The following is a 57671-nucleotide window of genomic DNA, read 5'->3' as shown; positions in this document are numbered from 1 at the left end:
AATGTCGACGAACCTGTTAAATGGCACGTTCTCTCACAGCTATGGCCTTATCTTCTCGAGTTTAAGCAACGCGTATTTTTAGCCCTGCTGTGCCTAGTAGCAGCGAAGCTTGCCAGTATTGGCCTGCCCTACGTGCTGAAGTACACCGTTGATAGTTTAAATGGCGATTTGACCACTCTAGCTTTAGCGGTTCCTATTAGTTTGATCGTAGCCTACGGAACGCTGCGCTTACTGAATGTGTTACTTGGCGAAGTACGCGACACGCTATTTGGTCGGGTTACAGAGCGTGCCATGCGCCGCCTTGGACTAAAAGTCTTCAAACATTTGCACAACTTAGACTTGGGCTTTCATTTAAATCGACGCACAGGCGGATTGTCACGAGATATAGAGCGCGGTACCAACGGCGTAAGCTTCCTCATGCGTTTTATGGTGTTTAATATTGTTCCTACCCTATTAGAGATCACTCTTGTTGTAGGCTTACTCTTGTTTCAGTTTGGCGTATCTTTCGCGTTAATTATTGTAGTTAGCGTCGTGGCTTACATTGGCTTTTCGATGAAAGCGACGGATTGGCGCACTCGCTTTGTTACTCAGATGAATGAAGCTGACTCGACCACCAATTCCCGGGCGGTAGACAGCCTGCTAAATTTTGAAACCGTTAAATACTTTAACAACGAATCCTTTGAAGCCAATCGCTACGACACGGATTTAGCTGCATGGGAAAAGGCACGAAGAAAAAACCGCTTGTCGCTATTTGCATTGAACGGCGGCCAAGCTGCCATTATCGCTATCGCCATGACATCTATGATGGCAAACGCCGCCTTTGGCGTCATGAATGGCGGGATGACCATAGGTGACTTTGTATTAATAAACGCGTTCACCATGCAAATTTTTATGCCCTTAAACTTCTTGGGTTTTGTGTATCGTGAAATTCGAGGGAGCCTCGCGAATATCGATAAACTATTTGACCTTCTCGCCCAAACTCCGGCCATAACAGATGCCCACGACGCTACAGAATTAACCTGTGCTAACCCCGCACTGCGATTTATTAATGTTCATTTTGCATACACCGAAAATCGACACATATTAAACGGACTGAGCTTTGATGTACCGCCAGGCTCTAAGGTAGCTGTCGTAGGTGAAAGCGGCGCAGGCAAATCAACGCTGATGAAGCTGCTCTTTAGGTTTTATGAGCCTCAACAGGGCAACATCAGCATAGATGGCAAAGACATATCATCGGTTACGCAACAAAGCTTGCGTTCACATATCGGTATTGTCCCTCAGGATACAGTATTGTTTAACACTACCTTGCTTGAGAATATTCGCTACGGTAACCCAGATGCCAGCGATGAAGATATTAAACACGTCATCAAACTAGCGCATCTTGAAGCATTTGTAGAAAGCTTACCTGAAAAGCTAGACACAACGGTAGGTGAGCGAGGCCTGAAACTTTCTGGCGGCGAAAAGCAGCGCGTATCTATCGCAAGGGCCTTACTTAAAGGCGCGCCAATCATGATTTTTGATGAAGCCACCAGCTCGTTAGACAGTACGTCAGAACGTGCAATATTAGCGGCCCTTCGCGACGCTGCTAAGGGACACACCAGTTTAGTCATCGCCCATAGACTGTCCACCATTGTTGATGCCGACAAGATCCTTGTACTCAAAAACGGTACCATCGTAGAGGAAGGAACACACACTTATTTACTTGAGCAAGATGGTGAATACAAAGCACTATGGCAAGCGCAACAGCGTGAAGATGAAGAGCATAACGAAAATACCCAGACAAAAGGTAACCAGTAAATGGATCCAACGCTTATCAAAGCCGCTATTAACCAAGTAATGCCCTTTGGCAAATACGCTGGAAGACGCCTATTTCATTTACCTGAGCCCTATTTAGTTTGGTTTCACAAGCAAGGCTTTCCAGATAACAAGCTTGGTGAGCAACTTGCTTTAATGTATGAGATTAAGCTAAACGGCTTAGAGTCTGTTGTAGAGCCCCTGTTAAATGAAGATTGATTTTATTTCGCTTCATGCTCTCAAAACTAGAACTTGATTAACTACCTTTTTCGTTCAAACGACGCCATCTCGCTACATTAAGAGATAGTGTAAAAAAAGTGCGAGAACGTCGCAGATTGCGAAATTTCTCTTTCAACAAGCCTATAAATTTTATAAATAATAGTAAAAACGCCAGAAGATTTATGTTTGCAAGACCCAGAAAGCAACGTCGACATGACGTGAACCAACGTATTAAAACTATTCACAGTGCGATAGCAGACAAGCTGATGTCTCATCCCGAACTTTTTGAGCAAGTTGAACAAACCTTGGAAATGCGTTATCAAAACAAAATGATGCGTTACGGTAGCTACCTGCTTTGGAAGGGGATTATAGAAGCTCGCAATGAGCCTGACGTATTTAAAGCCCTGTTATTAGCCGATGATGAGCGCACCGCTAACTTAAGGCGAGAAACTATTTTCACGGGTATATTGAGCGAGCAAGAAAGAGAACAACTGCTGTAAAAAAACGGGCAGCGTTTATTTCGCTGCCCATTTTTGATAACAGTACGATGTGCGTTTAGGGATTGGTACTATCTATTACCCATTACGCATTACGCATTACGCATTACGCATTACGCATTACGCATTACGCATTACGCATTACGCAAATGATCAGCCACCAAGAATGCCATTTCAAGTACTTGGTCAGCATTTAAGCGCGGGTCGCATTGCGTTTTGTAGGCTTGCGCTAAGTCTTCATCGCTAATTTCATAAGCGCCACCCGTACATTCAGTTACGTGCTGACCGGTCATTTCAAGGTGAATACCACCTGCGTGAGTACCTTCTGCTTCATGCGCTTGGAAGAACTGTCTAATTTCTTTCAAAATCGCATCGAAGTTACGGGTTTTATAGCCGCTAGATGCTGAGAACGTGTTACCGTGCATCGGGTCAGAACTCCACACTACGTGTCTGCCTTCAGCTTTAACTTTACGCAATAAGCGTGGCAAATTGTCGGCTAAATTATCGGCGCCCATACGCGTAATAAGCGTTAAACGACCCGGATCGTTTAGCGGGTTAAGCGCATCAATCAAACGAATAAGCTCGTCTTCCTGCATACTTGGCCCCACTTTCACACCAATTGGGTTGTGAATGCCACGGAAAAACTCAACGTGCGCATGGTCAAGTTGACGGGTACGCTCACCAATCCACACCATATGCGCAGAACAGTCGTAAGGCTTACCGGTTAGGGTATCGATACGTGTTAGCGCCTGCTCATAGTTAAGCAGCAATGCTTCGTGCGATGTAAACAGCGACGTTTCGTGCAGCGTAGAACTGGTTTGTGCGTTAATACCAATAACATCCATAAACTCAAGGGTATCTTGAATACGGTTGGCCATATCAGAATAACGCTCTTTAAGCGGATTGTTTTCAACGAACGCCATGTTCCAGCGGTTAACTTCATGAAGGTCGGCCAAACCACCTTGTGCGAACGCGCGAAGTAAATTCAGTGTTGACGCACTGCGATGGTAGGCTTCCAACAAACGGTCAGGATCTGGTCGACGGGCCGCTTCGGTAAATTCGAAGTTGTTGATGATATCACCACGATAGCTTGGCAAGGTCACGCCATCGCGGGTTTCGAAATCTGATGAGCGCGGCTTGGCGTACTGGCCTGCCATACGGGCTACCTTAGTTACCGGACAACGACCAGCAAAGGTAAGCACAATGGCCATTTGAAGAATAACTTTAAAGGTATCGCGAATTTTAGGCGCATTAAATTCGTCAAACGACTCAGCACAGTCGCCGCCTTGTAAAAGAAAGCCTTTACCCAAGCTCACTTCACCTAGCTGGCGTCTAAGCTCACGGGCTTCAGCAGCGAATACAAGCGGTGGATAAGAACTTAATGTTTGCTCTACTTCTTTTAAACGTACTTTGTCGTCGTACTCTGGTTGCTGAAGAATAGGTTTATTTCTCCAACTGTCTACTTGCCAATTACTCAACGGTGTTCTCCTGAATAAAAAAACGTAGGGCAAACGTTTTACTGAAAATATTTATTGAAGCTAGATGCTTCGAATAAAAAGACTGTAACGCGCTTAACAGTGCGTCTGTAGCGCTTTTTTCTAATCAGTCTAATGTGAAAATGTGAATCTAAAAAAATGCTGGAGGCACTTTACCACATTTATTCTAGGGAAATAGGTGCGCAAACTTGAATTTCTAGAAAGTTATCGTGCTTGCTTATAGCAAAATGGCATTCAAACACATTTTCTAAGTTTGTTTGCGTGGCCACCTCTTGTGGCTTGCCGAACGCCACCATGCGACCTTTTTGCATAAGCCATAAACTATTGCAATAGTTGGCACTAAGCGCGATATCGTGAGACGTCATTAGTAGAGTATTCCCTTTATCGCAAAGGAGTTTTACTAAACTAGCCAGCGCATATTGATGCCTTATATCAAGTCCTTGCAATGGCTCATCTAAAAACGCTACACCCTCTCCACGCTCTAACTGCGGCCAAATTTGCAAAAGCGAACGACAAATTTCTACGCGCTGACGCTCACCGCCAGAAAGTTGAGTGAGAATTTTGTTTAAAAAAACCGAGACTTCAAGGGCTTTCTCCAAAACAGATGGAATGAGTAAATCTTGCTGTGCTGATGCATAAAAGCTTAGGTACTCCTTTACCGACAAATGAAAACCACTTTCGCTTTGTTGTGCTAAAAAGGTGCGCACACTGGCAAGAGTTGCCAGCGACCAATCGTTCATTGGTTTACCTAGCAGTATGACGTTGCCTTCGTCAGCATCAATAAGGCCAGCAAGGGTAAGCAAAAGCGTTGACTTCCCTGCTCCATTTGGCCCAATAATGTGAACGCACTCGCCTTTTTTTGCACGTAAATCTTCCACCCAAAGTCGCGATGCTACTTTTACATTCTGTAAGCTTAAGACGGAACGACTATCTACTAGGTTGTGGCTATTCGCTGGGAAATTGCTATCAGCATAATCATCTTTGCCGCTAACATTTTGCTTTGGGTTAGCGTTGATGGAGTCTTGCTCATCAGTATTTTTTTGTTGATTACTACAAGTACCAGGGCGTTGCTGGGTACTAAAATTTTTTGTCGTCATTTCATTACCCCTCCACTACCCTTTAAATTGACCTTTAGCTAATGCCCAAATTAATAATGGCCCGCCTAACGTAGCCGTTACCATAGACACCGGAAGCGTAATGGCACGGGTCATTTCAGAGCTTAACGCAACCAGCATCAGCAGGCTTGCACCACTTAATGCACTTAAAGGCAACAAATAGCGATTATTATGCCCGATGATCAAGCGCAAAATATGCGGTACTAATAAACCCACAAAAGCAATAGAGCCGGCCATGGAAACCGCTGTACCTACAGCAATAGCGCAGGCAATGAGTGCGCGCTCAGTGAGTTTTTCCACATCCACACCACTACTTTTTGCTGCAAATTCACCTGCGTAGAGCTTGTTTAAATCGCCAGCGAAATAAAGCTGTAATGCGACAGCAACAGCGATTAATGGGCCGCCCACTGACAAAATTAACCAGTTAGTTTGGTACAAACTACCCATTAACCAGAAAGTAAGATTGCGCAGGGCATTAGCGTCACTGAACATGTAAAGCCACGCTATAACGGCGCCGCTAAGGGTAGAGATGGCAATACCAGCTAGAATAACAGCCGTAGAGGAACCCAGCAGTTTTCTGGCTAAGCGGTAGATGATAAATGTAGATAATAACGCACCAATAAAACATCCCAAAGGCAGCAAATAGTGTAGGTACGCTGTAGCCCATTGTGGGGTTAGCAGTAGCAAAAGCGCAGCAACCAAGCTTGCGCCACTCGTAATGCCGATAATTCCCGGGTCTGCCAAAGGATTTCGCAGCACTACTTGCAAGGTAGCGCCACTTGTAGACAGTGCCGCCCCTACTAAACACGCAGTAAGAATAAGCGGTATTTGAAGCTGAACAATAATATGCTGTTTTAGTTCAGCCGCCGTATCAGACAGCCCTGTCACGCTAACAATCCCTACCACACCTATGACGAGTGACAAAAGTACTGTTATTACAACCAAAGTGACGGCGGTGCGTTTAGTTCCTGTCATTGTCAATATGGGTTCTCAACGTGGGCTCTCGAGATGGTGTATCAATATGACTTACGTTTATTGTTGTTGGGTTTGCTTAAGATGCGTAATCAAACCGTCCGACGCTTCTTCGATAAGATCTAACACCAGCTCAAAGCCGCGCTTGCCACCATAATATGGGTCAGGTACTTCCTTATCGTCTACATTTGCAAAATCAAGAAACAGCTTAATTTTATCGTGGTACTGGCTTGGCGACATACCGTGCAAATTAGCAAGGTTGCTGTTATCCATGGCTAGAATGAAATCAAATCGTTCAAAGTCGCTTTCATCCACACGTCGGCATTTTAGCCCTTTGAAACTGTAGCCTCGTTCTACGCCTGCGGCTTGCGAACGCTTATCGGGCGGGTTACCAATGTGATAGCCGTGGGTTCCCGCTGAGTCAATTTCAATATTTAATCCGGCTTGTGCAGCCTTGTGTTTGAACACGGCTTCTGCGGTTGGAGAACGACAAATATTACCCAAACACACGAACAACACCGATGTAGATTGTTTCATTCAAAATCCTATTTCATTGCAGTGACGGGGCGCGACTAAACTTTATGCCTAGTTTCACGTATGATACGCCGTCAGAAAAATTGTGGAGTTAGTATGACCGCACATGTACTTATGCTAAGTAGCTCACGTCAAGGCGACGAGGCTTACTTAGAGCACGCTAGAGCACTTATTTTTGCACACTTAGGCGAAATTCGCGACCTTCTATTTGTTCCTTATGCCGCCGTCACTCAAACGTACGATAGCTATGTAGACGCCGTTGCTACCGCACTGCCAGAGTGCAAGGTTACCGGGCTACATTCCGTTGAAGATCCGGTTGCCGCTGTAAATGACGCAAAGAAAAACGGCCAAGCCATTGTTGTAGGCGGTGGAAACACCTTTCACCTGCTTTCTACCCTTTATGCAAACGCACTTATTGTGCCACTAAAGCACGCCATCGCCGATTGCACGCCTTATATTGGCTGGAGCGCAGGTTCGAATATTTGTGGTCAATCAATTAGAACCACTAATGACATGCCCATTATCGAGCCACCTAGCTTTGATGCACTAGATATCGTGCCGTTTCAGTTAAACCCGCACTACACCGATTATCAGCCGCCGGGCCACAATGGTGAAACCCGCGACCAACGTTTGGCAGAGTTCACCACGCTAAACCCTACCATACCAGTAGTTGCTATTCGCGAGGGCACAGCGCTGCGCCTTACTAATAATCAACTTACCCTAGTGGGTGAAAAAGACGGCTTTATCTTTCTAGGTGAAGAAAAAACGCCAATTCATTCAGGTGATGATTTAACTTATTTGCTTGATAGCGGCAAATAACGCCTCATCGTTGGGCGCTACCTGGTAGGGAATTTCTGCCAGTAGCGGCTCGGGTAACATGGCTTTAAGAGAATGAAGATTTTCTTGATATCGCGTCATGTTACCTGTGATGTCGTTCGCAACCCACCCTTTGATAGTAAGTCCATCAGCGCGAATTGCTTCTGCGGTTAATAGCGCATGGTTCAAGCAACCTAAGCGCATGCCTACAACTAGAATCACATCCATTTGGAGTGTTTTCACAACATCAGAAAGGTAGTAAGTAGGCGTATACTCATCGCCTACGATTAGTGGTAAACGCCACCCTCCTGCGCCTTCCATTAACAGAAGATCGGGTTGATATGCATGCAGTTCATCAAGCCCTGTTGCAATCTCGTCAAACGTTAACGCAACACCTTCTTCAAGGGCAGCAATATGTGGTGCAATAGCCGGCTTTAATGCATTTGGGTTTATTTGATGTAAAGGAAGTGTCTGTCCACTTTCTTCGTTGTTTTCATTTGCGCTTTTTAGCTCGTTATTGTCTGTAATTTTAATGGCTTTATTTGCGCGTATTTTGGAGCACGCTTTCTGAATATTTAGCGCATCTTCGTTAACCCACTCGCCGTTTATCTGTTCGCATCCGGCTGCAATAGGCTTGTAGCCAATGGCGCTTAACGACGCTTTTTGCGCAGCCTTTAGCAGTTGGCAGGTAACGTAGGTTTTCCCTACTTCGGTGTCGGTACCAGTAATGAAATACTGCTTCATCGTTTTTCCAATCTAAAATGACTTACGCGGTAGGTAAGCGGTAACTTACTTTCTACACCGCTCATATTGCTGTAAGCCATGGCTAATTTTTTAATATCTCGACGGGTGAGCGGCGGTTGTTTTTGGCCGGTCTCTCCTGCCCCCACCCCTTTCACAGAGCGTAATAGCGACATAATATCGCAGTGAGTATCGACATAATCTTTAGTAATCACCCGCTGCAAAGAAAGGCCCGACTGCTTGAAGCCATTTACCCATTGTGCGGTTGTTGGCATATAGGTTTCAGCCTGTGGAAGCTGCGCTACTTTGCGCGCCGTTTTAAGCTCACTAAATGAACCCGCCACCATAATCGCCAGCTCGGCAATACCACTTTTTTTAAGCACTCGCGCTATCTCATTAGCAACAAGCCCAGTATCGCTAACCCACTGAAGCGCCATAGATGAAAATACGGTTGAAAATTGGCTATCACAGAAAGGCAAGTCAACAGCACTACCTTCTACAAAAATGGGGTCAGAGTACATTTTTCTGGCCTGCGCCAACATGCCCTCGGCAATGTCTACGCCAGTTGCAGCTGCACCTTTATTTGCAAGGGTTTGGGTATGAATGCCAGTACCACAGCCAATATCAAGAGCCGTACCCCGTAGTTCTATAGGTAAGTTCGATAAAGCCTGCTTAGCAATAATGCGCTGAACACCCGCAATACTGTTGTACTGCACAGCCGCTTTTGAAAAGCGATGTGCCACGTTCTGCTCATTAATTGTTGAAGCAGTATCATCGCGTTCAGCTTTTGCAGAGCCTTCAGCTGGAATATAGCCCTCAGCTTTAACATCGCCTTCAGCTGTAATAGAGCCGTCAACTGTAACATAGCTCTCAGTCTTAGCGTTTTCCTCAGCATTCAAATGTGCCACAGCTTTGGAGGAACTATCAGAAGGGTAAGCAGTGTTAACTGTGAGAGCCCCTTTAGCGTTAGTCGCTCTCTCAGATTCAAAAGATGTCTCGGACGAAAAAGCCCCGTTTGCCTTAAAAGCCGCCTGTGCCGCGTCGCACGACAGCTTACCGTCGAAGAGACTTCTCGATTCTGCCGACATAGCAGCTTTTATAGCGGGACTTAGTGACATCGTTACATCTCTTTTTTACTTACAGAGTCAGGAGTACTCACAGCGCTGTCTGACTCTTTTTCTACTGAAGTCTCACTTAACAAAAAATTATTAAGTGAAAGTTCTAGCGCATCAAGCAATACGTCAATATCTTGTGATGTATGATTTGACGTAAGCGTTATGCGCAGCCTGTCTTGGTTTTTCGGGACAGTAGGCTGCCTGATAGCTGTTGCCCAAATGCCGCGCTGTTTTAGCCCTTCACTTAGTGCAATTGCACGTTCTGGGCTACCAACAATAATGGGCTGAATCGCGCTTTGCGATTGCCCCAAAGTGATTTCAATTGGTGCTTTGTCTTTCTCGCTTGAATTGAGTGTCTGTCCAAAACGTTTTTGAAACGACTCTCTGAAATAGGTGATATTGGTTTGTAGCGTCTCACGGCGGGCAGTATCACTAGCGATATGTGTAAGAGAGTACAAGGTCGCGACCGCTTGCGCTGGCGGCATGGCAGTGGAATACACGTAGTGCTTCGAAAAATTCACCAGATAATCAATTAGGGTTTGGCTTCCCGCAATAAAGGCACCTGCCGTGCCCACTGCTTTGCCAAATGTTCCCATAACAATAGGCGCTTGTTGCTGGCTTAAGTTTAGAGCTTCTGCTGTGCCGAAGCCGTTTTCACCCAATACACCCATACCGTGTGCATCGTCTAACATGAACCATGCATTATATTTAGCGGCCAGTTCAGCGATACCTTCGCAAGGCGCTACGTCACCGTCCATACTAAACACACCTTCACTGGCAATCAGAATGTCTTGCTGGTTTGCATCAGAATCACCAACCGCATCGGATAACTGGCTGTGACAAACGTTTGATAGCAGGCTCTCTAAATGACTTAGGTCGTTATGCTTGAAACGGCGAAGCTTAGCGCTGTCAGATACACACTGTGCCCCCTCTAAAAACGAAGCGTGCATGAGCTTGTCGGCAATAATATGACCCGCACTCGCGCTTTTATTATGGTGAGTCATGTGAGGAAAAAGTGCCATGCACAGTGCCTGATTGGCGGCAAAGCCAGAGTTAAACAACAGCGCAGCTTCTCGGTTTAACCCATCGGCAACGTAGGCTTCTAGCGCCAAATGAGCCTGCGTGTGCCCAGTTACCAAAGGCGATGCACCACTGCCACCACCAAATTGCGCTAGCCCCTCAACCCAACTTTGCAATACACCCTCATGCTGGCGCATGCCTAGGTAGTCATTGCTTGAAAAATTAAGGTAGTGCTCACCGTTAATACAAATAATGCTGTCTTTTTCGTATTGTTGGCAGTGGCGCTGGCGCAGCAAGCCTTGCCCGGCACGCGCGCTCAGCGAATCGTCTAACCAGTGAAAGGCCATTACGCCTCCGTTAAATGCTGTTTCTTTGGCGCTACCTTAGGCTTGGTTGCATCAATAAACAAGTCGTTACTGTCGTCAGCTTGTTCTTGTTGCTGGGCAATTTCTTCTTCTAACACTTGTTGATGTGCTTCGTCTGAGTAATCCCTTGTACGCTCAGTATTAATACCAAGCTTTTTGAACAACATTACGTCTTCATGGGTATCTGGATTTGACGTGGTTAGCAGCTTGCAGCCATAGAAAATAGAGTTCGCGCCTGCCATAAAACAAAGCGCCTGCATCTGTTCATTCATGGCTTCACGGCCTGCCGACAACCGCACATGTGACTTAGGCATCATAATACGGGCAACGGCAATAGTGCGGATAAACTCAAAATAGTCCAAGTCTTCTACGCTATCGAGTGGCGTACCTTTTACTTTAACCAACATGTTAATAGGTACACTTTGAGGCTGCTCAGGAAGGTTGGCTAATTGCACTAACATACTAGCGCGATCGCTCACCGTTTCTCCCATGCCAACAATTCCCCCAGAGCAAACGTTCATACCTGCAGCACGCACATTCTCTAACGTATTCAGTCGGTCTTGGTAAGTACGGGTCGTGATAATATCGCCGTAGTATTCCGGAGAGGTATCAAGGTTGTGATTATAATAATCAAGGCCCGCTTGCTTTAAGGCCACAGCTTGATCGCGGGTTAACATACCCAACGTCATGCAGGTTTCTAAACCTAAGCTTTTCACTTCTTCAACCATTTTCAAAATGTAAGGCATGTCTCTATCACGTGGATTTCTCCAAGCAGCCCCCATACAAAAACGGGTAGAGCCTACTTGCTTTGCTTCTTTCGCACGCTGAATGACCTTTTCAATTTCCAGTAATCGTTCTTTTTCAAGGCCCGTATCATACCGAGCACTTTGCGGGCAGTACTTACAGTCTTCAGGGCAAGCACCGGTTTTAATCGACAAAAGCGTGCTAACCTGCACTTCATTCGGATTAAAATGCTGTCTATGCACTACTTGGGCATTAAACAGTAAGTCGTTAAATGGCATGGCAAACAAAGCTTCGACTTCGGCTTTGGTCCAATCGTTTCGAATAGTTGTCGTTTGCGCAGAAGGCGCACTAGCCAGCGTCATTGACTGTCCTTTACTAATTATTATTGCTGGCTTAGTCTATGCCCCAATATCGAGTTGTCAACTCTGACCAATTTAAAACCTTTACCAATGGTTATTTTGTGAACAATATAGAATTTGATAAACAACACATTTGGCACCCGTATACCTCGGCGGTAACCCCCCTTCCCTGCTATGAAGTAGTTGGTGCAAAAGGTGCTGAGCTTACCTTAGCCACCGGTGAAGTATTAGTCGACGGCATGTCTAGCTGGTGGGCAGCTATTCACGGCTACAACCACCCTGTGCTCAACGATGCTGCGCACAAGCAAATCGACGAATTCTCTCACGTTATGTTTGGCGGTATCACCCACCAGCCGGCGGTGGATTTGTGTAAATCGTTACTTAACATGGTGCCAGCAGGTTTAGAGCGTGTATTTTTAGCAGACTCTGGCTCAGTGTCTGTTGAAGTAGCGATAAAGATGGCTATTCAATATTGGGCATGTCAAGGGCGCTCAGAGAAGTCACGCATTGTTGCACCGCGCAATGGCTACCATGGCGACACCTTTGCCGCAATGAGCGTGTGCGATCCCGTCAACGGCATGCACAGTTTATTTGAAGGCGTGCTAAGCAAGCAGATTTTTGCGCCTGCCCCTCAAACTCGCTTTGGGCAAACGTTTAGCGAAGATGACATTCTTCCGCTTGAAGAGATTTTCGAAAAACATCACCACACTATGGCTGCCCTTATCCTAGAACCTGTTGTTCAAGGCGCGGGAGGCATGCGTATTTATCACCCCGAATACTTAAAGCGCTGCCGACAGCTTTGCGATACCTACGACGTTCTTTTAATTTGCGATGAAATTGCTACAGGCTTCGGTCGTACAGGTAAGCTCTTCGCTTGTGAACATGCGGGTATCTCGCCTGACATCATGTGTTTAGGCAAGGCGATCACCGGTGGCTATATGACCCTTGCCGCTACTTTGTGTACCGAAGATGTCGCGCTAGGAGTTTGCCAAGGGGAGCCTGGAGTATTTATGCACGGCCCCACATATATGGGGAACCCGCTAGCTTGCGCGGTGGCCAATGCTAGTCTGTCGCTAATTAACAAAAATCAATGGCAGCAACAAGTTCCTGCTATTGAGAAACAATTACAAGCCGAGTTGGCAAAATGTGCAGACTTGCCGCGAGTCGCTGACGTAAGGGTGTTAGGTGCTATAGGGGTAGTTGAAACGGTAAATCCCGTCAATGTAGCCGAAATTCAACGCCATTTTGTGAAACATGGCGTGTGGATACGGCCATTCGGGAAATTGGTATACATTATGCCTCCTTACATTATATCTTCCGAGCAGTTAAGTAAGCTGACCCATGCGATTTACACAGCCTTGAAATAGTGTGTGAGATTGTTACGCTAACTATCTTCTTGCTGGGTGAAATATGAGTTTTGGACGACCAGTTGACGTCGGATGGCCCGAGGGTTGATGTTAGTTTTGCTATAGAGTGAACATTCAACTTTAAAGCGGGTCACTAGTTAAATCATTAATGCAGAGTGTTTATAGCGAGATTTGAATGATAGTACGTGTTTTAGATAAAGTTGTATTTGCAATTTTGTTTATCATTACACTACAAGTCCCTATTTTGGCGGATCATTATCGTCAATACCTCAATGGTTATTATGATGCACTGAGAGATGAGGTGTCTAGCTCATCAGCGCTCGCTAAACAGCATGGTTTCTCATCCGTTGAAGCCATGCTTGAAAGCTTACAGAAAAACAGTGAGCCAGTTGTGCGAGAGAATGCCTCGATGAAAGCCACACGTTTCGCGCAGATCACCACTTTAGAGCAAGGCATGAGGAAGCTAAAGCACGGTCATTACTTTGAAAAACTTGTGTTTATGGCCTCGCCTACTCAATATGGTACGTTAAAGCGCGTGTTAGATAATTTCAGCCCTTCGGTACCTCTCACGCCTTCGTCAATTGTGTTTAGCCTTGTTACCGCTATCTTACTTAATCTGTTAATTTGGACGCCGCACTTTTGTTATTGTCAGGTCAAGAAAATCAAACACAAACCCAAGCGATACGCTTATAAATAGTGCGGTGTATACATAGAGCTTCAAACTGTAGAGACTAAAGTTTAATAGTGACAAAACAAAACTCGTTATAGTGTTTCAGAGGTTTTGCAATTTTTGTCGTTAAATGCGAACACGAAATTGCAGGTGTAAAATAGGGAACATTATGATGAAGCGCTTTTGGGGTTTATTAGCTTACTGCGGAGTAATTGCAGTGAGTTATGCTGAGCAGCTCAATGTAGGCGTATCCGTATCAACAAGCGCACAACGAGAAGCCTTCTATACCTTGGCGCACGATTTTGAGTTGCGTTACCCAACTGCTGAAGTGAAATTTACGGCTTTAAGTAGCGAAGAGTATAAGCGTGCTTTTCCCAATATGCTGTCAGATGATAAGCGCTTTGATGTTTTATACTGGCATGCTGGTCAACGCCTGTTTAATTTCATCGAAAAAGACTTAGTGTTACCCATCGATGATTTGTGGCTAGAAAGCAACTTAGACGCCGCGTTTGACAAAAACGTAATGCAAAACCTCAGTTACAATGGTCGCTACTTTGCAGTGCCCATTTCCTATTATCAAATCGGCTTTTATTATTCAAAAGACGTGTTCGAGCGCTTATCACTACCCGAGCCCACAACGTGGCAGGAGTTTATAAACGCTTGTAAAATTATAAAGGCGAATGACCTACCTCCCATTTTCATTGGAACCAAAAGTAATTGGCCCGCCACGGCGTGGTTTGACTATTTAAATCTGCGATTGCACGGTCTTGATTTTCAAAAGAAGCTAACAAGAGGAGAGATAGCGTTTAGTGATGAACGTGTTAGATCCACCCTGAGTTTCTTAAATGATTTAAGAAAAAACGGATACTTCATCGAAGACCACGATACTTTGGAGTGGAGAGTAAGCTTACCTCTGTTATCAAGAGGCTTAGTGGGTATGTCGCTTATCGGAAATTATGTCATTCAAGAAATAAGGCCAGATATGCGCTCGCGCATTGGCTTTTTTCCTTTCCCTGAAATAAGCCAAACTATCCCTAGATATGAAGAAGCACCAACTGACGTGCTGATTATTCCCAAGCGCGCGAAGAACATTTCATTAGCCAGAAAGTTTTTAGCTTTTGCGGCAAGCCACTCAGTTCAAACCAAATTAAATGAAAAACTAGGTGTTATATCTCCACATAAATTAGCGCAGAAGCAAACGGCTCCACTTACTCAAGAGGCCTATTTAGCACTTTCGTCTGCTGATGGCTTTTCACAGTTTTTCGATCGTGACGCTGACGAAGCGTTTGCCGCCGCCGTAATGCCTATTCTTGATGAGTTTATGGTAAATGGCGATATGCACAACACCATTACAGCGTTAGAGCAGGCTCGCAAAGAGACTTCACTATTACCCTAGTACAAGGAACACGAACCTCGTATTCTCTCTTCTTTATTTCATGTAATTTATTAGAACCGTACCCTCATCGCCTTTTCAACTCAGTCTTAATTACCACTGCAATTCGCGGATATAACAATTTCTACTCCCCCGCTTTTAGTCATAAACCTTCCAATATCAGTCCTCAACTTTTTATTGAACGTGGCATCAATAATGCAACACCTATAGTGAAGTTAAGTGAGAAAGATTCGTTTATTGTATTTCTTAAACCAATGAAAACCAATAAATCACAATTTATCAGACACTTAATACAGAATTATTAAACGGAGATACTATTATGCCAACAGATGCACAATTATTAATCGGGAAAGTGTTGCAAATAAAAGACAAAATTATTGCAAAACGCCATTGTATTCCAAGCGACTTAGAGGCGGAGTGGAACACACTAAACAAGCAAACTGCATGTTTTGAAAGTGAAGCGCTCTATAAAAGTGCAGTGAAAGGCCAAGAAATGAATAAGCATATTGATTATTCAGGTTCGGTGAAAGAGCTGTCTCAATTAGTAAAGCAGCTCAAAACATTAAATAAAAAGGTTAACGTTATTCAAGTGCACCATTAAGGCCTTAGGCATTGATTTATGCCCTAGGCCCTAGCTCCAAACTTGTATTACTTTTTCTTTTTAAGGAGGACCAATGTTCTTACTTTACGCGTGCCATAACTCGCAAGCCTTAGAAAATCTTCGCGGGCGACCGGAATGTGCTGATACTCGACAGGCTGCCCCTCACTCGCATCTGGATCGTGCAGGTAATAGCAGTGGTGATCGCAGCTAGTCACCGCAACCCAATGGGGAACCTTTTTCTTATCAAATGCGTACGTACTGATTAAGCACAACACTGCTCCGCCAGCTTTAAGTGTTTGATCGATAATATCGACTCGCCAGTCAGAGATTTCAACTGAAATACCCTTTCTACGAGCCTCTGTCATAAACTGCGACTCAACATTTTCGACTATGGCTTTCTTGTTAGTATCTCTAACACCATCAACGAAAAGCGGGACATCCTGATTAATGATCACTTTTGCTGCATAGCCTTCGTTTACCGCAGCGAGAGCTAAGCCCACAGGGTGACAGCCACCATGGCCTGACATCATAAATATCGTGGTAGCGGTACGCCACAACGATAGTTCTTTTTCCTGTGTCATTTCATAGCGATTGTTTAACGCACACATTGCCATCATTAATGCAGACGGACCGCAGGTAAAATCTGTCGTCTGTTGGTACCACGGGTAAACCTCTGGCTTAACCGACTTACTCGACACCAATACTTTTTGCATACGCAATGCATCGGTGTGATCGTCGTAGTAATCGGTATACATGCCGAACTGGCTAAATCCTAACTTTTTATATAAAGCAATGGCGCCAGCATTACCTACTGCCACTTCCAGGCGCATAAATCGCTTTCCCCGCAACAGCGCCCGCTCCCCCAAGCTATTTATAAGCTTTTCAGCAACACCAAGCCCTCGCGCTTCGGGCAGCACCGCAATAGAATACAGTCTGGTAAGTTGTGTTCCGCGGCGCAGCAGTAACAGTCCGTAGCCTTCAATGCTATTTACACCTTCATTATTTTTATTGAAGTTTGAGCCTGAACCCGACGGCTCACGCTCGGCCACAATGAGCTCTGCGTGTTGGGCATCAATGTAAAATTTGAAACGACTTTTGCTGAGCCTATCGGTGGTAAAGCAAGTTTGCTCGATGTGCTGCAGCGAAGCAAGGTCGTGTAATGTCGCCACACGCAGCACTATATTCGACTGCGTAGAAGCCGCTCGGGCACTTTTTGTCGTTATAGTATTCGGCGCACCTTCAGCCAGGCCATGTGCACCATTTGCGCTTTCCTGTGGACTTGCATCATTCACTTCAATTACTCGCTCAGCCGATGTGATCATCGCCCTCTTTGCTCCAGCCTGTCAGCAAATTCCTGCATAATCAGTTCGTACAGTTCTTTGCCTAAATATTTATCTTCGACACCCGAGTCGATACTTGGGTTGTCGTTTACTTCAATTACATAAACTGCACTGCCGGTTTGCTTGATGTCTACACCATACAAGCCGTCACCCACCGCTTTAGCGGCCTTTATAGCAGCTTGTAACACCGGCTTAGGCACTTCAAATGTTGGCATTGTGGCAAATCCACCCGAGGAGAATCTATCGCCCTGGTGGTTGTATATCTGCCAGTGGTTGCGCACCATAAAGTACTGACAAGCGTAAATAGGTTTGCCACCTAACACACCGATTCGCCAGTCGAACTCAGTGAATATATATTCCTGAACCAAAACAAGCGCCGATTCAGCCAGCATTTGTTCTAAACGCGTTTTTAACGCCTCTTTATTTTCAGCTTTGTGCACACCGCGAGAAAACGAACTTTCTGGCAGCTTTAAAACTAGTGGCAAACCAAAATCGGCAATGAGTTTTTCGCATACTTCATCGGATGCACTCGATACAAAGGTCGCTTTTGGCGCTGGCACTTTCTGATAAGCAAACGCGTCCTGCAGGTACACCTTATTACAACAGCGCAAAATTGACTGTGTATCGTCCATGACCACGATGCCTTCTCGCTCTGCGGCACGGGCCAAGCGATAAGTATGGTGGTCAATCGCGGTGGTTTCGCGAATGAATAATGCATCATAGTGCCCCAATTCTTCTTGCGATAGTCGACTCACCACATCTGCGCGAAAGCCCACTTTTTCAGCTGCTTTCACGAAGTTTTTAATGGCGCGCTCATCACTTGGCGGCGTGCTCTCTTCTGGGTTAACCAAAATAGCCATATCCCAACGAGTACGTTTGCTCGTTTTACCGGTTTTCCATTGGATTTTGGTATGTGCTTCTAATTGCTCAATGAAACGCACTTGTTGCTTGGCGTTTAAGTCTTTAAACGCTTTTGCCTGCACGCTTGCAAAGCCCTCAATTTGCACTTTACCCGTAGCTTTAGGCGACACTTTCGTATCGGTAACCGTCGGGCTTAACACCAAAACTGGATATGGGTACTTTTCAAACGCCTGGCGGGCCAAACGCTTAAAGCGCTGATCTTTCACTTCACCGAAAAGTACTAATAAAGGTTCATCAGTTATTTCCGTATTGTCTTGAGATACCGACAAAGAGAATACGATGCGATCGATACTTTTCTCTTCAGCCATACGCAAATCGTTGATGGTATTTACTGAAGGCAATACAGAGTGATTACGTGCTTGGGCCAAAAGTGAACAATAGTAGCCCTCACTTAAATAACGCGTGGTATCGCAAATATTAATAACGCGTGTTTTGGGCTCGTTCAACTTTGGAAACTCAGCAAGGTAGTCTTGAAAAGTCAGCACGGTTAAAGCTGTGTTACAGAAAGGAGTAACATCATCAGTAACAATCAGTGTATTGTGCATGTAATTCGCTTCTAAATAGTGTGTTGTCAGTTACAATTAAGGTCGCGTTTGTTTAAGTTACAAACTCGATTAAAGTCGCGCTGAGTTTACGCTTTACTCGCCATTTGCATAGCATTATCAGCACGGCTTTTTTTCATCGTTAAGACAACAAAAACTTATGTGCATTTGAATAGGTTGAAGCTACTTTTATTTATAAGGTTTGCCTACACATTGAGGTAACCACGCAAGACACGAAGGGTTTAAGGAGAACATATGCTATTGGCCAGCTTGGCTATTTTAATTGGGTTGCCGGTTCTACTATGGAGCGCAGGGAAATTTGTTGGTGGTGCCGCATCGGTAGCTAATCATTTTGGTGTCTCCCCGCTGCTCATCGGTATGCTCATTATTGGGTTTGGTACATCTGCCCCCGAGATTATTGTGTCCATATTTGCTGCAGTCCAAGGCAACTCCGGGATAGCGCTCGGTAACGCTTACGGCTCTAATATCGCCAATATCCTCTTAATTCTTGGCCTTACCGCAATTATTAGCCCAATTGCAGTTAAATCAGAAATTATCAAAAAAGAACTACCTGTTTTACTTGGTATTACTTTCTTTGCAGCATGGCAAGTATGGGACTTGAATGTTTCGAAAGATGATGCATTTTCTTTACTGGGTCTGTTTGTGCTTCTGCTTTCTTGGAGTATTTATCACGGCATGAAAGGCGATAAAGACGCCCTTGCCGATGAATACGATGAAGAGATTAACAGCAACGAAGGTACAGTAAAAACCCACGTAATGTGGTTGATTGCGGGGCTTTTATTGCTAGTTGCGAGCTCGCGCATGCTGGTATGGGGCGCAGTAGAAGTCGCCACCTTCTTTGGTGTTAGCGATACTATTATCGGATTGACCGTTATTGCAATTGGTACCTCTTTACCAGAACTCGCGTCTTCGCTGATGGCGGTGAAGAAAGGCGAACACGATTTAGCTATTGGTAACGTCATTGGATCTAACATGTTCAACACTTTAGCTGTAGTGGGCATTGCAGGCACTATTCAGCCAATGACTGTGGGGTCGGAGTTCTTATTCCGTGACGTTATGGTGATGTTCGCATCAACCATTGCGCTGTTCATTTTCTGTATTGGCATTAAACGTCAAGGCCGCTTAAACCGCTTGGAAGGTGGCGCATTCGTGCTTGCATATGTAGCCTATACTTACTGGCTTATCCAAGCTTCTTTCATTTAAATTGATGAATAATCGTCACTCGTACGGCTAACTTTTAACCTCTCACTTGATAATACACCTTCCGCGGAATTATCAAGTGGGGCTATGTTATTTCCCCGTCTATAGTCCCAGTGTCGTGGCTAATGTAACCAAGCTAATAACCGCGATGGCGAACAGAATAATCAGATTTACGCCAAAACTATCCGACCGACGTCGATTTCGCCTTGCCCGCATAATAATGCTGATCAACGTTACCACTAAACATACCTGCAACATGATGGTCATGGCTGATAGATGGCTTTCAGACCAACTGGTATCCCCTTCTATTCCCCAATATTGCTGTACCCCACTAATAAAATCGGGGCGCGCATAGTGAAATAGAATGAGTACGACAACCATGCCTACCCAGCCAACAATGTTTAGTGCCAGCATGACCTTATAAAAGGGCGTTTGAGAACGAGGCGTTGAGCGTCTCTCGGCAAGTTGCTCATACGTCATAGTACGTCTCTCATTTTCAGTATCGCTTGAACGATTAGCGTCGCTTTGCGAAGCACTTGGTTCTTGCTCTTGCTGGGGCACTGATGTGCTTGAATCATTTTTATTTCCCATTTGTCACTCTGTTCTCTGGCATCCCGCTTTATGTTGGGTATACTAGCGTGCTATTGGATTGTATTTCATTGGTTATTTTTACAACACCAAACCATGTTTCGATCTGCAACTTGCTAATAGTAACGCTAAACGTTTTAAAAAAAGCGGTGATGAGAAGCAAAGGGCTTTCACAGATCCTATTTACTTATCGGCATGGCAATCCAAAAACATTGACCATAAAACAAATTTTAGTGCATTTTATCATTCATAGTTGAATGCACTGTGTTGTTGAAAATGACTCAATAGTAAGCAACAACATAAAATTAGTAAGACGGAGAAATTAACATGACGCATGCGCCCGTAGTTGACGTACTTAAAGGTAAGTACGCCGTTGGCGAATCGGTAACCGTAAAGGGTTGGGTAAGAACACGCCGCGACTCTAAAGCGGGGTTATCATTTATTGCACTACACGATGGTAGTTGCTTCGATCCTGTACAAGTTATTGCGCTAAATTCTCTGTCAAATTATGCCGATATCCAGCGCCTTACTGCTGGTTGTTCATTGTCGGTAACTGGTACAGTGAAAGAGTCGCAAGGTCAGGGTCAAGCATTGGAAATTGATGCTACCGAGGTAGAGATTGTCGGTTTGGTTGAAAACCCTGATACTTACCCAATGGCAGCAAAACGCCACAGCATTGAATACCTACGTGAATACGCGCACCTGCGCCCGCGTACCAATGTTATTGGTGCGGTTACTCGTGTACGTAACTGTTTGTCTCAGGCTATTCACCGCTTTTTCCATGAGAAAGGTTACTACTGGATCTCTACGCCAATTTTAACGGCTAGCGATACAGAAGGAGCAGGTGAAATGTTCCGCGTATCAACCCTTGATATGATGAACCTTCCGCTAGACGACAAAGGCAATGTTGACTATTCAGAAGATTTCTTCGGCAAAGAAACCTACCTTACGGTATCAGGTCAGCTTAACGTTGAAACTTACTGTACAGCTATGTCTAAGGTGTACACCTTCGGCCCTACGTTCCGTGCAGAGAACTCAAACACGTCTCGCCACCTTGCCGAGTTTTGGATGATTGAGCCTGAAGTGGCCTTTGCTGAGCTTAAAGACGTAGCACAGCTTGCTGAAGACATGCTGAAGTATGTGTGTAAAGCGGTACTAGAAGAGCTACCTGATGATATGGCATTTTTCGCCCAGCGCATCAAAAAAGATGCGGTTGAGCGTTTAGAAAAGTTAGTAAGCTCTGACTTTGTTCGTATGGACTACACTGACGCTATCGAAATTCTGCAGAACTGCGGCAAAGAATTCGAATTCCCTGTTGAATGGGGTATCGATTTATCTTCTGAACATGAGCGCTATCTTGCAGAAGAGCACGTTGGTGCGCCAATTATCATGCAGAACTACCCGAAAGATATTAAAGCGTTCTACATGCGCATTAACGACGACGGCAAAACCGTTGCAGCAATGGACGTACTAGCGCCAGGCATCGGTGAAATCATCGGTGGTTCACAGCGTGAAGAACGCCTAGATGTTTTCGATGCACGCCTTGACGAAATGGGACTATCGAAAGAGGACTACTCATGGTATCGCGACCTACGCCGCTACGGCACTGTACCTCACTCAGGTTTCGGTCTAGGTTTCGAACGTCTTGTTGCATACGTAACCGGCATGCAAAACGTACGTGACGTTATCCCATTCCCACGTACACCGGGTAACGCTAGCTTCTAAGCAGTTGTTCGCTAAATTTAAAAGCCCGCATGTAGATTGCTACAAGCGGGCTTTTTTACTTCTTGAACCATTATTATCTCAGCGCTAGTTTACGGACTCACTGAATTTCCAATTGCAGCAGAGCGACAAGGTTCAACCGTGTAAATAAATCCCTCTTCCACTTCATCTGTCTTTACAATCTGCAAAATTTCGTAATCGTTAAGCTCTATAACGCGGGTTCCCTCAGGATGAGCACAGCGTGAAAGTGAGTCGGCTTCAAACTCATAAATGAAGTAGGCCAAGGCGCGTCTTTGTGACTTTTTGTAATCAACACTCTTTTGTTTTGCGTTAGTCAGTAGCGTGGTTAAATCTTTTTCTAACTCAGAAATATCTTCCGCCTGTTCCTTAGTAAGTTGCGCTTCACCATTTTCAAGCTCATTTTCCGTTACGTTTTCTATGCTTATTAAAGGGTTAGCACTTTCACTACTAAATTCAGAGAGTAGCCCAACTTGCCCAGCTAAAACTCCCAACTGCAGCGCCACGCCCAGTGTCCATGCTAGCCTTGCCAATGTGGTAGAGGTAGCAAACCGATAGTGTTTTGGATGCCAAAACCGCGCAACGCCAAACGGCTTCAATAACAGTAAGAAAAACAGATAGAAGATAATAAGAAGCATACCACCCACGAGCCCTAACATGGTGGTAACAAAGAACCAGCTTGGCACCATAAGAATAAGCGCAAAATTGTGACTGTAGGGCAAGGCGTTTGCTGATACGCCAGTTATACTATTCACCAACCCACTTGCAGAGGCCAGTGCAAAGTTTGCGATGATTGCGTATACAAACAGAATCACAGCTTTACCTGGTAAGCTGTTCCATAGTGTCATGAACCTGGGCCATGTCTCGCTAACAATGCCCGTAAGTGCAAAACCAAACATTATTGCTTCAAACAGTCTACTTTCTATGTTCAGAAATATTTGCAACAAAAGCATGCTGGTTGCTAAAAAATAACATCGCTGAGCAAAGGTAATACTCATCCAAAAACGCAAAAAACCAACACGCCTTTTCAGGAGTAAACGACTTACCTGCTTCTTAGTTTTTCCATATACACTGCGAATTTCGTTTGCTTTTTCCATCATTCTATCGTCAATTATTGTTGTTATACGCTTAAATAAGATCGGCTATGCTTCCCGACATGCTCGCAATAAGCTATGCTGTTGATACCGAAAATCAACGGGTTATATCTCTAGGCTGCTATCTATCATACAACGAGCATACAAAAAGTGGCGTGCAAAAGTATATGGCTGAATCAAATACGTTATCTATAGTTTGTGAGCAATGCCATACTCAGGTACACATTCCCGCCCTAGCACACAGGCAACGGGCCGTGTGCCCAGTATGTAACCACACACTAATATCTCATCGCGATGGCGCAAGCGAAAAGTTGCTCGCTTATACCTTCAGTGCTTTGATTTTTTTATTGCTCTCACTACCTTTTAATTTCCTGACATTCAAAGCGAGCGGACAAAAGCACAGTATCGATCTACCCACTGGGATAACCGTACTGCTCGAACACGACTACTTGTCGTTAGCGATAATAACCAGTTTAGCCACTTTACTGCTACCCGGTATGGTATTGGCAGGCCTGTTATTGCTTTCTTTAGCTCAAATTCAAAACCGTCGCCCTTTTTACTTACCTCGCCTTTACAAGCTAGTAAAAGCGCTTTTGCCTTGGAGCATGGCTGAAATTTTTCTTGTGGGTACCTTGGTCAGTCTTATTAAAATTACCGAGTTGGCCGATGTTTCTATCGGCCTGTCTTTCTACGCCTTTGTAGGCTTCTCAGCATTTACTGCGCTTTGTATATCACAATTTGATACCACACGTTACGCCATGTGGATGTCACAAGGGCAACCTCCGCAACCTAAACCACTTTGCGAAACACAAGCAAAAGCAAGTATTCAGCGAACCTGGGCGCTGTTATTAACCGCTTGTATTTTGTATATTCCTGCTAACGTACTGCCAATTATGTATACTGAATTTTTTGGCCAAGAAACACCAAACACCATTATTGGCGGGGTGATTTCGCTGTGGGAATCGGGGTCGTACCCTGTTGCATTGATCATTTTAGTTGCCAGTGTGGTAGTGCCTGTTGCAAAAATAATTATTCTTGCTTGGCTCAATTTTTCCGTACAACGTGAGAAAACCACTTCAAAACAATTACGTATACGTTATTACCGCATCACCGAAGCGATAGGCCGCTGGTCGATGATAGACGTTTTTGTTGTGGCAGTACTGGTGTCTCTTATTCAAATGGGCAACACCATGTCTATTTATCCGGGCCAAGCGGCACTTGCCTTTTGTGCCGTAGTATTTGTAACAATGATAGCCGCGATGACGTTTGATTCGAGGCTTATTTGGCAGCAGTGGAAGCAATTACCATGACCACAAACGATCCAAACATTAATGAGGCAAAGGTAAAGCCAACCTCATCCATTTCTCGCATTTGGATTATTCCAATCCTCGTAATCGTTATTGGCGGATGGATGGTCTATTACCAATGGAAAAACCAAGGCCCGCTTATCACCATAGAGCTTCAGTCAGCAACAGGTATTGAAATCAATAAGACTCCGATTAAGGTGCGCGACTTAGATATTGGCCAAGTGAAAAAAATAACGTTAAAGCCTGATCTCGACGGGGTACTTGTTACTGCAAGAATCGATGCTAGCGCTTCTCATCTGCTAAATGAAAATGCGAAGTTTTGGGTTGTGGCTCCCCGTATAAGCTTTTCAGAGGTATCTGGACTCAACACGCTTTTATCTGGCAGCTATATTGCGATGTCGGCTCATGATAAAGGTGAAGAGCGCCTTCATTTTACCGCGCTTGAGCGGCCACCTGTTACGCCTCCTGGCACGCCCGGGCTACATGTTATGCTAAAAAGTGACGACGAATTTGCCTACAAGCCTGGCGACCCTATTATCTATAAAGGGTTTAAAGTTGGCGAATTTGAAGATGCCACCTTCAATATTGAAGAGCGTGTTGTGTATTACGATGCTTTTATAGAAGCGCCCTACCACAAGCTCATTACCAACACGACGCGCTTTTGGGATGTTAGTGGTGTTAAATTATTATTGGAATCGAGCGGTGTTAGCGTTGAAACAGGCAGCTTAGAAACCCTTTTGGCCAATGGCATCACCTTTGGCATTCCCGAAGGCGTTCCAAAGGGTGAACAAGTCCTCGACAATGCCTTCTTTACTATTTATGGCGACAGCACGGCTGCCTCAGATGCACGCTACAAAGTCGCCGCAGAATATTTGTTACTTATTGATGAAAGTGTACGGGGGCTCACCGTTGGCGCACCGGTTGAGTACAGAGGTATCGAAATTGGTAACGTCACTGCAATTAACTCCTTTCCTGCCGTTGAAGGCAATATTTTGGAGCGGGATTACCCAATACCTGTTCTTATCAATATTTATCCTGGAAAAGCACGACAGCCCGATACAGAAGAAGGGCTCAGCGCCATAAAGCAAACGATAAGAAACTGGCTAGAGAGAGACCTTCGTGCGTCGCTTCGCATGGGTAATGTGTTAACGGGTGGTCTGTATGTTGACTTACAGCATGTGCCAGATGCCGACAGTAACAGTGAGATAGCAGTAATAAACAACTATGAAGTGATCCCTACTGTTAGTAACGAATTCACGCAGTTAACACAAAAAGCCGACGCTATCCTAGATAAGATAAATCAGCTTCCGCTTAAGGAAATGGTCGAAAATGTTCAACTTGCCGTTGAGGATATGCGTTTAGCGGCAGAGTCAGTTGAAACCGCAAGCAGTGACTTTGACCTTCTGATTGAAGACATTGATGCCAAAGCGCTCAACAGCAATCTAAATCAAGTGCTTGTGAGTCTTGATGGCTTGCTCAAAAACTACAGCGAAGGTGGATTTAATCAATCGGAGATAAAAGAAACCGTTGATGCCCTTCAAGAAACAATGCGAAATATACAACCGTTGCTATTGAAACTGAATCAATCGCCTAATAGCTTAATTTTTTCACAGGATAGCGAAGCGGATGTTCAACCTAAAGCTAGAAATTAGAGATATGCGTTTTTTCAAGTTTGAAAGTTAATACAGCTTACTTGGCATAGAAAATGCTATAAAGCTTAAAAAAACACACTTTACATATCTGTTAATTTTCACAATATGCCAATGCTTAATTGCGCTATGGTCTAATGTGAAAGATTGTGAATACAGTGTAAATTATTACCAGTACATCCGCCGTTCAAGGATGAAGGACTCAAATCGAATGATAATGCAGTTTATATCAGGCTTGGCTTTTCTAAGAAAACAGGCGTTACAAGTTAGTGTATTAGTACTTACATTTCTGTTAATACAGGGGTGTACCTCTTCACCTACCTCACTTAATTACTATTTGCTTCACTCAACCGATAGCATGCCCTTGATGCATAGCGCTGCCAAAAAAGTCATTATTTTAGATAAAATAACCCTGCCGGAGTATTTAAAGCACAGAGGGTTAGTGTACCAAACGAGTGACACCAATTTGCACATTTCAACTCGTCATTTGTGGGCCGAGCCAGTGGAAGAAGGCGTAACAAAAGTGCTTACAAGCGCATTGGCCGATAAAAAAATATCACTTAATCGCGGGGACCAATATCTTAACGAAGAGTCAACCCACTTATCTTTACACATTGAGGATTTTATTAGTACCTATGAGGGCGACGTCGTATTCTCTGGTCAGTATACAATTAGCAGCACAGCGAACGGTACCTCTATTCATCCCTTCAAATTCAACGCAACAATAGAAAGTGACGGGTTTTCATCAAGTATTAAAGCCATGAGAAACGCGATGACTCAATTGGCTCAACACGTTGACCAGGCCCTTTAACACTTTACAGCTATGCTTAGTATTTTAAAGCAATATGTATTGAGCGGTGTAAGTCGCCACTACAAAGACGAAACCAACAGACGCATCATGGTTGTCAACTTATTCGCCGCTGTGGGTATGTCTATTACGTTTATTCTGGGTTGTAGAGCGTTCTTCGCAGCTGAACATTCTCTTTCAACAATCCTTTTCACCGCCAGCGTCGCTTTCGCCATATCTCAGCGATTGCAGGTACGTGTTGCAACGCCACGCGCGCGCACGGCCTCCATAACCTTATTAATCCTTTGCCTAATGGTGCTCACGTTATTGCTACTCATAACGGGCGGTAAAGATAACACAGGGCCTTTGTGGATATATTTAGTTCCCCCTGTCACCATGTTTTTTGCTGGGTTTATTCGCGGATTATTCTCACTTATCGCGTTCACCGTAGTGAGCGCAATCGTCATGTTCGGGTTTGATGAGGCTATACTGATTACCCAATACACCTACGCATTTAAAACAAGGCTGCTCTATTCATTTATGACAGTCTCCTTTCTATCTGCTTTTTACGAGTATAGCCGCCAAAAAAGTTACGATACTGCACTGTTCTTAAGCGAACAATTTGAGCGTCAGGCAAAACATGATCACCTTACTCAATTATTGAACAGGCGCGGTGCACAACAATGCCTGGAGCGAGAATACGCCAGAGTTGTGCGCAACAAGAGCAAGTTTTCAATCGCTATTGCCGATATTGACCGTTTTAAACGTATTAATGACACCTTGGGTCACGAGCAGGGTGACGAAGTACTGGTACAAATATCTAAAGTGTTCACCTCCCGTCTTCGCAAGCAAGACATAATTGCGCGGTGGGGTGGTGAAGAGTTTATGTTTATATTTAATGACACTGATGAAACAGGTGCTGTGCAGGCACTAGAGCAAATAAGAGAAACATTAAATCAAGCTCCCCTTAATATTAACGGCAGTGAATTTCACGTAACAAGCAGCTTTGGCGTAAGTGAGGTTACACCGGGTACTGATATCTCCTGCGCTATACGGTGTGCTGACAAGGCGCTGTACTACGCCAAGGATAATGGCAGGGACCAAGTTTGTAGTATCTCGAGCATCCCCCCTTCTCCTCTTTCCGAACAGCGAACTTCGTTTTAACGATCTATCTCTCTTTACACAAAATTGACTCACGTTTAGTTACATTTGCGCTGTATTACTGAAACACTTTAGCGCTACACTATGCTTGGTATTCGTTATAAAAGTAGATCAAGCCATGAAATGGATGAAAGTTGCATTACCTATTGGTGTCTTACTGGTAGGTTATTTAGGAATGAAAGGAATCGAAGCGTCTGCTTCTGACAGCGCCATAACAGAGGAAGTTGATACTCGCCCAACCGTCACTATTGAAGCGTTATCGCCAGAAGACGTGCGCGTACAACTCACTTCCTATGGCGAAATCATGCCTCTTGAAACCACAAATCTTGCTGCGCAAGTATCGGGTGAAGTTGAGAGGTGGAACCCTAAATTTGTAAGCGGTGGCTTAATAAGGCGTGGCGAAGTCCTTTTTGAAATAGAAGCTGATGCGTATGAGGCAGCGCTTCTATTGGCAGAAGCAAACTTAGCGAGTGCACAAGCTCAGTTAATTCAAGAAGAAGCGCAAGCAGATGTGGCGGCAAAGGAAGCGAAAACAATGCCTAATGCACGGGTTACCGATTTGTACCTTCGCAAACCACAAGTAATGAGCGCAAAGGCAGCGCTTAAATCTGCAGAAGCTCAACTAAAAATAGCAAAGCGCGATTTAGATAACTGTAAAGTAAAAGCCCCATACGATGCGCTTATTGTCTCAAGAGACATCAGCACAGGTGACTATGTGACTCAGGGTTCACCTGTCGCAGTCCTTAATAACATAGAGTATGCCGAAGTCACTTTCCCTATTGCCGGGTTCGACCGCGTTTTTCTTTCGGATAGTACAATAGGAAGTGAAATTGCCATCGAAGTCGATGACATTCAGGGCGCTACGGTAAAAGGCACCATCCACCGAGATACCGGCGTTGTAGACAACACCACGCGCATGAGTTATTTCGTGGCACGCATTGAAGACCCCTATGCAATTAACTCATCTAAACCTATCGTTAAATTTGGTTCGTACAGCACGATAGCTTTTGAAGGTAAAACGTTAAGTGACGTATACCGTGTACCACAGGAGTTGGTAACCAATCGCATGCTGTGGACCCTTGACGATGAAGACCGGTTGAAATCTCATAAAGTTGAGGTTGTCCGTGAAGAAAATGGCGACTTCCTCATTCAGGGTGACTTCAATGCGAATAAAGTAGTGATGAGTCTACCTGAATACCCGCAGAACGGGATGCCTGTGAAGGTTATTGAGACCACAGCTGAAATCGTGACAGCACAAGCTAATTAAGGAGCTGTCATGGAAAATCATAACGATACGCAAAGCGGCATTATTTCTTGGTTTGCAAGAAACTCAGTAGCAGCCAACCTTTTGATGTTCTTCATTATAGTCATGGGTATTGCCAGCTACTTTACTATTCAGCGGCAGATGTTTCCTAACATCGAAATTAATTACATTACCGTTGAAGCGAACTACCCTGGCGCGTCTCCGCAAGAAATTGAAGAAAGTATCTTCATAAAAGTAGAAGAAGCGGTGAAAGACATCACTGAAATCAAGCGTACTGTATCTAGAGCATTTCGTGGTGGCGGTGCAGTCACCTTAGAAATTGATACTAAAGCTGAGCTTACTGATGTTCTAGACAAGGTCAAACTTCGCGTAGACAACATTGCAACCTTTCCAGCTGGCATGGAGCCAGTAAACGTTTCGCAAGTAGAGTTCCAGCAGCAAGTTATTGAAATGCCCATTGTTGGCGACTTACCGCTGTCCGAGCTTAAAGTACTGGCAAAAGAAGTCGAAGATGAACTACTTCAACTTGGCTCTATATCTTTGGTGGAAGCCAATACACCCGATGATGAAATTGCTATCGAAATAAAGCCCGATACGCTAAGAAAGTACGGCTTGAGTATTGCCGATGTGACGCAGGCTATTAATAGTTATTCAGCGAATATCTCTGCAGGCCAGCTAAGAACTAACGCCGGTATCGTGTCGGTGCGGGTTGAAAACCAATATTACAGCGGTGACGAGTTCAAACAAATCCCCATTAAAATTGGCGCAGGTGGCGCTAAAGTTACCCTAGGTGATGTTGCCTATATTAATGACGGGTTTGTCGAAGGCGAACGCTACTTTAAATACAACGGTATGAACGCCATCTACATTGCCGTTAAAGCCACTAAAACCCAAAACACGATTCCTGTAGCTGAAACGGTAAAAGCCTATATCGACCAAAGAAATGAGACCCTTCCTCAGGGCGTCAGTTTAGAAGTATTGGTGGATATGACTTACTACCTTAACGCACGCCTTGACATGATGTTGTCAAACCTTGTTCAAGGGTCTGTACTCGTTGCGTTTATGCTTACGCTTTTCCTACGTTTTCGATTGGCGCTATGGGTTATGGTCGGCCTACCGGTATGTTTCTTAGGCGCCATGATGTTAATGCCTGTTTTTGGGGTGAGCATCAATATTCTCTCGCTCTTCGCGTTTATCATGGTGCTGGGCATTGTGGTTGATGACGCCATAGTTATTGGAGAAAGCGCCTATACCGAAATTGAAAGCAAAGGCGGCGGCGTTGATAACGTGGTGCGCGGTGCTAAGCGCGTGGCAACCCCTGCTACCTTCGGTGTATTAACTACCATTGCGGTGTTTGCTCCTTTTACACTTAGCAGCGGCCCTGAAGGTGCATTTTTCTATAACATCGCTGTAGTAGTTATTTTGTGTTTGGCGTTTAGTTTAATTGAGTCAAAACTCATCTTGCCTGCGCATTTAGCCCACACCAAGTTCTCTCCGGTGCGCAAAGACAGCTGGCGAGCACGCTTTAACCGAGGCTTCTTTGCATTCGTGAATGGTCCATACAAGCGTACAGTTACAAAAGCTATTGAGTGGCGCTGGGCAGTACTCATGATGTTCGTAGCCATGCTGATGCTTAGCATGGGACTGATTGGGGCAAACTATGTGCGTATGGTGCCGAACCCTAAAGTGCCTCACGACTTTCCTAGCGTTAGAATAGAGATGAATGAGAATGTCTCAGATCTTGCAACCATCAATGCACTTAAAATTGTTGAGCAAACTATTTTAGATGTGGAAGAGCAAATCATTGATGAGTTTGGTCAAGGCATGATTCGTGATCGTCTCGCCTTCAACGAAGACAGCAATGAAGGGCGTATACTCACACCGCTAGTTAATGAGGAAGACCGCCCTATCGACACTTTTGAGCTTGCACGTCGTTGGCGCGAAGCCATTCCTGAAATTAGCGGCATGAAGTCGTTTACCGTTATTGACGATGTAAACGGTGATGGTGACGATGGAGAGTTTGGCTACTTACTATTTGGGCCAGACATAAACACGCTAAACGCTGCAGGCCTTAAATTCATTGAAATGCTGCAGCAGCAAGAAGGCCTATTTGACGTAAGCTCAACGATCGATCCACCAAGCAAAGAAGTACAAATGACCTTGCTACCGGTTGCCTACGATTTAGGACTTACTCTTTCTAATATCGCCTCTCAGGTTGGTGCAGGCTTTTACGGTGGCGAAGCACAGCGAGTTATCCGCAACGGTGAAGAAGTTAGGGTTATGGTTCGCTACCCTGAGCTTACCCGCGAACGTTTTGCTGACTTGAAGTACTCTTTAATCAAAACACCTAACGGCCAAGAAGTCATGCTTGGTGACGTGGTTGCATTAGAAGAGAAGCCAGGAATTAGCTACATTCGCCGAGAAGGTGGTTACCGCAGTGTTTATATCTGGGGCAACATTGATGAAGAAAAAGTTGAACCTAATGAGGTCGTTACTGAAATTCAGGACAAGCTACTGCCTCAACTTAAAGAGTCGTTCCCATCGGTGATGACTGAGCTTGGCGGTGATATTGAAGAGCAGCAAGCACAACAAAACGAGCAAATACTCTTCTTCCTTGCGGCTATGATCATGGTGTATATCCTTTTAGCTGTTCCGCTTAAAAGCTATGGGCAACCCCTTATCATTATGTCGGTTATTCCATTTAGCTTTACCGGTGCAGTGTTTGGCCACTTTGCTCTAGGCTTAGACCTATCTATGATGTCTAACTTTGGCCTTATTGCAGCAGCTGGGGTTGTTATCAACGACTCGCTGGTTATGACTGATTTTGTGAATCAGCGCCGTGCACAAGGTTACAGCATTAAAGAAGCCGTGACTGAGGCCGGCACTGCGCGCTTTAGGGCAATTACGTTAACCTCAATTACTACGTTTGTGGGCGTACTGCCAATTATGTTTGAAACCAGCCTGCAAGCAGCATTTGTAGTACCTATGGCTGCTGCGCTCGGCTTTGCAGTGCTTTATGCAACTTTGGTAACACTCATATTGGTACCTTGTTTGTACTTGATACTGCTAGACTTGCGTGGTCCTTTCTCGTTCATAAAAAGAAAAGTATTACGTAGAAAGTCTAGTCGCGATTTACAGAGCAATAGCGCAAATCAAACCCATACACCTCAGCCTGCGGGCCCGCTTGACTAGCGGTTAACAGAAAACCGACTAGCGGATAGCACTACACTATGTAGCCGTTCAGTTAGTGTTATGAGCGCACTTTACTTTTAAAAATGAGCCTTCAAGGCTCATTTTTTCGAACCTATTGAAAGGAAAACACTATGAACAACGCAATTTCAATAAGACCTGCAACGCCTGACGATATTTCACAAATTCGCCAATTCATTCAAGAACTCGCTATTTACGAAAAAGCAGAGCACGAAGTAGAAGCTTCTGAAGAGGCGCTTCTAAAAACACTATTTGGCGAAGGTGCTACCGCCCACTGTGTTATTTGCGAGAATAACGATGCCCCTATTGGCTTTGCCGTTTACTTCTTTAACTACTCAACGTGGCAGGGCCGTAACGGGCTTTATCTTGAAGACCTATATGTTTCGCCGAAATCTCGAGGCTTAGGTGCGGGTAAAGCGCTGCTGCAACATTTAGCAAAAACAGCGGTAGAAAACGACTGTGGGCGTTTTGAGTGGAGTGTTTTAGATTGGAATAAACCTGCTATCGACTTTTATGAATCATTAGGCGCGAAGCCCAAGAATGAATGGCTAGGCTATCGCATGGATGGACAGACACTTATCGACTTCGCAAAACAGAGTTAACGCTGACTTGCTGCAACTTGCCTGCAAAATAAAAAAGCCATTCGCTTTCACGAATGGCTTTTAAATTCTATGGATAATCTTTCAGTTTTACTTAGAAAGAACCAATCAAAGATAAACGCGCGTTGATTGGTGCGCCAACTGTAACCTGATGCGTAGAGTGTGCATTAGGGAAGTAAAGCGTATCAGTTAAGTTTTCTACGTTTAGCTGAAGACGTGTCTTGTCGCTAAGTGTGTAGTACGCTGATGCATCAACACGGGTATAGCTTGGCAGAACAGGTGACGTAGCGCTTGTCGATACCTTACTTTCGTCTTGATATGTTGCGCCAATGCCGAAGCCAAATACTTCATTCACTTCGTAAGTTGTCCATACTGACATGGTGTTTTCAGGTAGCTCACGAAGCTCCACACCGCTTGCATTTTCTCCATCAAGGTTACTGTAGTTAGCAGTAACGTACCACTTGTCCGTAATGTAGCCTTGAAGCTGAAGTTCAAAACCAGATACATCTGAGTCTACTTCCACAAAGCTTTCTGCATCGTTAGGGTCGTTATCAAGTGACGTTTGCTCATTTTCAAAGATAGCAGCCGTAAAGCTCATGCTGTCACTGAAGTCCCACTTAATACCAATTTCTTGGTTAGTGAAAGTATCTGGGTCAAGCGCGTCTGCATCACCGTTGATATTCGCATACTGCTCGCCACTGCGTGGTAGAAACGACTCGCTGTAGCTCGCATAAATTGAGATATTCTCTTGAGGCTTGTAAACAAGGCCCGCTCGCGGCGATACTTCTTCGTCTTTTCTGCTGCGCGTTTCAGCTGCTTTAACGTTAAACACCTCAATATCGAAACTATCAAAACGCGCGCCTAGCACTAGGTCGAAGTTTTCTGATAGTGCAATTTCGTCTTGCACGTAGAAAGAGTAAACGTCCAAGTCTACATGGGTGTCATCGTTTAATGTGCTATCCACGCCATTGTAGAATGTAGCGGTAACTGCATTACCGGCACTGTTCACACCGCTCAGTCCTCTAAAATTAAGAGGACGAGAAACATTAAACATCTCCTGATCGTTTCGCAGTGTACCTTCAGGATCATTTGCACCTACACGAGAATCGAATTCTGGGTTATAGCGGTCTTGATTCGACTTGGTATTAATAACCTCACCACCAAAGATAACCGTATGTTCAATGCTGCCCGTTGCAAACTCGCCTACTAAGTTAGAAGACAAGATAAGGTTTTCACGCTGCGTAGTATCTACATAACCATCAAGGGTTACTACTTCAGCGTCGGCGTCGTATGCCGCAGCGTAAAAGTTTGAGTAAACTTTGTCGTAGTCACCGTAAAAGGCGTTGAAGTTACCTTTTAAGCTGTCAGAAAACGTGTGTTCAACGTTTGCACGAAATACGTCGGCACCAAGAGTTTGATAGTTATTTTCTGGGTCGCCAAATACGATTTCTTCAAATGCTTCTACTGGTTCGCCGTTTGCTGTTGGTACACCACGGTCAATAAAACGCTCGTGATCGATGTATTCGTATGACACATCAACAATGGTATCGTCGCTCACTTCAAAACGTGCCGTTGGGTTAAAGCCATAGCGATCGCCATAGTAAAAGTCACGGTGGTTATCCAAGCTTTCGTACATAGCGTTGATACGAAGTGCCGACTTATCGCCTGTATCAACGTTTGTGTCTAATTGAAGGTTGTAAGCACCAAAGGTGTTAGCAGAAACGTTATAGTTTACGAATTTTTCGCCCGTTTTCGCCTTTTTAGATACACGGTTTAAAATACCGCCAGTACCGCCTCGGCCGAATAGCAGCGCGTTCGGGCCACGAAGAATTTCTACTTGTTCAACGTTGTATAGCGCACGGTAGTATTGAACGTCGTCGCGATTACCATCTAGGTAGAAGTCGGCTGTTGAACGTACGCCACGAAATACCACTGCATCACGGTGACCTTCACCTTGAGAAGTATTAACACCTGGCGTGTAATCAATAATTTGACCAACGCTAGTAATACCGCGAGCCGTAATTTCTTCAGCGGTTATAATTGACAAGCTTTGCGGTACGTCGATGATAGGCGTAGGGCTCTTGATAGAGTTAGACTGGTTAACCGAAAGGTATTTACCTTCTACCGTCAGCCTTTCAATGTCTTCCATATCAGCAGCAAGTGCTGCTGGGCTTAACATTATCGCAGTGGCAATACTCGTAAGTTTGAATTTCAAAATTACTCTCCAAGTGTTCTTCAAAGTGTTGTGTGTTTGTTGGCAACCAAGAACCATATTATTCGGCAATACTTTTTTAAGTCGCTAGCTCTTCCAAACCGCTTAACTTTTCATTCGTTTTGCAATTGCAAATAATAATAGTTGCTATTTGTGGTCTGGATAATATAGAAAAAATCACAAGATGACGAGAGCAAACACTGCAAAACTTTAAAACTCTTTATAACTTTTCTTAATTGGCGGCTAAAACATCGACATCCCGCCCAAGAAAAGTGCAATAAACATACAAAAACGTCGATTTTGTTAGAGAAGTTTAAAAAAGACTAATCGAAGGAAGTGCTCTGAATTTACGTAGTCTTTCAATGTTTCAGCGCTATTTCCTGCAAATTACTCCTAATTATTCCCGCCACCTAAGCCTGATAGCTACAATTATTTTGTAAAAATAATTTATCTTTAAGATACTTTTAAAAAGCCGCTTAATTTGCCAAGCAGATGGAACACTTCAAATATAGGGACCCTGCTGAACTGATGACGTCATGAAAGAAAGGTAACGATGAGATGGCATCTTTTAGCCTGTTGCTGCCATCAAGTTACTTGCTATGACGTTTTGTGATGCGAGCAGTTAGGTAATTGGGAAGTAACAGATAAGATAATGAGAAACCTAGTTAACGTGTTTATAACGAGTACAAACTTTAGGGTATTTACAATAAAAACTAGCCGCTAGGCAGTAGCATAACGGCTTAGAATGAGCGCGACGGTATTCTTCGCTACATTTTTCTTGTCATTATCACTTAGGGTATCTTCAATTTTAAAAAGCTGAGGCCAAAAGCACTTCCCTTTTACTAAGCTTTCAATTTCCTCAACAACCCGGTCTAAATCATCAAAAGCAATTTTGTTATCTGCTTTAGCATCTTTCAAGAAACGATGCATTGCCGTTTCTTGGGCTTTTAGCTGTGCTACTTCGTCTTTTAACTTTTCCGGCTCGTAAAAGAAATGGCCAATAGCCACCCGCGCTAGGTCTAAATGGGACTCGCTCACCATAAACTCTATATCTTGCAAGATAAGGTCTTCAAGCTGCTCATCGAGCGCAAGCGCGCTATCGTATGCTTTATTAATGTTGAGAATAGCCGATTGCCACTGCTCTGTAACCAAGTGCATCACCAACTCTTCCTTAGTAGAAAAGTGGTTATACACTGTGCGCTTTGACACGTTCGCCAATTCAGCCAGCTTATCCATACTGGTGCCGTTTACGCCAAACTCTTGGAACGCCTGTGTAGCCGCCTGAATGATGGCTTCGCGTTTTATATCACTACGCGTTCTTGTATTGCCTACCATGTTGAAAGTCTCAAAATAAATCCCCTATGCTTTGCCCGTCATTTCGCGAGCTCGCTTGCTTTCCATTTTACACCGAACAGTTTACTTTTCAATGCGAACGCACTAAAATGCACTCACCAGTTTACTTTAGGTGATAACTGCTTATTCGCTCTTGTGCTGAAGCATTATCACTTGACGTTCTCATGTCTATACTCTATTTACCCTGACAATGGATTACACACACCTATGTCCATAATGCGATTTTCTCACATTCTAATTTTAAGCGTTTTATCGGTTTCAACCCTGACTGCATGTTCTCAAAAAGAGCCCGCTGAACAACAATCAAGCGCAACTCCTCGCTTCGTAAAGCTTGCTACAGTAAGCAATATACCTAATTTCGACGAATTCACTTTTCCCGCCGTTGTTTCTGCGGTTAAGACCGTAGATTTAAGCTTTGAAGTTTCAGGTCGCCTTATTCAAACCGACTTAGTGACAGGTAGCGATATAGAGAAAGGAAAGTTGCTGGCCACTATCGACCGTAAACCGTTTGAGCGTCGTGTTGAAGAATCGGAGACACGTCTAGACCAGGCAAAACGCGAATTAGATAGAATTGAGAAGATGTTCGCCCAAAAATTAGTCGCACAAAGCTCGCTTGATAGTGCAAAAACATCTTACGAACTAGCGCTTATCGACTTAAAAAATGCCGAGCAGGATTTAAGCTACACACAACTTTACGCCCCCTTTGACGCAAAAGTGTCTCAACGCCTGGTTGAAAACAATAGCTTTGTTGCTGCAGGCACCCCCATTGCTCGCCTGCAAGACGTATCTAAGATTTACTTCAACATTAATGTACCCGAGCGTTTGCTTACCGCTAATATTGGCCGCGGTATAAAACAGGCAAGCGCCACATTGGCCACCAACCGTAGTCAGTGGTACCCGGTTAACTATGTAGAGCACTCTACTCAACCCGACCCTGTGTCGCAAACCTATGAAGTGGTATTTGCTATGGAGCCTCGTGAAGAACTTCCGCTTACACCCGGCGCCCGCGCTGTGGTTAAAGTAAGCTTGCAAGGTAGCCTATATCCAGAGGGCTTTGTTGTGCCAGTAAAATCCCTTGTTGGTAACAAAAGCTCAGGGTTTGCGGTATGGGTATATAACGACGAAACGAGTTCAGTGACAAAAACGCCTGTTGACGTAAAGCATATTGAAAATGAGCTAGCAATTATCGAGAGTAATAGCCAAAACGAAATCACACTTGGCCAGCAGGTGGTTGCTGCTGGAGCAACACAAATGCGTGCAGACATGAAAGTGCTTCCTTACCAAGGAGAGAAGTAATTTATGGATATCGCACGCTATTCAATTGATAAGCCCGTCAACATTTGGCTAATGGTAGTTATCCTGCTTTTAGGCGGCATTTTGGCTATGAGCAAAATTGGTCGCTTAGAAGACCCTGCGTTTACTATCAAACAGGTAAAGGTTTACACCAGCTACCCTGGAGCCAGCGCTGAAAAAGTGGAGCGTGAAGTTACCGAGCGCTTAGAAATAGCTATTCAGCAAATGCCGCAGGTAAAAGAAGTAACGTCTATTTCTTCGCCGGGCCTTTCAGAAATTACGGTTGAAGTAAAAAGCACTTACGACAGTAATCTATTGCCACAGATATGGGACGAATTGAGAAAGCGACTTCGCGATACGGCAAGCTCGTTACCCAGCGGTACACAAGACCCAGTGGTATACGACGACTTTGGCGATGTTTACGGCTTATACTATGCGTTAAGTGCACCAGATTTTGATACCCGTGAACTTCGCGAGTTTGCCCGCATTATACGCCGCGACCTGCTTACGACAGAAGGCGTAGCCAAGGTTAATGTCACTGGCGTTCAAAAAGAACAAATAGTAGCGTATATCAACCCATACCAACTAGCGGGCTTAGGCATTTCCTTTCCTGATCTCGCCGCCCTTTTTGAAGATAACTTAAGGCCCTTTAACGGTGGCCGTATTAAAGTAGACGAAAAGAATGTGCGTCTAATTGTAGAGCGCGCACCAGATAGGCTTGAAGAAATCTCAAACCTTTCTGTGGTAGTGCCGGGCACTAACCGTTCACTTAGAGTTGCCGATATTGCCACATTGAAATTAGAGCCCGCAGACATACAGCCAGTTCACGTGCGCTACAATGGCGAAGAAGCGTTAACGCTTTCGGTCTCAGCACTGACTGACGTAAATATTGTTGATGTAGGCGAACGTGTAAACGCAAAAGTAGAAAAGCTACTTCAAGAGCTACCTGTTGGCATTACGCTTACGCCCATATACGACCAAGCTTCAGTGGTTGATGAGTCGGTAACTGGCTTTATTAATAACCTTGTCATGTCAGTCGCCGTTGTTACGCTAACCCTGTGTTTATTCATGGGGTGGCGCTCAGGTGTAGTCGTTGGCTCTGTGCTTCTTGTTACCGTACTAGGTACTATTCTTGTGATGTGGCTGATGGATATTCAGCTTCAGCGAATTTCGCTAGGTGCTATGGTTATCGCCATGGGTATGCTGGTTGATAACGCTATTGTGGTTGCTGAAGGTATGATGCTTCGCATGGCCACCGGCTCTACAGCTAAAGAATCTGCCAGCTTTATTGTTAAGCGCACACAGTGGCCGCTACTTGGCGCAACCGTTATTGGTATTGCGGCGTTTTCAGGCATTGGTCTTTCAAACGATGCCACAGGCGAGTTTCTTTACTCGTTATTTGCCGTAGTTTTAGTTTCACTAATGATCAGCTGGGTATTAGCAGTAACTTTAGTGCCTGTTCTCGGCGCGTATTTCTACCGAAAAGGAATGGGTCAGACAGCAGGCAACGAACTCTCAGTATCGCAGCGCTGGTTCAAGCGCACGTTGTTAGGCGCACTTAAACTTCGTTGGGTAACTATTGGTGCATTATTTATTATTACTATCGTAGCTTATGGAAGCTTTGGTATGGTAAAACAAGGTTTCTTCCCACCATCAAATGCCCCGCTATTCTTTGTACATTATTGGGGCCCACAAGACAGAGACATAAGAGCCACTGAAGTCATGGCCAAAGAAGCTGAATCACGCATTTTAGCAATGGAAAACGTGGCGGCTGTCACCACCTTTATCGGGCAAGGCGCCGATCGTTTCACCCTCACTTATGCACCTAAAAGCGCTAACGAAAACTATGCTTTTTTCATGGTTCGGGCGAATGAACTGGATAACATTCCTGCTATTCAAGAGAAGCTTAGAAATAAGCTTACTGACCTAGATTTTGACGCTAACTTCTACATGGAACGAATGCAGTTTGGGCCCGGTTCTGGCGCAAAGCTCGAAGCAAGGTTTTCTGGTCCAGATACTGAAGTGCTTCGTGAATTAGCAGAACAAGCAAAGGCCCTGCTATTTGCTGACGAACAAATTAAAGATATAAGGCACAACTGGCGTGAAAAAGGCTTTGCCATCAACACGCAGTTTGATAACTACAACGCGGGCATTGCTGGAGTGTCACACAATGATTTTAGCCAAACTATACAATATGCAAGTAGCGGCGTTCAGCTAGGCACAGTGCAAGACGGCGACTATGCCTACAACATCGTTGCGAAAATGGGTAAGGCAGAAGATACCGAACTTCAGTCAATACGCGAATCGCAAGTATGGTCTACGCAGCAGCGCCAGTACGTCCCTTTCACACAGGTGTCGCAAGGCTTAGAGCTAATGACTGAAGAAATGCGCATTCATCGCCGCGACCGTGTGCGCACCATTACGGTGGAAGCGGAGCCGGGTGACGATGAAACAGCCGCAAAAGCGCTGGCTAGAATACGCCCGCTTATTGAAAACATAGAGCTACCAGCTGGATATTCCTTGGAATGGGGCGGCGAATTTGAAAGCTCAAGCGATGCACAAAAAGCGCTAGGTGCTGGTTTACCGGCCGGCTTTTTAGTTATGTTTATTATCTCGGTATTGCTATTTGGTCATGCGCGCCAACCACTTATCATTTGGCTTGTGGTACCCATGGCCGTGGTCGGTGTTGTTACAGGCTTATTGGGTACTGATATGCCTTTTGGCTTTATGTCGCTACTCGGCTTTTTGAGCTTGTTTGGCATGCTTATAAAGAATGCCATAGTGCTTATTGAAGAAATTGACCTTCAGATAGAAGAAGGGTTGGCCATTCGACAAGCGATAGTCGATGCCACAATAAGCCGTGTACGTCCTGTATCATTGGCGGCAGTTACTACCATACTAGGTATGGCACCGCTGCTATTCGACGCCTTCTTTGCTGACATGGCTGTGACGATTATGGGCGGGTTGGCGTTCGCCACGATACTTACGCTTATCGCTGTGCCCGTGCTTTACAGCTTGCTGTTTAAAGTAAGTTACCGCAAAAGCTAACAAATCATCGTTGGCCTTTCTACCGAAAAGCTTTTCTTGCTCTGGTGGAAGGGCCTCTATGCCTAAAGGTTGCAGGGCATCGTTAAATTAATACAACTAACCCAAGTCAAACAAATAGCACAAAGTAGGGCTAAATAGAGCCGAGCTAGCGCTTAGCCTCCACCCTACTTTGCATAAACTTCATCACATCGCGCCACGACACCATGCCAACTGGCTGCGTATCTTTATCGATAATGGGGATACAGGAAATCTTATGTGAATTGAAAAGCTCAATGGCCGCGAATACTGAGTCAGTAGGATTCAGCGTTATTACCTCACGGGTCATGATTTGATGGGCACGTTTATCCAGCGTAGCGCGATCTAGCATACGCTCGCTTAACGTGTCGACGAAAGGACTAACCGATTTCATTAAGTCTCTGTCGGATATAATACCCTGAAGTTTATTATCGTGAACGACAACCAAATGATGAAACCCCGTTGCTGCGAATAGCTCTCTTAATGACTGCAAGCTGTCGTCCATGTGCACGCTAACTACACGTCTAGACATAATTTTAGCAATGCTCATCAATACTCCTTATTCACTTAACATCTTTCACTTTAACCGCTATATCGCCGTATAAGCAGCACTACAATTATAGACGTCCCCTAAGATCAAGGCATAAGTACTACCCATAAGGATTCTCTCCCATCGCAACGGCTACGCAGAATAACCGCAAGTCTAGCTCAAGCTGATGGTAATCCGGCTCCATGTAGCAACAAAGTTTATAGAAAGCTTTGTTGTGGTCCTTTTCTTTAAAGTGCGCCAACTCGTGTACTACTAAGGCCTTTAATAAAGGCTCAGGTGCACGCAGCAAATCGTTGTTAATGGCTAAGTCGTGTTTGCGCGTTTTACCTTGCATGCGGTAGGTATGTGTACCTAACGCGTTGGTGATCATATCCCCTTGCTTTTTGAATGCGGCGCGCCCGAATGGTGGCGCATTTTTTAAATATCGCTTTTTTAATTCAGTCGCATACTGATACAGCAATTTATCGGTGGTTATATCATGGGCTTCCGGGTACTTTTTTAGCAGGTAAGTCTTTAGCCGATTGTTTGAAATTAGTTGAAGCGCCTTCTCCACAATATTTTGGGGATAACCATTAAAATACCGAGCATATTCATTCACGTTTTTTCTCCTTTGCAGGAAGAATTATAAAGCATTTAAACTATGTAGATAGCACTGACTTTTGCGAACCGGCTTTTTTACATAATAGATAAAAATAAAAAGCCGCAGTAAAGATTACTGCGGCAAAGGGTGTGCTAAGGGAAGCACTACGGGAAGTTTGTTTACCTAAACTTCAAAGGAAAAAACTAGTCTACGGTAACGACGACTTTGCCTACTGCTTTACCGCTTGCTAAACGATAGTGAGCCTGTGCGATTTGCTCGAATGTATAGTCTTCAGCATCAATAATTGGCTTTAGTGCGCCTGCATCTACAATACTTGCCAGCTCTTTTAGAATTTCGCCATGTGCTTCACGGCCCACGTTGTGGATCATAGGTAACAACATAAACACTACGTTCAGGCTTAGCCCGCTAAAGTGAACAGGCGACAAGTCGGTTTCTAGTAAAGATAAAGTAGTCGAAACCTGACCGTTTAATTTTGCAGCAGCGAACGAGTTTTGAAGGTTATTACCGCCGACCGTATCGAAAATCACGTCAAAACCGTTACCGTCTGTGTATTTACTTACATAGTCTTCAACTGATTCACTACGGAAATCGATGTAGGTTGCACCTAAAGATTCAATAATTTCTTTTTGCTCATCAGAGCCACCCGTCGCAAATACGGTAGCCTTCATATGCTTGGCAAGCTGTACTGCTATATGCCCTACTCCACCAGCACCGCCATGAACGAGTACTTTTTGCCCCTCACTGGTGAGTGCGCGAGTTAGCCCCTCAAACGCGGTAATACCTACAAGAGGAATGGCTGCCGCTTCTTTCATAGAAAGAGACGAAGGTTTGTGAGCGATAAGGCGAATATCGGCCAGCATTTTTTCTGCAAGTGAGCCTAGTAAATCGCCAAGACCACCGGCACAGCCGTAAACTTCATCACCTACTTTATAGTCTGTAACGCCTTCACCAACAGCTTCAACAGTGCCTGCGAAGTCCATACCTAACACGCCTGGTAGTTGTGGAGCAAAGGGTAAGTCGGCACCCGATTGGCGAATCATCATGTCGATTGTGTTAACGCTGCTTGCTGCAATACGCACAACAACATGCCCGGCCTTTACGGTTGGCTCTGGAATATCGTTTTGTGTAAATTGTTCAGAACCGCCAAATTCGTTTATTACCATCGCTTTCATGATTAAGCTCCTTTAAAGCCTGTTGTTTGGGTACGGGACTAATCATAAGCACTAGAACTTAAGATGATAATTAGTGTATAAAGGCAAACAGTTTTTAGATTTTATTGATAATCCAAATGAACATAGAACACCTTAGGCTTTTTGTGCGTATAGCGAGCACAGCTAATATTAGTTTGGCTGGGCGTGAACTTAATATTTCACCGGCTGTGGCGAGCGCGCATATTGGTAAACTGGAAGAAACGCTAGGTGTTCGGCTTATTCATCGAACCACCCGAAAAGTGTCGCTTACCGATGATGGAAAGCTCTTTCTTCCCCATGCGCAAGAAGTGTTAGACAGTATTGAAACTGCGCAAGCAGCTGTTGGCAGTGGCGCGCAAACACCGCAAGGTACATTACGCGTCACCGCCCCTGCTTCATTTGGTCGAATGCATTTAGTCCCTGCGATCCCTGACTTTTTAGAACAATACCCACAGCTAAATATCGATTTCAGGTTCAGCGACAGTATTTTAGATGTAGTAGAAGGTGGGTTCGATGTCGCCATTCGCGACGCAGAATTAAAAGACAGTAATTTACACGCGAAAAAACTCGCTGATGACAAACGTATTATTGTGGCGTCAAAAAACTATATTGAAAAATACGGTAAGCCAGAAACGCCAGCAGATCTCAAAAATCACAAAATAGTTAACCTTACCGGCTTAGAAGTGTGGGACTTTAAAGCCAGCCAAGGTGTCACTTCAATTAAAACGCCTAATCACTTGCGTATGGACAATGGTGAAGCGGTACGCGACGCCTGTATTCAAGGCTGTGGTATTACCCTTACTGCAACCTGGTGCAGCTACCCTCACTTAGAAAGCGGCGAATTAATTCAAATACTGCAAGACTACCCTCTCGCTACCGATTGTGCACTGTGGGCAGTGTATCCTAGTAACCGTTTATTAGCGCCCAAGGTCCGCGCGTTCATTGATTTCTTAGCTGAACGTTTTAGCGGCACGCCGTATTGGGACGAAAAGTTAAACGGCGTAGTTCTTTAAGATTATCTAATTTTAAGAAAATTGGTTTTCTTACTTTTTTGATTAGCAAAACAAAACACCAACTTTTCAGTAGCTTCTCTGTTTCTCTACTATGCTTGTACTAAAGTAAAATTTTCAAAACAATGCTTTTTCGGCAACATTTAACGTAGATTTCAAATTGGGCAATACAATGATGAAAAAGCCGTACTTGTTCTTCACGGCCATCTTCGGACTGCTGCTAGCTAACGTAGCAGCAGCAGAACAAAGCAAACTTAACATTAGCGGTTTTGGTACGCTTGCAACGGCCACTGCAGATACACGCACTTATCAATTCCGCACCGACCGTTCACAAGCAAAATCTGCAAAAAAGGATGGCTTTGCGTTTAAACCTTTAAGCCTTATTGGCGTGCAGCTTGATTACAGCATGTCAAACAATCTCGACTTCGTAGGGCAATTTGTTTATAGAGAGCAAGATGAGCAGGACATAGACTCAATAACGCAGATGGCTTTTTTGCGCTATGACGTAACGCCTTCATGGCAGGTTAGAGCGGGAAGACTTGCAGCCGATATCTTTCATTTTAGTGATACCAGAGACGTATCTATCGCCTACCCTTGGGTAAAAGTACCCACGGAAGTTTATGGCATTGTTCCGGCTAGAAGTCTTGATGGCGCTGATGTAAGGTACTCTAAACGCTACGAAAACTTTAACTTATCGGTTAAAGGGTTTTGGGGTAAAGGAGAGAGTGACTTCTCTAGTGTCGATTTCGAACCCATTACCTTTGACAACCTGCGTACGCTGGGCATTGAATTAACCGCTTTTGATTGGAGTGTAGCGTTAAAACACACGCGCACCGAAGCTAATAACGATAATTTCGATATAGCACAAGTCACCTCTGCTGTAGATTTATTACAACCTTTCTGGAGCGGCGCGGCTGATTTTTCGGATTCACTGCAACTTCGCGACGCTACTATTCAGTATACCTCTCTTTATGCCAACCGTTATTTAGGTGACTGGGAAGTATCCGGTGAGCTTTCGCATATTGATTCAGAATCTGTCGCACTAAGGCCTTCTTTTAACGGCTTTCTAAATATTAGTTACCTTTATGGTGCGCATACCTTTTACGGTCTATTTTCTTTTGCAGAAACTGATACCTATTTTCTTAGCGAAGAACAGCCTGAATTTCCCATCATTCCTGCTACAGCTGAGCTAGCTATGCTTGTTGAAGAAGTGGCCAGTTCATTAGCTCACCGACAGAAGACATTCTCTGTGGGCTGGCGCTGGGACCTACGAGAAAATCTAGCGTTTAAAGCACAAGTTGAACGAACTGATGTGAAGGCAAGAGGAACAGGACTTCGTGCCCGTGATGGTTTAGTCGTTGACGATGAAGGCGGTATAGCACACACCCTATTCCTCGCCTTAAGCTTTAGCTTTTAAGGGGAATGAACATGAGTTTGTTTAAACGCATCCCCTTAATTATAGCCCTAGCGCTATTTATGCATAGCGCGGCTTCTGCGGCACAGTCACAAGAGAAAATTGTTGTAGTGACCAACCTTAACAATGATGTGCAGGTATTGGACAAAAAAGGCTTAATTGACCTATTTATGGGTAAGTACTCAGCGTTTCCAAATGGCAAAGAAGCCACGCCTATTGATGTAGAATTAGATTCAGAACTGAAAAGCCAGTTCTATAAATCTTTAGTGGGTCTCCCCCTAGCAAGGGTAAATGCGTATTGGTCGCGACTTAAATTTTCTGGCCGTGTTAAACCTCCCGCGGTAGAGCAAACCATAGACGACGTTAAGGTGCGGCTGAAAGAAGACGTATCGGCACTGGCCTATGTTTATGAGTCGACTGTGACCGACAGTATGAAGGTAGTATATCGTTTTGATTAATATACAAGGTCTAGGTTTTCGCTTTTCGCTATTTTTAGTCGCAGCGGCAATGTTAGTGGTGTTTACTACCGCTGAATTCTTTTATCGCGTGACTTATGAGAACGAAATAAACGAAGCCAATAATGATATTGAAGAACTTTTTCAAACTGTTGGGGCAACCGCGTCCATCGCGGCTTTTTTAGAAGATGAAGACTTAGCCAAAGAAGCCATTAATGGCTTGGTTAAAACTAACAAAATACTTGCGGCTTCTATAAAAAGTGAGTCTCTCTATTATCAAGCCAATGTTACTGAAGCTATTAATAAAAATACCGAACCTCGGGTCTTTGTAGTTAGGCACCCTTTTATGCCAGAAGAATCACTTGCTGAGGTCAATGTCTACCCCAATTTCGAACACATTATTCAGCAGGCGGAAAAAATAAGTAGCGACAACAGCTACTCGCTATACGCTGAAGCACTGGTTGTAGGTTTTGTTGCTTTGTTGATTACCTACTACATCATTATTTCCCCTATGTTACGAGTGGGGCGCTCGTTACACCAAATCACACCTGGAACATCACAGCGGATCCCAACGCCTAAATATCACTCGCGCAGTGAAATAGGTAAACTCGTTTACGACACCAACCAACTGCTGAATAAAGTTGAAGAGCAATTTACGCAGGAGCGTCAGCTTAGAGAAGAAATAGAGTTTCTTGAAAAGCGGTTTAGAATGCTGTTTGAAAACGCCAAAACTGCAACTGTGTTAATGGCTGAGAATGGCACTATAGCGCTTCGAAACGAGGCGTTTAATGATTTAGTAGAGAAAACGGAGATTGGAATAAAGCAAGGCTATGGCGAACTGTTAGACGAACTATTCGAAACACCAGAAGCAATGAAAGCTGCACTTCAAGAAGCCTTTGCGCGAAACGAGTTTGCGACGGGAGAGTACAAGCTAAAGAGTAATTCAATTGACAGTGCTATTTGGGTTCAACTTATTGCCAGTCCATTACTGACAGAAGAAGGCGAACGTTACTACCAGCTTACATTAAATGATATTTCTAGTCGTAGGCAAGAACTACAAAAGCTAGCACTACAAGCAGATTTCGACGCGTTAACAGGTATTTACAATAGAAATGGCGGTGAAAAGTTCATAGCCAAACTCATGAGAAAGGAACACCAGTTCGCGTTGGCACTGATCGACCTTAACGGGTTTAAAGCGGTAAATGATATTTACGGTCACGATGCGGGTGACGAGGTTCTCATTTTTGTTGCTGAGCAATTGAAAGAAAAAATACGCAAAAATGATGTGGCAATACGCTGGGGCGGCGATGAATTTATGTTGTTGCTGCAAGCGGATGATGAAGCGTCGGTTCAGAAAGTGATAGACAAAGTAAACAGTGGCGTTAAACAGCCCTTTTATTTTAACAACGATACTAAACCAACGGTGGTTTCAATGAGCGTTGGGGTCGCCTTCTACCCTAAATCAAGTAGCAACATGCATGCACTAATTAAGCTGGCCGATATTGCCATGTATCAAGCAAAACAAAATAAGATATCAGCACCAGACGACTACCTTATCTTTGCTAACCAGTGCAGGCTAGATGATGAAGAGATGGGATAAATGCTAGATCGAGATGGACGGTTTCCAACACGCCAAAAGATAGTTTTGCGCCTTTCTAATATACAAAAGCCGAGTTATCAGATAACTCGGCTTTCTTTTTCATCTTCGCGCTATTAATCGCTCAATAGTACATCTAGATAAATGTATTTAAGTGCGTCACACTTTATTCACTCATTGTTTTGCCCAGCATACGCTTTAACGTACCGTCTTTATCAATAATGTGGTGCTTAAGTGCGCCAGCAATGTGTAGCAATAAAGCAACAATTACGGTATATCCTAAATAGAAGTGAATTGCTCCCCCCAGCTTAGACAGTTCGTAATTGATAGGCAGTGTTTTTTCTGGGTCTTCTACACTAAAGTTTTGGGCAAACACTTCCACCCCGAAAACGGATAAGCCATGCCCTCCGAGTACCGAGGCCATCAAACCTGATATAGGCATCATTAATGTTGCGATTATTAGAACCCAGTGCACCACTGTGGCTAACTTGTGCTCAATGGGTTTGTAGTTAGCAGCTGCACTCGGCCAACCGTTCTTCATACGCCATATCACGCGGGCTAACGCGACAAATAAGATGATAAAACCAATGGCCTTGTGCCATGGATAAAGCGTATAAACGCCATTTTCTGACATGTAAATGCCGGTAGCGAGTAACCCTATAATGGTTAATCCCACCAGCCAGTGTAAAAATACGGTTGTCGTAGCAAATTTGTTGTGGCTATCGTACTGCATGCTTTCCTCACTTTTTGTCCATGTTAAGAACTACATTATTCGTCTAACGTATCTCAACATTTTATAATCCCTCACACATTGTGAGGGATTACTAATAAGGTTTAAAGCAATTTGTAGGCCTATTTTTAACTAGCAAGGTGTTTGGAGTTTTTGCCTATTTAATCAGAGCGTAAAATAGAGAAGCTAATTTTACAGCGCATCAAAAAGTTAATGCGCAGCGATGATGGCGTCTAATTCGGCAATTAACGTCTTAATATGAGAAGGTTCATTAGCAAACGGATGTGGTGCTGCAAAGGTATTGTGGTCATTATCAAAGTAATCTCCTGCAACATCGGCAAAACGCTCAGAAAAAGCGGCATCCATAAAAATTTGTGCACCAAGCTTTAGGTCGCCCCCAGCAATACCGTAAGCACTTTTCACCATTTTGCTGCCCAAAAGCGACTTCGGATTTACCGATACCATTTTAGGGCCATTATTTTTGTACTTACTGCCCAGATTCATGGTCCACATGGTTATCGCTAGCTTGCTTTGCGCATAAGCAGCACCATCTGAGAGCTGAATTTCGCCACGTAACGCGCTCCAATTGATAGGAGCCTGTGCGGCCGAGGACACATTTATCACTCTACTTTGTGCATCCATTACATCGATTAACCCTAGAGTGAGTATATAAGGCGCAATAGTATTCACCATAAATCTGGCATCAAGGCCTGCGTTGGTGACGGGATTGTCCATTGTAAATACGCCGGCATTGTTTATTAATACATCTAGATGTTTGTTTTTGGCTTTTACTGCAATTGCGAGTTGCCTTACATCATCAAACGAAGATAAATCGGCTTGAACAGTATCAAACGTACTTCCTGGAAATTGAGCCTCTAGCGCACCTTTTATATTCTCCAGTTTCGCGTTATTTCTACCGTGTAAAATTACGTTGTGACCTTCTTTACCCAACATTTTTACCGTCTCTAGACCGATACCATCAGTGGCACCTGTAATCAATACTGTTTTCATTATTACTCTCTACCCGTTAATTTTCTTAAAAGTTCTGGCTCAATTTTGCTTTTAATTAATTGCCTGATATTAAGTTATCAATAATGCTTCAACTAGATAAGCGCAGGTTTCGTTAAAGCAGTTTCAAGGTAATCTATATAATAAACAGCTTACATTTTCATCGTGTTTAAAATGCTTATATCAGCAATAGATTATTTATAAAAACCATCTAGCCAGCGCGCTAAATAACACTTAGACTGCGAGGATAAAAATAAAAACGACAGGTATTGCGCCAGTGCGCTAGGCACGCGGCGCTCGACATCACTTTTATGTTTTTCCAATACACGCCAATGAATGAAAAGGTCTGGGTATTGGCCTATTGCTACAAACATAAATGATGAAGTACTTTTCATTTTAGTAACAAGGGTTCTCAATTTAATGTCACAACAAAAAGTAGGTTTAGTGGGCTGGCGCGGTATGGTTGGCTCAGTTTTAATGCAGCGAATGCAAGAAGAGCAAGACTTCGCGCACATTGAGCCCACCTTTTTTACCACCTCTCAAAAGGGTGTTGCAGCGCCAAACTTTGCTGGCAAAGATGCAGGTGTTTTAGAAGATGCGCACGACATCGTGGCGCTATCAAAACAAGATATTATTATTACCTGTCAGGGCGGTGACTATACGAAAGCCGTTTATGATGACCTTCGTGCAACAGGCTGGAACGGCTATTGGATTGACGCAGCGTCAGCCCTTCGCATGAAAGATGATGCGGTCATTATACTAGACCCAGTAAACCGTAAAGAAATTGATAATGGTATTGAAAAAGGCATTCGCACTTACGTTGGCGGGAACTGCACAGTGTCACTTATGCTGCTAGCGCTTGGTGGTCTGTTCGAGAAAGATCTTGTTGAATGGGCATCGCCAATGACCTACCAAGCGGCTTCAGGCTCAGGGGCAAAGCATATGCGTGAACTTATTAGCCAAATGGGCGCTATTCACAGCAATGTAAAAGATAAAGTAGAAGATCCTGCTACCGCAATTTTAGATATCGATCAGCAAGTGTCTGAGTTTATTCGAAGCGCAGATTACCCAAGTGAGCAATTCGGCGTTCCTCTTGCAGGAAGCCTGATCCCGTATATCGACTCACAACTACCTTCAGGTCAAAGCCGTGAAGAGTGGAAAGCCCAAGCCGAAGCAAACAAAATTCTAGGCATAAAAGGCAACGAAGTGCCTATCGACGGTATTTGCGTACGCGTAGGCGCCATGCGCTGTCACAGCCAAGCGATTACGCTTAAATTGAAGAAAGATCTGCCGGTTAGCGAGATTGAAGAAATCTTAGCGAAACACAATGACTGGGTAAAAGTCATTCCTGATGATCGTGAAGTGACTATGCAAGAACTCACGCCAGCCAAGGTTACCGGTACGCTATCTATTCCAGTAGGTCGTATCCGCAAGCTTAACATGGGCCCAGAGTATATCTCAGCGTTCACCGTTGGTGATCAGCTTTTATGGGGTGCTGCAGAGCCACTTCGCAGAATGCTGCGCATTGTGCTCGAGCAAAACTAATACTCTGTTTTACTTAGAAAATCTTAAAACGCCTTACCAGTAACTGGTAAGGCGTTTTTTATTTCTAGTATTCCTCGTAATGTACGTAAAACATTAGAAAAGAGTATGATGCTAGTTAGCCGACTCAGACCAAACAGCAAGTTCATTGCCACCAGGCTCGACAAAATGAAAACGGCACCCACCGGGAAAATCAAATAACGGTTTGGTAATTGTTCCGCCAGCGCTTTCTACATTAAGTTGTGCTTTAGCAATGTTACTAACATAAAGTACTAACAAGGGCGCCCCGCTCTCTGCTTTTGAAACCCGTTCAGCTGCAAATATGCCGCCATCTAACCCTGAATTACTAAAGGCACTATACTCACTACCGTAGTCAGTAAAGCTCCAGTTAAAAGCATTTTCGAAAAAGGCTTTTGAACGTTCAAGGTCAAGGGATGCAAATTCAACATAGTTAAGTTTGGTACTTTCCTGCATGGGTGTTATGCCTGGCGATAAGCGAATTTGAAAGCATCATAGCACTAATCACTATCGAGTCGACTATAAAGGACATAAGTCTGTACGCTGGGTTAAGCCGTTACGGTAAATACTAAATACCGCCGTGTATGCCGAGTGCAGGGCTAAAAGCTCACATCCCACTGCAGTGAATAGATTGTGCTATTAGCTCAGACTGTCATGTTGATAATAAAGCATTTGCTGGTAAGTGGGGACTTCCTTTTTGTGCCATCTCACTTTGTTTAACTAATTCAACAATATGGCTATTTACTGGTGTAGCAATATGATGTTTATTGCCTAACCTAACTATCTCACCGTTTAAGTAATCTATTTCAGTACGCCTTCCTAGTACCAAATCTTCATACATGGAGGAGCGTGCTTCGGGGTCGATTTTAAGCGTCGATGCAGCAATCGCCTTGAACAAAAAGTTAGGCAGCTTCATAATTTTTGGCATCAGCTTGGGAATGACCTTACCGGTTCTTGCTGGAGTAATTCCTTCCGCTTCTAATACCCTCAATGCTTCAGACAATACTTTAGCCATAACCAACCTGTATTGCCTATCCCCTAGTTGAGATTTAAGCGGTATACCAGACAATGCATTGACCGCGTTATTCAAGTTCATAATGAGCTTGCCATACTGCACCGCTGCCATATCTCTATAAACCGTCACCGGCAAGGAAGCGTTTTCAAGCTCCTTCACCAACTCGGCACAGTGATTATTGGGATCTTCTAAAGCTAAATTGCCCTCTGTACCACAATGAAAGTGCCCATTTCCTTTGTAAAAGACATTGAAAGGCACCATGCCCGCAATAACAACTTGTTCTAGATGTTGTCGTAGTAAATCAGCATTGCGCACACCGTTTTGCAGACTTACAACAAGTGCTTGAGGCTTTGCACACTGGTTAATGATGCTGGCAGCACTCTTGGTATCTTGGCTTTTAACACATAGTAAGATGATGTCTGCACTAGCTAAGCTATCGTTATTTAAAGAAAAATTGACGTGAAGAACATCCGCCATTTGATTACGGCCTCGCCAGTCTGTAACTTTCAAGCCATTTGCTACGATGTCGTCGTGTAATCGCTGTCGCCCAACAAGCGTAAGCGTATTCGAACTGTTGAATGCAGCGCCTGACGCCAACAAGCAACCTGCAACATAACAACCAATACTACCCGCGCCTAACACCACGATATTCATTAATGCTTTTCCTATCATGCCTAACTTTCTGTTATTTATTCAGACTGCTTCGTAATGATCGAAATGTAAACATAAAAATCACACAACAATAACAAAAAACGTTTTGTATCAGTTATTTCCTATTAATGTGATTCAATCTTTCAATTTTCTCCTAAGACGTGCTCTCCTTACAATTAGACCAAGTAGTCAACTTATATATAGTCAAATAGAGGGTCATCATGTTCGGTCAACAATCTGCGTCAACTAATGCTCGTAACGCTGAAAATTCTGCTAATAGCAAAATTGCTTTAGTCGCAGAAGGTGGCGGTCAACGCGGTATTTTCACAGCAGGTGTACTTGATACATGGTTAGATGCAGGGCATGACCCCTTCGATATCCTTATTGGCACTTCGGCAGGTTCGCAAAACTTGACAAGCTTTGTTGCACGTCAAAAAGGCTATGCAAAACGTCTTATTCGCGGTTTAACACGACATAAGCGTTTCTTTCAGATGGGCCGTGGTTTAGTGGGCAAACATATTGTCGATTTAGACTGGTACTTTGATAAAACCCAAGAAGCGAACCGTTTATTAGATTTAGATACGGCTAAAAGCAATGTGGCAGATAGAGAAATATTATTCACTGCTACGAACTCAAGGGACAGAAAAGCATATTTTCTTAATCCAATGAAAAGTCAAAATAACTGGGTTGAATTGATTAAAGCGTCGAGCGCACTGCCTCTGTTATACAAACAAGGTGTTCCGCTTCACACTGAAATTGAAGCCAAGCGAGCTGCCAATACCGGTTTTTACTTAGATGGTGGTTTAGCCGCCCCTTTACCTGTCACAGAGGCTTATAAGCGCGGCGCTACAAAAATTGTAGTGATTAGAACAGTGGACGAGGGCTTTCAAGCACAATCACCTTGGCTACAAAAGCTAAGCGCAGTAATGTGTGCAACGGGTACCTGCCCAAAAACTATCGACTATTTGCTACAACACGAACAAGCGTATCAAAAAGAATTAGCGTTTATCGAAAATCCACCTGAAGGAGTTGAGGTAATTCAAATTTTTGCGCCTAACAAACTTCAAAGTAAACTGTTGGGCAGCACTGACGCTCAGCTTCGTCACGATTACAATCTTGGCAAAAAGGCAGGTATTGCTTTTCTAGAAGCAGAAAGCGTTTCAGAAGGTCAGTTTGAAAGCGAAGCTGTTGCGGTAATTCCCAAAGAGAACGAAGCGGAAATCTTACGTAGCAATAATATTCGTGTCGTGAAGAACGTCGAAGAGGCCAAAGGTAAAGAAAGGAAGGCAAAACGACCTTTACTTACGTTGCCCTTCCCTGCTCGTTTGAAACAGAATATGAATGCGCAGAAAGAAGATAAGCGAATGACGGCATAATCGCTGCTCTATTAACTTTTAAAGCAGCGAGGCTGCAATTTATATATCTGAAAGCGATGCTGTCCAGTCCTCAAGATTTTCATACACGCCCGCTGCTATAGAAAAATCATGATTAGCCGACAAGGGTGTGGGTATAGCCACTGTTTTAATTCCTGCACTGACGGCAGCTTGCAGGCCAAATTCGGTATCTTCAACAGCCATGACTTCATGTGGAGCCAATCGCATTTGAGATAGGGCAGCTAAATAACAATCGGGTGAAGGTTTACCTTTAACTACGTCATCAGAAGAAACGATACACTCAACAATATCTTCAAAGCCATAGAAAGATACTGTCTTTTCAACCGCCAACCGAGCGCCCCCCGTTACTATAGCTACGCGTAAGCCATGAAATTTACAGAACACAAGGGCTTCTTTTGCGCCACGCATTAACGGAAATGCTTCGCGCTGTAAAAACTGAAGTGTCAGCGCCCTTCTCTTTTTAAAGAGTTCTTGGGGTGTTAACGCAAGCGAGAAATCCCGAATGATATCGCTAGCATTGTTCATGATTGAGATACCAGCCATACGCGTGTGGTAATAATCGAATGTCAGTTCTTTGCCCATATCCGCAAGCATGGTTCTCCATAACTCGAAATGCGTCATTTCTGAGTCGATTAGCGTACCATCGTGGTCGAAGAAAATGGCTTTCATGTCAATCACTGTGAGATTAGCTTAAGAGGCATGGATAAATAACCTAGTGTATAGCTGTTAACGGCCTTTACAGCACGGCGAAGTGTAAGTAATTGATATGTATAGAAAATAAGTGCAACTAAAATCTAGCCAACTTGACAGCTAATAGAAAAGTATTTATAAAACGCTTTTTCACTATTTCATCAAGTAAATCATGACAGAATTATCAACACCTGTAAAACAAACCGAAGCACACAAACTTATTGAAGGCCTATTGAAATCTAGCGATCCAACTGCCGAGCTAGATAAAATTTCTGAAGAGTACAATATCGCAAATTGGGGCCAAACTAATGCTGTTTCTGCGGACCTTTACGATGCCGTACGCGACTTACTTGGCAAAGGTGTAGTTACAGGTAACGACCTTGTTGCAGGAAAAGACACCATGGATCCAATTGTACATAAAGTACAAGCGGAAACAGAAACGCTTATCGCTAATCCAAGCGAAGCAGATGCTGACCGAGTTCAAACTTTTGTACTTGGTTTCTTACGTACATTCGTAAGCCAACTACTTCACCCTGGTACTAAGAAAGCGATTTACGCGAAAAAGCTTCCAGATTTAATTAAAGTATATCAGCAGGTTGCGAAGTAATCAGCGCTAATTTATACGCACAAAAAAAACCGGCCTAAAGCCGGTTTTTTTGTATTTGGCGGAGAGAGAGGGATTCGAACCCTCGATACGCTATAAACGTATACACACTTTCCAGGCGTGCGCCTTCAGCCACTCAGCCATCTCTCCAAATTTTGTATCAAGAAGATTTCAACTACGAAAACCCTTGAGCGCGCGTATAGTAGGTAAAGCCGCGCGCTTAATCAAGAACTTGCTGGAAAATATTCAACAAGTGCTTATAAAACGTGCGCTTATAGCCCGCCTTTCGCTTTTAACTCGGCTGAGAAGTTAAGCATGCGATCAAGTGGAATAAGTGCACCTTTACGCAATTCATCATCAACAAAGATTTCGTGCCCATCAGTTTCGCCTGTTAAAGACGCCTTAATCGCTTCTAAGCCGTTCATTGCCATCCAAGGGCAGTGAGCACAGCTTTTACACGTAGCGCCGTTACCGCCCGTTGGAGCCTCTATAAACGTCTTCTCTGGAGCAAGTTGTTGCATCTTGTAAAAGATGCCTTTGTCAGTGGCAACAATAAAGGTGTCGTTGTCCATAGTTTGCGAGGCTTTTATTAGCTGACTGGTTGAGCCAACTGCGTCTGCCATCTCTACTACACTTGCGGGTGATTCAGGGTGAACTAGAACCGCTGCGTTTGGATATAGCGCCTTCATATCGGCAAGTTTTTGCGCAGAGAATTCATCGTGAACAATACACTCGCCCTGCCACATTAGCATGTCGGCACCGGTTTGCTTGGCAATGTACGAACCTAAGTGTCGGTCAGGGCCCCAAATGATTTTCTTGCCCTGACTGTCTAAGTGCTCAACAATTTCCAGCGCGATGCTTGAAGTCACTACCCAATCAGCGCGCGCTTTCACAGCGGCCGAAGTATTCGCGTAAACCACAACGGTGTGATCAGGATGTTGGTCACAAAACTCGCTGAACTCTTTTACCGGGCAACCGATATCAAGGGAACAGGTCGCTTCAAGGGTAGGCATTAGCACGGTCTTTTCTGGGCTAAGAATTTTTGCCGTTTCGCCCATAAAGCGAACGCCAGCAACAATTAATGTTTGCTCTTCTACATCTCTACCAAATCGCGCCATTTCTAAAGAGTCCGCTACACAACCGCCGGTTTCTTCAGCAAGCGCCTGAATTTCATGGTCGGTATAATAGTGTGCGACAAGCACAGCGTTGCGAGCCTTTAGTAAGGCTTTGATCTCTGCCTTTAACTCAGCTTTACGTGCTTCTGATAATGGCTGTGGTTTTGCTGGGAACGGGTACTCTACCTGATCCACTCGAAATGCTACTGACATTAACCTACATCTCTGTTGCGACAAGGGTGCGGATTATACCCAACTGTCATAAAAATTACATACTACCTATTCAACATAAGCGTAATTAAATAGTCGTATTTGTACTTACTCTTCTACTACATGGGGTTAAGTTAACCAGATCAAAGTAAAAATGAGATAAGTGACAGTACAAAGAGAAATAAAAGTTGGATTTCAGAAAGTGCGATTTGAGTAGTGTTGTTTGAACATTAAGAATACTTGATGGTGGGTCGTGCTGGATTCGAACCAGCGACCAATTGATTAAAAGTCAACTGCTCTACCAACTGAGCTAACGACCCATCAAGTAACACAAAGATAAGTTTAGCAATTCAAATGATGGTGGGTCGTGCTGGATTCGAACCAGCGACCAATTGATTAAAAGTCAACTGCTCTACCAACTGAGCTAACGACCCATCATTTGATGCTAGGAGAGAAAGTGGTGGGTCGTGCTGGATTCGAACCAGCGACCAATTGATTAAAAGTCAACTGCTCTACCAACTGAGCTAACGACCCTTTCTTTCCTGTTGTTGCCTGTGTCTTGGCAACGGCGGCATATAATACTCAGATTTTTATTCGACGCAACCCATAACGTCCTTTTATTTTCATTTTTCTGTCAAATTACGACTAAACGGTCAAAATGAAAACAAATCGCTGAGTATTTATACCAGCACTAAATGAGTTTAGTCAGATATCT

The 57671-nt window shown here is 44.2% G+C and carries 50 protein-coding genes and 4 tRNA genes (1 of these 54 only partly in view); 26 read left to right on the top strand and 28 right to left on the bottom strand.

The window, feature by feature from the left end; all coding sequences use genetic code 11:
* The 3 genes from ACXAGV_RS14405 to ACXAGV_RS14395 all read left to right on the top strand — a co-directional run.
* Positions 1 to 1797 carry the 3' portion of an ABCB family ABC transporter ATP-binding protein/permease gene (locus ACXAGV_RS14405; protein WP_474873843.1) on the top strand. 24 nt of this gene lie to the left of the window's left edge, so the window shows 1797 of its 1821 coding nt (coding positions 25–1821); its start codon lies off the left edge, out of view; the stop codon is at positions 1795 to 1797.
* Positions 1798 to 2013 carry a DUF3820 family protein gene (locus ACXAGV_RS14400; RefSeq protein WP_159494438.1) on the top strand — a complete coding sequence of 72 codons (216 nt, stop codon included), beginning with the start codon at positions 1798 to 1800 and terminating at the stop codon, positions 2011 to 2013.
* Positions 2014 to 2195: 182 nt separating this feature from the next.
* Positions 2196 to 2513, top strand: coding sequence for a hypothetical protein (locus tag ACXAGV_RS14395; protein ID WP_474835178.1), 318 nt, complete (start codon positions 2196 to 2198; stop codon positions 2511 to 2513).
* 131 nt (positions 2514 to 2644) lie between these two features.
* Here ACXAGV_RS14395 and ACXAGV_RS14390 read toward each other — a convergent pair whose 3' ends face one another.
* From ACXAGV_RS14390 to ACXAGV_RS14375, 4 genes are all read right to left on the bottom strand, one after another.
* On the bottom strand, positions 2645 to 3988 hold the full coding sequence (locus ACXAGV_RS14390; protein ID WP_474873842.1) for a class II 3-deoxy-7-phosphoheptulonate synthase: 1344 nt from the start codon (positions 3986 to 3988) through the stop codon (positions 2645 to 2647).
* A 179-nt stretch (positions 3989 to 4167) separates the two neighbouring features.
* Entirely contained in the window at positions 4168 to 5103 is a 936-nt protein-coding gene (locus ACXAGV_RS14385) for an ATP-binding cassette domain-containing protein (protein WP_474873841.1), read from the bottom strand.
* A 15-nt stretch (positions 5104 to 5118) separates the two neighbouring features.
* Positions 5119 to 6096 carry a FecCD family ABC transporter permease gene (locus ACXAGV_RS14380; RefSeq protein WP_474873840.1) on the bottom strand — a complete coding sequence of 326 codons (978 nt, stop codon included), beginning with the start codon at positions 6094 to 6096 and terminating at the stop codon, positions 5119 to 5121.
* A 57-nt stretch (positions 6097 to 6153) separates the two neighbouring features.
* Positions 6154 to 6630 (bottom strand): low molecular weight protein-tyrosine-phosphatase, encoded by a 477-nt coding sequence (locus ACXAGV_RS14375; RefSeq protein WP_474873839.1) that lies wholly within the window; start codon positions 6628 to 6630, stop codon positions 6154 to 6156.
* 93 nt (positions 6631 to 6723) lie between these two features.
* Between ACXAGV_RS14375 and pepE the strand changes: the two genes are divergently transcribed.
* The gene (pepE, locus tag ACXAGV_RS14370) at positions 6724 to 7446 is read left to right on the top strand and encodes a dipeptidase PepE (protein ID WP_474873838.1); all 723 of its coding nucleotides are present in this window, start codon (positions 6724 to 6726) and stop codon (positions 7444 to 7446) included.
* Here pepE and bioD read toward each other — a convergent pair.
* The 4 genes from bioD to bioB are packed head-to-tail and all read right to left on the bottom strand — an operon-like array spanning position 7417 to position 11790.
* Positions 7417 to 8187: a dethiobiotin synthase gene (gene bioD, locus ACXAGV_RS14365; protein ID WP_474873837.1), complete on the bottom strand. Its 771-nt coding sequence runs from the start codon at positions 8185 to 8187 to the stop codon at positions 7417 to 7419. The genes pepE and bioD overlap by 30 nt on opposite strands.
* Complete coding sequence (locus ACXAGV_RS14360) at positions 8184 to 9302, bottom strand: methyltransferase domain-containing protein (RefSeq protein WP_474873836.1); 1119 nt, start codon at positions 9300 to 9302, stop codon at positions 8184 to 8186. The genes bioD and ACXAGV_RS14360 overlap by 4 nt, the downstream gene beginning before the upstream one ends.
* Before the next feature lie 2 nt (positions 9303 to 9304).
* Positions 9305 to 10666: an aminotransferase class I/II-fold pyridoxal phosphate-dependent enzyme gene (locus tag ACXAGV_RS14355; protein ID WP_474873835.1), complete on the bottom strand. Its 1362-nt coding sequence runs from the start codon at positions 10664 to 10666 to the stop codon at positions 9305 to 9307.
* Positions 10666 to 11790, bottom strand: a complete 1125-nt coding sequence (bioB, locus tag ACXAGV_RS14350; RefSeq protein ID WP_014976059.1) for a biotin synthase BioB — start codon at positions 11788 to 11790, stop codon at positions 10666 to 10668. The genes ACXAGV_RS14355 and bioB overlap by 1 nt, the downstream gene beginning before the upstream one ends.
* A gap of 98 nt (positions 11791 to 11888) precedes the next feature.
* On the opposite strand from bioB, the gene bioA reads away from it, so the two are divergent.
* The 4 genes from bioA (at position 11889) to ACXAGV_RS14330 (ending at position 15818) form a co-directional block, all read left to right on the top strand.
* A complete protein-coding gene (gene bioA, locus ACXAGV_RS14345) occupies positions 11889 to 13154 on the top strand; it encodes an adenosylmethionine--8-amino-7-oxononanoate transaminase (protein WP_474873857.1) in 1266 nt (421 codons plus the stop codon).
* 175 nt (positions 13155 to 13329) lie between these two features.
* Positions 13330 to 13851 carry a DUF2937 family protein gene (locus ACXAGV_RS14340; protein WP_474873834.1) on the top strand — a complete coding sequence of 174 codons (522 nt, stop codon included), beginning with the start codon at positions 13330 to 13332 and terminating at the stop codon, positions 13849 to 13851.
* Positions 13852 to 13993: 142 nt separating this feature from the next.
* Positions 13994 to 15220: an ABC transporter substrate-binding protein gene (locus ACXAGV_RS14335; RefSeq protein WP_474873833.1), complete on the top strand. Its 1227-nt coding sequence runs from the start codon at positions 13994 to 13996 to the stop codon at positions 15218 to 15220.
* A 316-nt stretch (positions 15221 to 15536) separates the two neighbouring features.
* A complete protein-coding gene (locus ACXAGV_RS14330) occupies positions 15537 to 15818 on the top strand; it encodes a hypothetical protein (protein WP_474873832.1) in 282 nt (93 codons plus the stop codon).
* 47 nt (positions 15819 to 15865) lie between these two features.
* On the opposite strand, the gene ACXAGV_RS14325 is transcribed toward ACXAGV_RS14330, so the two are convergent.
* Together ACXAGV_RS14325 and ACXAGV_RS14320 are read right to left on the bottom strand one after the other, a co-directional pair.
* Positions 15866 to 17140 (bottom strand): GNAT family N-acetyltransferase/peptidase C39 family protein, encoded by a 1275-nt coding sequence (locus ACXAGV_RS14325; protein WP_474873831.1) that lies wholly within the window; start codon positions 17138 to 17140, stop codon positions 15866 to 15868.
* A complete protein-coding gene (locus tag ACXAGV_RS14320; protein ID WP_474873830.1) occupies positions 17137 to 18624 on the bottom strand; it encodes a RimK family protein in 1488 nt (495 codons plus the stop codon). The genes ACXAGV_RS14325 and ACXAGV_RS14320 overlap by 4 nt, the downstream gene beginning before the upstream one ends.
* Before the next feature lie 252 nt (positions 18625 to 18876).
* Between ACXAGV_RS14320 and ACXAGV_RS14315 the strand changes: the two genes are divergently transcribed.
* Positions 18877 to 19845 carry a calcium/sodium antiporter gene (locus ACXAGV_RS14315; RefSeq protein WP_474873829.1) on the top strand — a complete coding sequence of 323 codons (969 nt, stop codon included), beginning with the start codon at positions 18877 to 18879 and terminating at the stop codon, positions 19843 to 19845.
* A 99-nt stretch (positions 19846 to 19944) separates the two neighbouring features.
* Here the strand turns inward: ACXAGV_RS14315 and ACXAGV_RS14310 are convergent, their stop codons facing one another.
* A complete protein-coding gene (locus ACXAGV_RS14310) occupies positions 19945 to 20433 on the bottom strand; it encodes a hypothetical protein (protein WP_474873828.1) in 489 nt (162 codons plus the stop codon).
* 324 nt (positions 20434 to 20757) lie between these two features.
* Here ACXAGV_RS14310 and asnS point away from each other — a divergent pair, with 324 nt between their 5' ends.
* The gene (asnS, locus tag ACXAGV_RS14305) at positions 20758 to 22155 is read left to right on the top strand and encodes an asparagine--tRNA ligase (RefSeq protein WP_474873827.1); all 1398 of its coding nucleotides are present in this window, start codon (positions 20758 to 20760) and stop codon (positions 22153 to 22155) included.
* A gap of 89 nt (positions 22156 to 22244) precedes the next feature.
* Here asnS and ACXAGV_RS14300 read toward each other — a convergent pair whose 3' ends face one another.
* Complete coding sequence (locus ACXAGV_RS14300) at positions 22245 to 23018, bottom strand: hypothetical protein (RefSeq protein ID WP_474873826.1); 774 nt, start codon at positions 23016 to 23018, stop codon at positions 22245 to 22247.
* Between the two features lie 413 nt (positions 23019 to 23431).
* Between ACXAGV_RS14300 and ACXAGV_RS14295 the strand changes: the two genes are divergently transcribed.
* The 7 genes from ACXAGV_RS14295 (at position 23432) to ACXAGV_RS14265 (ending at position 33244) form a co-directional block, all read left to right on the top strand.
* Positions 23432 to 24574, top strand: a complete 1143-nt coding sequence (locus ACXAGV_RS14295) for a paraquat-inducible protein A (RefSeq protein WP_474873825.1) — start codon at positions 23432 to 23434, stop codon at positions 24572 to 24574.
* The gene (gene pqiB, locus ACXAGV_RS14290) at positions 24571 to 26223 is read left to right on the top strand and encodes an intermembrane transport protein PqiB (protein WP_474873824.1); all 1653 of its coding nucleotides are present in this window, start codon (positions 24571 to 24573) and stop codon (positions 26221 to 26223) included. Before ACXAGV_RS14295 ends, pqiB begins: the two co-directional genes overlap by 4 nt.
* Before the next feature lie 208 nt (positions 26224 to 26431).
* Positions 26432 to 27031 (top strand): PqiC family protein, encoded by a 600-nt coding sequence (locus ACXAGV_RS14285; protein WP_474873823.1) that lies wholly within the window; start codon positions 26432 to 26434, stop codon positions 27029 to 27031.
* A 12-nt stretch (positions 27032 to 27043) separates the two neighbouring features.
* Positions 27044 to 28171, top strand: a complete 1128-nt coding sequence (locus ACXAGV_RS14280; protein WP_474873822.1) for a sensor domain-containing diguanylate cyclase — start codon at positions 27044 to 27046, stop codon at positions 28169 to 28171.
* Positions 28172 to 28286: 115 nt separating this feature from the next.
* Positions 28287 to 29435 carry an efflux RND transporter periplasmic adaptor subunit gene (locus tag ACXAGV_RS14275; RefSeq protein WP_474873821.1) on the top strand — a complete coding sequence of 383 codons (1149 nt, stop codon included), beginning with the start codon at positions 28287 to 28289 and terminating at the stop codon, positions 29433 to 29435.
* A 9-nt stretch (positions 29436 to 29444) separates the two neighbouring features.
* Positions 29445 to 32624: an efflux RND transporter permease subunit gene (locus ACXAGV_RS14270; RefSeq protein WP_474873820.1), complete on the top strand. Its 3180-nt coding sequence runs from the start codon at positions 29445 to 29447 to the stop codon at positions 32622 to 32624.
* Positions 32625 to 32755: 131 nt separating this feature from the next.
* A complete protein-coding gene (locus ACXAGV_RS14265; protein WP_474873819.1) occupies positions 32756 to 33244 on the top strand; it encodes an N-acetyltransferase family protein in 489 nt (162 codons plus the stop codon).
* 91 nt (positions 33245 to 33335) lie between these two features.
* On the opposite strand, the gene ACXAGV_RS14260 is transcribed toward ACXAGV_RS14265, so the two are convergent.
* Together ACXAGV_RS14260 and ACXAGV_RS14255 are read right to left on the bottom strand one after the other, a co-directional pair.
* Positions 33336 to 35456, bottom strand: coding sequence for a TonB-dependent receptor (locus ACXAGV_RS14260; RefSeq protein WP_474873818.1), 2121 nt, complete (start codon positions 35454 to 35456; stop codon positions 33336 to 33338).
* A 717-nt stretch (positions 35457 to 36173) separates the two neighbouring features.
* A complete protein-coding gene (locus ACXAGV_RS14255) occupies positions 36174 to 36788 on the bottom strand; it encodes a TetR/AcrR family transcriptional regulator (RefSeq protein WP_474873817.1) in 615 nt (204 codons plus the stop codon).
* Positions 36789 to 37013: 225 nt separating this feature from the next.
* Between ACXAGV_RS14255 and ACXAGV_RS14250 the strand changes: the two genes are divergently transcribed.
* Positions 37014 to 38102, top strand: coding sequence for an efflux RND transporter periplasmic adaptor subunit (locus ACXAGV_RS14250; RefSeq protein WP_474873816.1), 1089 nt, complete (start codon positions 37014 to 37016; stop codon positions 38100 to 38102).
* A gap of 3 nt (positions 38103 to 38105) precedes the next feature.
* On the top strand, positions 38106 to 41147 hold the full coding sequence (locus ACXAGV_RS14245) for an efflux RND transporter permease subunit (protein ID WP_474873815.1): 3042 nt from the start codon (positions 38106 to 38108) through the stop codon (positions 41145 to 41147).
* A 145-nt stretch (positions 41148 to 41292) separates the two neighbouring features.
* Here ACXAGV_RS14245 and ACXAGV_RS14240 read toward each other — a convergent pair whose 3' ends face one another.
* The 3 genes from ACXAGV_RS14240 to ACXAGV_RS14230 all read right to left on the bottom strand — a co-directional run bounded on the left by ACXAGV_RS14240 (position 41293) and on the right by ACXAGV_RS14230 (position 43485).
* Complete coding sequence (locus ACXAGV_RS14240; protein ID WP_474873814.1) at positions 41293 to 41712, bottom strand: CBS domain-containing protein; 420 nt, start codon at positions 41710 to 41712, stop codon at positions 41293 to 41295.
* Between the two features lie 100 nt (positions 41713 to 41812).
* Entirely contained in the window at positions 41813 to 42310 is a 498-nt protein-coding gene (locus ACXAGV_RS14235; protein WP_474873813.1) for a M48 metallopeptidase family protein, read from the bottom strand.
* Between the two features lie 185 nt (positions 42311 to 42495).
* The gene (locus ACXAGV_RS14230) at positions 42496 to 43485 is read right to left on the bottom strand and encodes a zinc-dependent alcohol dehydrogenase family protein (protein WP_474873812.1); all 990 of its coding nucleotides are present in this window, start codon (positions 43483 to 43485) and stop codon (positions 42496 to 42498) included.
* Positions 43486 to 43601: 116 nt separating this feature from the next.
* Here ACXAGV_RS14230 and ACXAGV_RS14225 point away from each other — a divergent pair, with 116 nt between their 5' ends.
* The 4 genes from ACXAGV_RS14225 to ACXAGV_RS14210 all read left to right on the top strand — a co-directional run bounded on the left by ACXAGV_RS14225 (position 43602) and on the right by ACXAGV_RS14210 (position 47982).
* Entirely contained in the window at positions 43602 to 44516 is a 915-nt protein-coding gene (locus tag ACXAGV_RS14225) for a LysR family transcriptional regulator (RefSeq protein ID WP_474873811.1), read from the top strand.
* A gap of 169 nt (positions 44517 to 44685) precedes the next feature.
* Entirely contained in the window at positions 44686 to 45930 is a 1245-nt protein-coding gene (locus tag ACXAGV_RS14220) for a hypothetical protein (protein WP_474873810.1), read from the top strand.
* 11 nt (positions 45931 to 45941) lie between these two features.
* The gene (locus ACXAGV_RS14215) at positions 45942 to 46385 is read left to right on the top strand and encodes a hypothetical protein (protein WP_474873809.1); all 444 of its coding nucleotides are present in this window, start codon (positions 45942 to 45944) and stop codon (positions 46383 to 46385) included.
* Positions 46378 to 47982: a sensor domain-containing diguanylate cyclase gene (locus ACXAGV_RS14210; protein WP_474873808.1), complete on the top strand. Its 1605-nt coding sequence runs from the start codon at positions 46378 to 46380 to the stop codon at positions 47980 to 47982. The genes ACXAGV_RS14215 and ACXAGV_RS14210 overlap by 8 nt, the downstream gene beginning before the upstream one ends.
* 163 nt (positions 47983 to 48145) lie before the next feature.
* Here the strand turns inward: ACXAGV_RS14210 and ACXAGV_RS14205 are convergent, their stop codons facing one another.
* The 3 genes from ACXAGV_RS14205 to ACXAGV_RS14195 form a co-directional block, all read right to left on the bottom strand.
* A complete protein-coding gene (locus ACXAGV_RS14205; protein ID WP_474873807.1) occupies positions 48146 to 48712 on the bottom strand; it encodes a cytochrome b in 567 nt (188 codons plus the stop codon).
* Between the two features lie 207 nt (positions 48713 to 48919).
* Positions 48920 to 49723 (bottom strand): SDR family NAD(P)-dependent oxidoreductase, encoded by an 804-nt coding sequence (locus ACXAGV_RS14200; protein ID WP_474873856.1) that lies wholly within the window; start codon positions 49721 to 49723, stop codon positions 48920 to 48922.
* Positions 49724 to 49911: 188 nt separating this feature from the next.
* Positions 49912 to 50091, bottom strand: coding sequence for a hypothetical protein (locus ACXAGV_RS14195; protein ID WP_474873806.1), 180 nt, complete (start codon positions 50089 to 50091; stop codon positions 49912 to 49914).
* A gap of 46 nt (positions 50092 to 50137) precedes the next feature.
* On the opposite strand from ACXAGV_RS14195, the gene asd reads away from it, so the two are divergent.
* A complete protein-coding gene (gene asd, locus ACXAGV_RS14190) occupies positions 50138 to 51262 on the top strand; it encodes an aspartate-semialdehyde dehydrogenase (protein ID WP_474873805.1) in 1125 nt (374 codons plus the stop codon).
* 111 nt (positions 51263 to 51373) lie between these two features.
* On the opposite strand, the gene ACXAGV_RS14185 is transcribed toward asd, so the two are convergent.
* Both ACXAGV_RS14185 and ACXAGV_RS14180 read right to left on the bottom strand, forming a co-directional pair.
* Positions 51374 to 51733, bottom strand: coding sequence for a VOC family protein (locus ACXAGV_RS14185; protein ID WP_474873804.1), 360 nt, complete (start codon positions 51731 to 51733; stop codon positions 51374 to 51376).
* A gap of 196 nt (positions 51734 to 51929) precedes the next feature.
* Positions 51930 to 52946 carry a 2-dehydropantoate 2-reductase gene (locus tag ACXAGV_RS14180; protein ID WP_474873803.1) on the bottom strand — a complete coding sequence of 339 codons (1017 nt, stop codon included), beginning with the start codon at positions 52944 to 52946 and terminating at the stop codon, positions 51930 to 51932.
* Positions 52947 to 53164: 218 nt separating this feature from the next.
* Here ACXAGV_RS14180 and ACXAGV_RS14175 point away from each other — a divergent pair, with 218 nt between their 5' ends.
* A complete protein-coding gene (locus ACXAGV_RS14175; protein WP_474873802.1) occupies positions 53165 to 54319 on the top strand; it encodes a patatin-like phospholipase family protein in 1155 nt (384 codons plus the stop codon).
* Between the two features lie 39 nt (positions 54320 to 54358).
* On the opposite strand, the gene ACXAGV_RS14170 is transcribed toward ACXAGV_RS14175, so the two are convergent.
* The gene (locus ACXAGV_RS14170) at positions 54359 to 55006 is read right to left on the bottom strand and encodes an HAD family hydrolase (RefSeq protein ID WP_474873801.1); all 648 of its coding nucleotides are present in this window, start codon (positions 55004 to 55006) and stop codon (positions 54359 to 54361) included.
* A 193-nt stretch (positions 55007 to 55199) separates the two neighbouring features.
* Here ACXAGV_RS14170 and ACXAGV_RS14165 point away from each other — a divergent pair, with 193 nt between their 5' ends.
* Entirely contained in the window at positions 55200 to 55634 is a 435-nt protein-coding gene (locus ACXAGV_RS14165; RefSeq protein ID WP_474873800.1) for a hypothetical protein, read from the top strand.
* Between the two features lie 56 nt (positions 55635 to 55690).
* Here the strand turns inward: ACXAGV_RS14165 and ACXAGV_RS14160 are convergent.
* From ACXAGV_RS14160 to ACXAGV_RS14140, 5 genes are all read right to left on the bottom strand, one after another.
* Positions 55691 to 55781: transfer RNA gene (locus tag ACXAGV_RS14160), tRNA-Ser, on the bottom strand.
* A 122-nt stretch (positions 55782 to 55903) separates the two neighbouring features.
* Entirely contained in the window at positions 55904 to 56959 is a 1056-nt protein-coding gene (nadA, locus tag ACXAGV_RS14155; RefSeq protein WP_474873799.1) for a quinolinate synthase NadA, read from the bottom strand.
* Between the two features lie 241 nt (positions 56960 to 57200).
* Positions 57201 to 57276, bottom strand: a tRNA-Lys gene (locus ACXAGV_RS14150).
* Between the two features lie 38 nt (positions 57277 to 57314).
* Positions 57315 to 57390: transfer RNA gene (locus ACXAGV_RS14145), tRNA-Lys, on the bottom strand.
* 24 nt (positions 57391 to 57414) lie between these two features.
* Positions 57415 to 57490: transfer RNA gene (locus ACXAGV_RS14140), tRNA-Lys, on the bottom strand.
* Positions 57491 to 57671 lie beyond the last annotated feature (181 nt).

It is taken from the genome of Alteromonas sp. ABH4_453 (assembly GCF_056160665.1).
Note: the sequence above shows the minus strand (reverse complement) of the source record. Positions and strands in the feature narration are given on the sequence as shown.

Excerpts from the sequence above, each read along its gene's own strand:
- ACXAGV_RS14335 (WP_474873833.1), top strand. The coding sequence starts at position 13,994 with ATGATGAAGCGCTTTTGGGGTTTATTAGCTTACTGCGGAGTAATTGCA.
- ACXAGV_RS14175 (WP_474873802.1), top strand. The coding sequence starts at position 53,165 with ATGTTCGGTCAACAATCTGCGTCAACTAATGCTCGTAACGCTGAAAAT.
- ACXAGV_RS14185 (WP_474873804.1), bottom strand. The coding sequence starts at position 51,733 with ATGCAGGAAAGTACCAAACTTAACTATGTTGAATTTGCATCCCTTGAC.
- ACXAGV_RS14340 (WP_474873834.1), top strand. The coding sequence starts at position 13,330 with ATGATAGTACGTGTTTTAGATAAAGTTGTATTTGCAATTTTGTTTATC.
- ACXAGV_RS14330 (WP_474873832.1), top strand. The coding sequence starts at position 15,537 with ATGCCAACAGATGCACAATTATTAATCGGGAAAGTGTTGCAAATAAAA.
- ACXAGV_RS14215 (WP_474873809.1), top strand. The coding sequence starts at position 45,942 with ATGAGTTTGTTTAAACGCATCCCCTTAATTATAGCCCTAGCGCTATTT.
- ACXAGV_RS14230 (WP_474873812.1), bottom strand. The coding sequence starts at position 43,485 with ATGAAAGCGATGGTAATAAACGAATTTGGCGGTTCTGAACAATTTACA.
- ACXAGV_RS14205 (WP_474873807.1), bottom strand. The coding sequence starts at position 48,712 with ATGCAGTACGATAGCCACAACAAATTTGCTACGACAACCGTATTTTTA.
- nadA (WP_474873799.1), bottom strand. The coding sequence starts at position 56,959 with ATGTCAGTAGCATTTCGAGTGGATCAGGTAGAGTACCCGTTCCCAGCA.
- ACXAGV_RS14300 (WP_474873826.1), bottom strand. The coding sequence starts at position 23,018 with ATGACACTATGGAACAGCTTACCAGGTAAAGCTGTGATTCTGTTTGTA.
- ACXAGV_RS14315 (WP_474873829.1), top strand. The coding sequence starts at position 18,877 with ATGCTATTGGCCAGCTTGGCTATTTTAATTGGGTTGCCGGTTCTACTA.
- ACXAGV_RS14310 (WP_474873828.1), bottom strand. The coding sequence starts at position 20,433 with ATGGGAAATAAAAATGATTCAAGCACATCAGTGCCCCAGCAAGAGCAA.
- asd (WP_474873805.1), top strand. The coding sequence starts at position 50,138 with ATGTCACAACAAAAAGTAGGTTTAGTGGGCTGGCGCGGTATGGTTGGC.
- ACXAGV_RS14240 (WP_474873814.1), bottom strand. The coding sequence starts at position 41,712 with ATGAGCATTGCTAAAATTATGTCTAGACGTGTAGTTAGCGTGCACATG.
- ACXAGV_RS14255 (WP_474873817.1), bottom strand. The coding sequence starts at position 36,788 with ATGGTAGGCAATACAAGAACGCGTAGTGATATAAAACGCGAAGCCATC.
- ACXAGV_RS14280 (WP_474873822.1), top strand. The coding sequence starts at position 27,044 with ATGCTTAGTATTTTAAAGCAATATGTATTGAGCGGTGTAAGTCGCCAC.
- pepE (WP_474873838.1), top strand. The coding sequence starts at position 6,724 with ATGACCGCACATGTACTTATGCTAAGTAGCTCACGTCAAGGCGACGAG.
- ACXAGV_RS14245 (WP_474873815.1), top strand. The coding sequence starts at position 38,106 with ATGGATATCGCACGCTATTCAATTGATAAGCCCGTCAACATTTGGCTA.
- bioB (WP_014976059.1), bottom strand. The coding sequence starts at position 11,790 with ATGACGCTGGCTAGTGCGCCTTCTGCGCAAACGACAACTATTCGAAAC.
- asnS (WP_474873827.1), top strand. The coding sequence starts at position 20,758 with ATGACGCATGCGCCCGTAGTTGACGTACTTAAAGGTAAGTACGCCGTT.
- ACXAGV_RS14275 (WP_474873821.1), top strand. The coding sequence starts at position 28,287 with ATGAAATGGATGAAAGTTGCATTACCTATTGGTGTCTTACTGGTAGGT.
- ACXAGV_RS14400 (WP_159494438.1), top strand. The coding sequence starts at position 1,798 with ATGGATCCAACGCTTATCAAAGCCGCTATTAACCAAGTAATGCCCTTT.
- ACXAGV_RS14320 (WP_474873830.1), bottom strand. The coding sequence starts at position 18,624 with ATGCACAATACACTGATTGTTACTGATGATGTTACTCCTTTCTGTAAC.
- ACXAGV_RS14295 (WP_474873825.1), top strand. The coding sequence starts at position 23,432 with ATGGCTGAATCAAATACGTTATCTATAGTTTGTGAGCAATGCCATACT.
- ACXAGV_RS14395 (WP_474835178.1), top strand. The coding sequence starts at position 2,196 with ATGTTTGCAAGACCCAGAAAGCAACGTCGACATGACGTGAACCAACGT.
- ACXAGV_RS14325 (WP_474873831.1), bottom strand. The coding sequence starts at position 17,140 with ATGATCACATCGGCTGAGCGAGTAATTGAAGTGAATGATGCAAGTCCA.
- ACXAGV_RS14270 (WP_474873820.1), top strand. The coding sequence starts at position 29,445 with ATGGAAAATCATAACGATACGCAAAGCGGCATTATTTCTTGGTTTGCA.
- ACXAGV_RS14220 (WP_474873810.1), top strand. The coding sequence starts at position 44,686 with ATGATGAAAAAGCCGTACTTGTTCTTCACGGCCATCTTCGGACTGCTG.
- ACXAGV_RS14180 (WP_474873803.1), bottom strand. The coding sequence starts at position 52,946 with ATGAATATCGTGGTGTTAGGCGCGGGTAGTATTGGTTGTTATGTTGCA.
- ACXAGV_RS14165 (WP_474873800.1), top strand. The coding sequence starts at position 55,200 with ATGACAGAATTATCAACACCTGTAAAACAAACCGAAGCACACAAACTT.
- bioD (WP_474873837.1), bottom strand. The coding sequence starts at position 8,187 with ATGAAGCAGTATTTCATTACTGGTACCGACACCGAAGTAGGGAAAACC.
- ACXAGV_RS14380 (WP_474873840.1), bottom strand. The coding sequence starts at position 6,096 with ATGACAGGAACTAAACGCACCGCCGTCACTTTGGTTGTAATAACAGTA.
- ACXAGV_RS14375 (WP_474873839.1), bottom strand. The coding sequence starts at position 6,630 with ATGAAACAATCTACATCGGTGTTGTTCGTGTGTTTGGGTAATATTTGT.
- ACXAGV_RS14170 (WP_474873801.1), bottom strand. The coding sequence starts at position 55,006 with ATGAAAGCCATTTTCTTCGACCACGATGGTACGCTAATCGACTCAGAA.
- ACXAGV_RS14265 (WP_474873819.1), top strand. The coding sequence starts at position 32,756 with ATGAACAACGCAATTTCAATAAGACCTGCAACGCCTGACGATATTTCA.
- pqiB (WP_474873824.1), top strand. The coding sequence starts at position 24,571 with ATGACCACAAACGATCCAAACATTAATGAGGCAAAGGTAAAGCCAACC.
- ACXAGV_RS14285 (WP_474873823.1), top strand. The coding sequence starts at position 26,432 with ATGATAATGCAGTTTATATCAGGCTTGGCTTTTCTAAGAAAACAGGCG.
- ACXAGV_RS14360 (WP_474873836.1), bottom strand. The coding sequence starts at position 9,302 with ATGTCACTAAGTCCCGCTATAAAAGCTGCTATGTCGGCAGAATCGAGA.
- ACXAGV_RS14195 (WP_474873806.1), bottom strand. The coding sequence starts at position 50,091 with ATGTTTGTAGCAATAGGCCAATACCCAGACCTTTTCATTCATTGGCGT.
- ACXAGV_RS14355 (WP_474873835.1), bottom strand. The coding sequence starts at position 10,666 with ATGGCCTTTCACTGGTTAGACGATTCGCTGAGCGCGCGTGCCGGGCAA.
- ACXAGV_RS14385 (WP_474873841.1), bottom strand. The coding sequence starts at position 5,103 with ATGACGACAAAAAATTTTAGTACCCAGCAACGCCCTGGTACTTGTAGT.
- ACXAGV_RS14250 (WP_474873816.1), top strand. The coding sequence starts at position 37,014 with ATGTCCATAATGCGATTTTCTCACATTCTAATTTTAAGCGTTTTATCG.
- ACXAGV_RS14225 (WP_474873811.1), top strand. The coding sequence starts at position 43,602 with ATGAACATAGAACACCTTAGGCTTTTTGTGCGTATAGCGAGCACAGCT.